This window comes from Streptomyces xingningensis, from assembly GCF_054957865.1.
In genome coordinates this window covers 1-54,939 of record NZ_JBDJPF010000048.1, presented here as the reverse complement: position 1 = coordinate 54,939, position 54,939 = coordinate 1, and the positions used below count along the sequence as shown (strand labels likewise).

Annotated in this window: 41 protein-coding genes and 1 other RNA gene; 27 read left to right on the top strand and 15 right to left on the bottom strand. The window is 72.3% G+C overall.

What is annotated here, in order from left to right; translation table 11 throughout:
* Positions 1–192 precede the first annotated feature (192 nt).
* Positions 193–651: an Rv3235 family protein gene (locus ABCR83_RS23260; RefSeq protein ID WP_462697078.1), complete on the bottom strand. Its 459-nt coding sequence runs from the start codon at positions 649–651 to the stop codon at positions 193–195.
* Positions 652–931: 280 nt separating this feature from the next.
* Here ABCR83_RS23260 and ABCR83_RS23255 point away from each other — a divergent pair, with 280 nt between their 5' ends.
* The 3 genes from ABCR83_RS23255 to ABCR83_RS23245 all read left to right on the top strand — a co-directional run bounded on the left by ABCR83_RS23255 (position 932) and on the right by ABCR83_RS23245 (position 7,537).
* Positions 932–1,435: a DUF6912 family protein gene (locus ABCR83_RS23255; RefSeq protein ID WP_462697077.1), complete on the top strand. Its 504-nt coding sequence runs from the start codon at positions 932–934 to the stop codon at positions 1,433–1,435.
* A gap of 40 nt (positions 1,436–1,475) precedes the next feature.
* Positions 1,476–2,150, top strand: coding sequence for an HAD family hydrolase (locus ABCR83_RS23250; protein ID WP_462697076.1), 675 nt, complete (start codon positions 1,476–1,478; stop codon positions 2,148–2,150).
* A 395-nt stretch (positions 2,151–2,545) separates the two neighbouring features.
* The gene (locus tag ABCR83_RS23245; RefSeq protein ID WP_462697075.1) at positions 2,546–7,537 is read left to right on the top strand and encodes an NAD-glutamate dehydrogenase; all 4,992 of its coding nucleotides are present in this window, start codon (positions 2,546–2,548) and stop codon (positions 7,535–7,537) included.
* 297 nt (positions 7,538–7,834) lie between these two features.
* On the opposite strand, the gene ABCR83_RS23240 is transcribed toward ABCR83_RS23245, so the two are convergent.
* Positions 7,835–8,377 carry a GtrA family protein gene (locus ABCR83_RS23240; RefSeq protein WP_462697074.1) on the bottom strand — a complete coding sequence of 181 codons (543 nt, stop codon included), beginning with the start codon at positions 8,375–8,377 and terminating at the stop codon, positions 7,835–7,837.
* 151 nt (positions 8,378–8,528) lie between these two features.
* On the opposite strand from ABCR83_RS23240, the gene manB reads away from it, so the two are divergent.
* The 6 genes from manB to ABCR83_RS23210 all read left to right on the top strand — a co-directional run bounded on the left by manB (position 8,529) and on the right by ABCR83_RS23210 (position 17,161).
* A complete protein-coding gene (gene manB, locus ABCR83_RS23235; RefSeq protein ID WP_462697073.1) occupies positions 8,529–9,608 on the top strand; it encodes a mannose-1-phosphate guanylyltransferase in 1,080 nt (359 codons plus the stop codon).
* A gap of 32 nt (positions 9,609–9,640) precedes the next feature.
* Positions 9,641–10,450, top strand: a complete 810-nt coding sequence (locus ABCR83_RS23230) for a polyprenol monophosphomannose synthase (protein ID WP_462697072.1) — start codon at positions 9,641–9,643, stop codon at positions 10,448–10,450.
* A 68-nt stretch (positions 10,451–10,518) separates the two neighbouring features.
* Positions 10,519–11,964, top strand: a complete 1,446-nt coding sequence (locus tag ABCR83_RS23225; protein WP_462697080.1) for a hypothetical protein — start codon at positions 10,519–10,521, stop codon at positions 11,962–11,964.
* On the top strand, positions 11,961–13,178 hold the full coding sequence (locus ABCR83_RS23220; RefSeq protein WP_462697071.1) for a glycosyltransferase family 87 protein: 1,218 nt from the start codon (positions 11,961–11,963) through the stop codon (positions 13,176–13,178). The genes ABCR83_RS23225 and ABCR83_RS23220 overlap by 4 nt, the downstream gene beginning before the upstream one ends.
* Before the next feature lie 3 nt (positions 13,179–13,181).
* Positions 13,182–16,025, top strand: coding sequence for a bifunctional glycosyltransferase/CDP-glycerol:glycerophosphate glycerophosphotransferase (locus ABCR83_RS23215; protein ID WP_462697070.1), 2,844 nt, complete (start codon positions 13,182–13,184; stop codon positions 16,023–16,025).
* Positions 16,022–17,161: a glycosyltransferase gene (locus ABCR83_RS23210; protein WP_462697069.1), complete on the top strand. Its 1,140-nt coding sequence runs from the start codon at positions 16,022–16,024 to the stop codon at positions 17,159–17,161. Before ABCR83_RS23215 ends, ABCR83_RS23210 begins: the two co-directional genes overlap by 4 nt.
* A gap of 86 nt (positions 17,162–17,247) precedes the next feature.
* Here ABCR83_RS23210 and ABCR83_RS23205 read toward each other — a convergent pair whose 3' ends face one another.
* A complete protein-coding gene (locus ABCR83_RS23205) occupies positions 17,248–18,918 on the bottom strand; it encodes a glycosyltransferase family 2 protein (RefSeq protein ID WP_462697079.1) in 1,671 nt (556 codons plus the stop codon).
* Between the two features lie 116 nt (positions 18,919–19,034).
* Here ABCR83_RS23205 and ABCR83_RS23200 point away from each other — a divergent pair, with 116 nt between their 5' ends.
* Positions 19,035–20,630, top strand: a complete 1,596-nt coding sequence (locus ABCR83_RS23200; RefSeq protein WP_462697068.1) for a glycosyltransferase family 39 protein — start codon at positions 19,035–19,037, stop codon at positions 20,628–20,630.
* On the opposite strand, the gene ABCR83_RS23195 is transcribed toward ABCR83_RS23200, so the two are convergent.
* The 4 genes from ABCR83_RS23195 to ABCR83_RS23180 form a co-directional block, all read right to left on the bottom strand.
* Positions 20,623–21,504, bottom strand: a complete 882-nt coding sequence (locus ABCR83_RS23195; RefSeq protein ID WP_462697067.1) for a carbohydrate ABC transporter permease — start codon at positions 21,502–21,504, stop codon at positions 20,623–20,625. The genes ABCR83_RS23200 and ABCR83_RS23195 overlap by 8 nt on opposite strands.
* Positions 21,501–22,850, bottom strand: coding sequence for a carbohydrate ABC transporter permease (locus tag ABCR83_RS23190; protein ID WP_462697066.1), 1,350 nt, complete (start codon positions 22,848–22,850; stop codon positions 21,501–21,503). The genes ABCR83_RS23195 and ABCR83_RS23190 overlap by 4 nt, the downstream gene beginning before the upstream one ends.
* Positions 22,851–22,862: 12 nt before the next feature.
* Complete coding sequence (locus ABCR83_RS23185) at positions 22,863–24,257, bottom strand: ABC transporter substrate-binding protein (protein WP_462697065.1); 1,395 nt, start codon at positions 24,255–24,257, stop codon at positions 22,863–22,865.
* Between the two features lie 210 nt (positions 24,258–24,467).
* Positions 24,468–29,174, bottom strand: a complete 4,707-nt coding sequence (locus ABCR83_RS23180; RefSeq protein WP_462697064.1) for an FtsK/SpoIIIE domain-containing protein — start codon at positions 29,172–29,174, stop codon at positions 24,468–24,470.
* A 502-nt stretch (positions 29,175–29,676) separates the two neighbouring features.
* Here ABCR83_RS23180 and ABCR83_RS23175 point away from each other — a divergent pair.
* From ABCR83_RS23175 to ABCR83_RS23160, 4 genes are all read left to right on the top strand, one after another.
* Entirely contained in the window at positions 29,677–31,422 is a 1,746-nt protein-coding gene (locus ABCR83_RS23175) for a serine/threonine-protein kinase (protein WP_462697063.1), read from the top strand.
* A 243-nt stretch (positions 31,423–31,665) separates the two neighbouring features.
* The gene (locus tag ABCR83_RS23170) at positions 31,666–32,973 is read left to right on the top strand and encodes a serine/threonine-protein kinase (protein ID WP_462697062.1); all 1,308 of its coding nucleotides are present in this window, start codon (positions 31,666–31,668) and stop codon (positions 32,971–32,973) included.
* Positions 32,974–33,050: 77 nt separating this feature from the next.
* Positions 33,051–34,157 carry a peptide chain release factor 2 gene (prfB, locus tag ABCR83_RS23165; RefSeq protein WP_462697061.1) on the top strand — a complete coding sequence of 369 codons (1,107 nt, stop codon included), beginning with the start codon at positions 33,051–33,053 and terminating at the stop codon, positions 34,155–34,157.
* Between the two features lie 216 nt (positions 34,158–34,373).
* Complete coding sequence (locus ABCR83_RS23160; protein WP_462697060.1) at positions 34,374–35,057, top strand: hypothetical protein; 684 nt, start codon at positions 34,374–34,376, stop codon at positions 35,055–35,057.
* A gap of 140 nt (positions 35,058–35,197) precedes the next feature.
* Here ABCR83_RS23160 and ABCR83_RS23155 read toward each other — a convergent pair whose 3' ends face one another.
* Positions 35,198–35,392, bottom strand: a complete 195-nt coding sequence (locus ABCR83_RS23155; protein ID WP_462697059.1) for a hypothetical protein — start codon at positions 35,390–35,392, stop codon at positions 35,198–35,200.
* Positions 35,393–35,670: 278 nt separating this feature from the next.
* Between ABCR83_RS23155 and ftsE the strand changes: the two genes are divergently transcribed.
* From ftsE to ssrA, 5 genes are all read left to right on the top strand, one after another.
* Complete coding sequence (gene ftsE, locus ABCR83_RS23150; RefSeq protein ID WP_462697058.1) at positions 35,671–36,360, top strand: cell division ATP-binding protein FtsE; 690 nt, start codon at positions 35,671–35,673, stop codon at positions 36,358–36,360.
* A gap of 20 nt (positions 36,361–36,380) precedes the next feature.
* Positions 36,381–37,292, top strand: coding sequence for a permease-like cell division protein FtsX (gene ftsX, locus ABCR83_RS23145; RefSeq protein ID WP_462697057.1), 912 nt, complete (start codon positions 36,381–36,383; stop codon positions 37,290–37,292).
* Positions 37,293–37,368: 76 nt separating this feature from the next.
* A complete protein-coding gene (locus ABCR83_RS23140; RefSeq protein WP_462697056.1) occupies positions 37,369–38,553 on the top strand; it encodes a S41 family peptidase in 1,185 nt (394 codons plus the stop codon).
* 180 nt (positions 38,554–38,733) lie between these two features.
* On the top strand, positions 38,734–39,240 hold the full coding sequence (gene smpB, locus ABCR83_RS23135; RefSeq protein ID WP_462697055.1) for an SsrA-binding protein SmpB: 507 nt from the start codon (positions 38,734–38,736) through the stop codon (positions 39,238–39,240).
* A 116-nt stretch (positions 39,241–39,356) separates the two neighbouring features.
* Positions 39,357–39,726, top strand: a transfer-messenger RNA (tmRNA) gene (gene ssrA / locus ABCR83_RS23130).
* A gap of 51 nt (positions 39,727–39,777) precedes the next feature.
* On the opposite strand, the gene ABCR83_RS23125 is transcribed toward ssrA, so the two are convergent.
* The 6 genes from ABCR83_RS23125 to ABCR83_RS23100 are packed head-to-tail and all read right to left on the bottom strand — an operon-like array spanning position 39,778 to position 44,407.
* Positions 39,778–40,956: a nitric oxide synthase oxygenase gene (locus ABCR83_RS23125; protein ID WP_462697054.1), complete on the bottom strand. Its 1,179-nt coding sequence runs from the start codon at positions 40,954–40,956 to the stop codon at positions 39,778–39,780.
* The gene (locus tag ABCR83_RS23120) at positions 40,953–42,209 is read right to left on the bottom strand and encodes an MFS transporter (protein ID WP_462697053.1); all 1,257 of its coding nucleotides are present in this window, start codon (positions 42,207–42,209) and stop codon (positions 40,953–40,955) included. The genes ABCR83_RS23125 and ABCR83_RS23120 overlap by 4 nt, the downstream gene beginning before the upstream one ends.
* Before the next feature lie 36 nt (positions 42,210–42,245).
* Complete coding sequence (locus tag ABCR83_RS23115; protein WP_462697052.1) at positions 42,246–42,917, bottom strand: NUDIX domain-containing protein; 672 nt, start codon at positions 42,915–42,917, stop codon at positions 42,246–42,248.
* Positions 42,918–42,920: 3 nt separating this feature from the next.
* Positions 42,921–43,424 carry an SLOG cluster 4 domain-containing protein gene (locus ABCR83_RS23110; RefSeq protein WP_462697051.1) on the bottom strand — a complete coding sequence of 168 codons (504 nt, stop codon included), beginning with the start codon at positions 43,422–43,424 and terminating at the stop codon, positions 42,921–42,923.
* Positions 43,425–43,447: 23 nt separating this feature from the next.
* Complete coding sequence (locus ABCR83_RS23105; RefSeq protein ID WP_462697050.1) at positions 43,448–43,777, bottom strand: hypothetical protein; 330 nt, start codon at positions 43,775–43,777, stop codon at positions 43,448–43,450.
* 9 nt (positions 43,778–43,786) lie between these two features.
* Complete coding sequence (locus ABCR83_RS23100; protein WP_462697049.1) at positions 43,787–44,407, bottom strand: GTP cyclohydrolase I; 621 nt, start codon at positions 44,405–44,407, stop codon at positions 43,787–43,789.
* A gap of 430 nt (positions 44,408–44,837) precedes the next feature.
* On the opposite strand from ABCR83_RS23100, the gene ABCR83_RS23095 reads away from it, so the two are divergent.
* The 3 genes from ABCR83_RS23095 (at position 44,838) to ABCR83_RS23085 (ending at position 47,153) form a co-directional block, all read left to right on the top strand.
* Complete coding sequence (locus ABCR83_RS23095) at positions 44,838–46,022, top strand: hypothetical protein (RefSeq protein WP_462697048.1); 1,185 nt, start codon at positions 44,838–44,840, stop codon at positions 46,020–46,022.
* A 196-nt stretch (positions 46,023–46,218) separates the two neighbouring features.
* Entirely contained in the window at positions 46,219–46,455 is a 237-nt protein-coding gene (locus ABCR83_RS23090; protein WP_462697047.1) for a hypothetical protein, read from the top strand.
* A gap of 98 nt (positions 46,456–46,553) precedes the next feature.
* Complete coding sequence (locus ABCR83_RS23085; RefSeq protein ID WP_462697046.1) at positions 46,554–47,153, top strand: CGNR zinc finger domain-containing protein; 600 nt, start codon at positions 46,554–46,556, stop codon at positions 47,151–47,153.
* A 4-nt stretch (positions 47,154–47,157) separates the two neighbouring features.
* Here the strand turns inward: ABCR83_RS23085 and ABCR83_RS23080 are convergent, their stop codons facing one another.
* The gene (locus ABCR83_RS23080; protein WP_462697045.1) at positions 47,158–48,168 is read right to left on the bottom strand and encodes a CHRD domain-containing protein; all 1,011 of its coding nucleotides are present in this window, start codon (positions 48,166–48,168) and stop codon (positions 47,158–47,160) included.
* A gap of 286 nt (positions 48,169–48,454) precedes the next feature.
* On the opposite strand from ABCR83_RS23080, the gene ABCR83_RS23075 reads away from it, so the two are divergent.
* From ABCR83_RS23075 to ABCR83_RS23055, 5 genes are all read left to right on the top strand, one after another.
* Positions 48,455–48,994: a sigma-70 family RNA polymerase sigma factor gene (locus ABCR83_RS23075; protein WP_462697044.1), complete on the top strand. Its 540-nt coding sequence runs from the start codon at positions 48,455–48,457 to the stop codon at positions 48,992–48,994.
* Positions 48,991–49,716 (top strand): anti-sigma factor family protein, encoded by a 726-nt coding sequence (locus ABCR83_RS23070; protein ID WP_462697043.1) that lies wholly within the window; start codon positions 48,991–48,993, stop codon positions 49,714–49,716. Before ABCR83_RS23075 ends, ABCR83_RS23070 begins: the two co-directional genes overlap by 4 nt.
* 96 nt (positions 49,717–49,812) lie before the next feature.
* A complete protein-coding gene (locus ABCR83_RS23065) occupies positions 49,813–52,191 on the top strand; it encodes a HelD family protein (protein WP_462697042.1) in 2,379 nt (792 codons plus the stop codon).
* A 375-nt stretch (positions 52,192–52,566) separates the two neighbouring features.
* A complete protein-coding gene (locus ABCR83_RS23060; protein ID WP_462697041.1) occupies positions 52,567–54,000 on the top strand; it encodes a malic enzyme-like NAD(P)-binding protein in 1,434 nt (477 codons plus the stop codon).
* A 272-nt stretch (positions 54,001–54,272) separates the two neighbouring features.
* The gene (locus ABCR83_RS23055) at positions 54,273–54,554 is read left to right on the top strand and encodes an HU family DNA-binding protein (protein ID WP_018542329.1); all 282 of its coding nucleotides are present in this window, start codon (positions 54,273–54,275) and stop codon (positions 54,552–54,554) included.
* Positions 54,555–54,939 lie beyond the last annotated feature (385 nt).

Genomic DNA, 54,939 nt, shown 5'->3' with positions numbered 1-54,939 from the left:
CTCCGACGCCTCGATGTCCAGCACACCCGCCAACGACTGCGGCTGGTTCGCCACCCCCCCCACCACCCCCCCCGCCCACCCCCCCCACCCCCCCCCCCCCCCACCACCCGGGGGGGGGGGGGCCCCCCCCCCCCAGGGCGGGGGCGCGGGCCGGGGGGGGGGCCCCCCTGGGGGCCCCCGCCACCGGTGTTCTCAGGCATGGACCCGGTCGGACCGGGCCCCCGCCAGCTCGATCGCGGCGCACCGCCAGCGCAGGTCGGTGCACTGCTCGAGGCGGAAGGCCAGCGCCTGGAGCCGGTCCCCGGAGGCGATCCGGGCGTATGCCTCGATCACCCCGGGGCGCGGCTGGAACTCCCCGCAGCGCTGGACGACCGGGGCCAGGGCGCCCGGTGACACGGGGCGCAGCGGGGCCCGTGGCGCCAGCATGGTGAGCCGGTCGTAGGCCGGGGGCAGGGTGTGCCCGAGCAGCAGGTGCACCGGGCGCTGCCCGCTGAGGGTCAGCAGCAGCTGCTCGGCGAACCAGTAGCGCGGAAGCCGGGCGCGCGCCCGGCGCTTGGCGGCCGGGTCGGCGGCCGGCCGCCGTGGATCGGTGCGCCGGGGTGGCGCACTGCGGTGGCCGGTGGTTTTGGCCGCCTTGGTGGTCCTGTTCAACGTCGATCGCCCCCTTCGGTGGGGATCTTCTAGCGGTGTGCTTTCCCGGACGACAAGGGGCCCGGGATGCCTTTGCCGGTCCCGGGAGGGTTCACCTATCAGGGCGATGGGTGCCCGGGGGCCGCCATGCCGGGCGGCCGGGCCGGGTGATGGACGAGCCCCGGGCATCGGGCTCCCGGCACTTCGAAGGGGGACTCGTCCCCGTATGCTGGCCGGACAACTCGTACGTCCTCAGGCTCGTACGTCCTCAGGCCCGTGCATCCTCAGGAAGGCGGCGGTCATGCGCGTCTACGTCCCCCTGACCCTCCCCGGCCTCGCCGAGGCGTACCGGGCGGGCGAGCTGGGCCCCGCCCCGCTGGATGCCTATGCCGTCACCCCCGCGCTGCGTGAGTGGTATGTCTCGGATGACATCGAGGAGCTGGAGTACGCGGCGCTGAGCCGGGCCGCCCAGGGTTCGCTGCGCAGGCTCGCCGCCGACCCGGGGGCGGCGCGCCGCCGGGTGGTGGTCGCGGTGGATGTGCCCGACGGTGCGGCCGCCGTCGACCCGGACATGGGCCTGGACCAGTCCGCGCTCGGCGTGGTGCGGCTGGCGCGGACGGTGCCGCTGGCGAAGGCGGCGGCCGTGCACATGGACTCCGACGACGCCGAGGCGGATATCGCCGCCGCGGCGGCGGCGCTGGGCGCGGCGGACCACGGTGACGACGACGCGCAGTTCACCGTCGACGGCGCGGAGGACCATGAGCTCATGTGGTTCGGCGTGCAGGAGATCCCGAACCTGATCTGACCCCCGGGGCGTTGTCGGTGGCTGCGGGTACGGTCTTGGCATGACGCAGCCCTCGGCTCACATCGTCTGGGATTGGAACGGCACCCTCCTGCACGACATCGACGCGGTGATGTCGGCGACGAACGCGTCGTTCGCGGAGGTCGGCCTGGAGCCGATCACCCTGGAGCGCTACCGGGACCTGTACTGCGTGCCCGTTCCGCGTTTCTACGAGCGGTTGATGGGGCGGCTGCCCACCGACGCCGAGTGGCAGGTGATGGACGAGGCGTTCCACCGCCACTACCGGGAGCCGGCGATGGACGCCGGGCTGACCGAGGGGGCCGAGCGGCTGCTCGCCGAGCGGCAGGCCGCCGGGTGCACCCAGTCGCTGTGCTCCCTGGCCCCGCACGAACAGCTGATACCCCTGGTGCGCAGACATGGCATCGAGCGGCACTTCATCCGGGTCGACGGGCGCACCGGCCCGAGCAACATCGGCAAGGCCGAGCAGATGGCCCGGCATCTCGCCGCGCTCGAGGGGGTGACACCGGAGCAGGTGGTGATCATCGGTGACGCCGTCGACGACGCCCGGGCCGCGGCGCACATCGGGGCGAGCGCGGTGCTGTACACCGGCGGATCGCACAGCAGGGCCAGCCTTCGGGCGGCGGGGGTGCCGGTGGTGGATTCCCTGGCCGAGGCGGTGGCCGAGGCGGACCGGCTGGTGGGCCGGCCGGTGCACTGAGCAAGGCGGCACGGGGGAGCGGTGGGAGGAGAGATGAGGGCGAGGGCGGTGGCCATGGTCCGGAGCCGACAAAGTCACATTCGGCGCGTGACCTTCTCCGCCGGAAGAGCGATAGCCTTACCACGTGATCAGCGCGATACCCAGCAGGGGCGACGGCGCCTCTGTCCTGCACCCGCGGCGCCACAGCGCCCGGGGAGCCGCTGGTCCCCGGAACCGGGCGTGTCCGGCGTCGCCGACCCCACCTGCGTCGTCGAGGCTGTCGACGGCGCACGCGGAGCCCCGCCCGGCCATCCCTCATCCCGGCATACCGCCGAAGACGACCGGACAACCCGGGTCGCGACGTGATGCCTTCACCACCTATGTCACGCAACGGCGCGCGACAGGAGCCAGAGGACATGCAGACCAAGCTGGACGAAGCCAAGGCCGAGCTGCTCGGGCGGGCGGCCCGCGTCGCTGAGATCAGCCCGGCCGGGGGCCAACAACCGACCGGGTCCAAGGGCGAAGGCGGGCTCGACCAGGAAACCCTGGCCGCCTACCTCCAGCGCTACTACCTGCACACCGCACCCGAGGACCTCACCGGCCGTGACCCGGTCGACGTCTTCGGCGCCGCGCTGTCGCACTACCGGCTCGCCGAGAATCGACCACAGGGCACCGCGAATGTGCGGGTGCACACCCCCACCGTCGAGGAGAACGGCTGGACGTGCAGCCACTCGGTGGTGGAGGTCGTCACCGACGACATGCCGTTCCTGGTCGACTCCGTCACCAATGAGCTCTCCCGCCAGAACCGCGGCATCCATGTCGTCATCCACCCGCAGATGATCGTCCGCCGCGATGTCACCGGCCGGCTGCTCGAGGTCCTCGGCTCCAACTGCGACGCCCATGGCGCGGGCAAGGACGCCGCCCTGCCGCACGACGCCCTCGTCGAGTCCTGGATCCACGTCGAGATCGACCGCGAGACCGACCGCGGCGACCTCAAGCAGATCACCGCCGATCTGCGGCGCGTCCTCTCCGATGTCCGCGAGGCCGTGGAGGACTGGGAGAAGATGCGCGAGGCCGCGCTGCGCATCGCCGATGGCCTGCCGTCCGAGCCGGCCCCCGCCGACCTGCCCGCCACGGAGGTCGAAGAGGCCCGTGAGCTGCTGCGCTGGCTGTCCGCGGATCACTTCACCTTCCTTGGCTATCGCGAATACGAGTTGACCAAGGTGCCCACCGACGACGGCGAGGAGGACGCGCTCACCGCCGTCCCCGGCACCGGCCTCGGCATCCTGCGCTCCGACCCCGCCCACACCACCGACGGCCATCACGACGGGCACCACGCCCCGCTGTCCCGCCCGGCCTCGCCGTCCTTCAGCAGACTGCCCGCGGACGCCCGCGCCAAGGCCCGCGAGCACCGGCAGCTCGTCCTCACCAAGGCCAACAGCCGCGCCACCGTGCACCGCCCCTCCTACCTCGACTACGTCGGGGTGAAGAAGTTCGACGCGGACGGCAATGTGACCGGCGAGCGCCGCTTCCTGGGCCTGTTCTCCTCCGCCGCGTACACCGAGTCCGTGCGCCGGGTGCCCGTCATCCGCCGCAAGGTCGCCCAGGTGCTGGCCGACGCCGGGTTCTCCCCCGACAGCCACGACGGCCGCGACCTGCTCCAGATCCTGGAGACCTACCCGCGCGACGAGCTGTTCCAGACCCCGGCCGACCAGCTGCGGACCATCGCCACCAGCGTGCTCTACCTCCAGGAGCGCCGCCGGCTGCGGCTGTATCTGCGCCGTGACGAATACGGGCGCTACTTCTCCGCCCTCGTCTATCTGCCGCGCGACCGCTACACCACCGCCGTCCGGCTGCGTCTGATCGACATCCTCAAGGAGGAACTGGGCGGCACCAGCGTCGACTTCACCGCCTGGAACACCGAATCGGTGCTCTCCCGGCTGCACTTCGTCGTCCGCGTCGAGCCCGGTGCCACCCTCCCCGACCTCACCGACACCGATGTCGAGCGCATCGAGGCCCGGCTGGTGGAGGCCGCCCGTTCCTGGGCCGACGGCTTCGCCGAGACGCTGACCGCCGAGGTCGGCGAGGAGCGCGCCGCCGAGCTGCTGCGCCGTTACGGCCAGGCGTTCCCCGAGGGCTACAAGGCCGACCACAGCCCGCGCGGCGCCGTCTCCGACCTCGGTCACCTGGAGAAGCTGACCACGGCCGGCGGCGACCGCGACTTTGAGTTCAGCCTCTATGAGCCGGTCGGCGCGGGCCCCGGCGAGCGCCGCTTCAAGATCTACCGCACGGGTGAGCCGGTCTCGCTGTCCACCGTGCTGCCCGTCCTCCAGCGGCTGGGCGTCGAGGTCGTCGACGAGCGCCCGTACGAGCTGCGCTGCTCGGACCGGACGACCGCGTGGGTCTACGACTTCGGGCTGCGGCTGCCCGAGCACCTCGACGGCGACAACGCGCGCGGCCGCTTCCAGGACGCCTTCGCCGCGGTGTGGACGGGCGACGCGGAGAACGACAACTTCAACGAGCTGGTGCTGCGGGCCGGTCTCGACTGGCGGCAGGCCATGGTGCTGCGGGCGTACGCCAAGTACATGCGCCAGGCGGGCAAGCCGTTCACCCAGCCGTATATCGAAGAGGCGCTCCGCCACAACGTCCACATCACCCGGCTGCTGGTCAACCTCTTCGAGGCCCGGATGTCCCCGGCGCTCCAGCGCGCGGGCAACGAGCTGATCGACGGGCTGCTGGAGGAGCTGGAGGGCGCCCTCGACCAGGTCGCCAGCCTGGACGAGGACCGCATCCTGCGGTCCTTCCTCACGGCCATCAAGGCCACCCTGCGCACCAATCACTTCCAGCGGGACGCCGACGGCAGGCCGCACGGCTATCTGTCGGTCAAGCTCGACCCGCAGGCCATCCCCGATCTGCCCGCGCCCCGGCCCGCGTTCGAGATCTGGGTCTACTCCCCGCGCGTCGAGGGCGTGCACCTGCGCTTCGGCAAGGTCGCCCGCGGCGGCCTGCGCTGGTCCGACCGGCGCGAGGACTTCCGCACCGAGGTGCTCGGCCTGGTCAAGGCGCAGATGGTGAAGAACACCGTGATCGTGCCGGTCGGTGCCAAGGGCGGCTTTGTCGCCAAGCGGCTGCCCGACCCGTCCGCGAACCGTGACGCCTGGCTCGCCGAGGGCATCGCCTCGTACCGCACGTTCATCTCCGGCCTGCTCGACATCACCGACAACATGGTCGGCGGCGAGGTCGTCCCGCCGAAGGACGTCGTCCGGCACGACGAGGACGACACCTACCTGGTCGTCGCCGCCGACAAGGGCACCGCGACCTTTTCCGACATCGCCAACGAGGTCGCCGAGTCCTATGGCTTCTGGCTCGGCGACGCCTTCGCCTCCGGTGGTTCGGCGGGCTATGACCACAAGGGCATGGGCATCACCGCCCGCGGCGCCTGGGAGTCCGTCGAGCGCCACTTCCGCGAGCTGGGCCACAACACCCAGACCGAGGACTTCACGGTCGTCGGCGTCGGCGACATGTCCGGCGATGTGTTCGGCAACGGCATGCTGCTCTCCGAGCACATCCGCCTGGTCGCCGCCTTCGACCACCGGCACATCTTCCTGGACCCGAACCCGGACGCCGCCACCTCCTACGCCGAGCGCAGGCGCCTGTTCGAGCTGCCCCGTTCGTCCTGGGCCGACTACAACACCTCGCTGCTCTCCCACGGCGGTGGCATCCACCCCCGGGGCGCCAAGTCGATCCCGGTCAACGCCCAGGTGCGGGCGGCCCTCGGCATCGAGCCGGGAGTCACCAAGATGACGCCCGCCGAGCTGATGAAGACCATCCTCCGGGCACCGGTCGACCTGCTGTGGAACGGCGGCATCGGCACCTATGTCAAGGCGTCCACCGAGTCGCATGCCGACGTCGGCGACAAGGCCAACGACCCCATCCGGGTGGACGGCCAGGACCTGCGGGTCAAGGTCGTCGGCGAGGGCGGCAACCTGGGCCTGACCCAGCTCGGCCGGATCGAGTTCGCGCTGGCCGGCGGAAGGATCAACACCGACGCCATCGACAACAGCGCCGGCGTGGACACCTCCGACCACGAGGTGAACATCAAGATCCTGCTCAACGGCCTGGTCGCGGACGGCGACATGACCGTCAAGCAGCGCAACAAGCTGCTCGCCGAGATGACCGACGAGGTCGGCGAGCTGGTGCTGCGCAACAACTACGCGCAGAACGTCGCCCTGACCAACGGTGTGGCCCAGGCGCCCAGCCTGCTCCACGCCCACCAGCGGATCATGCGCAGGCTCAGCCGCGAGGGACACCTGGACCGCGCGCTGGAGTTCCTGCCCACCGACCGGCAGATCCGTGAGCGGCTCTCCGCCGGGCGCGGGCTGAGCCAGCCCGAACTGGCCGTCCTGCTCGCCTACATCAAGATCACCGCTGCCGAGGAGCTGCTCACCACCGGGCTCCCCGACGACCCGTACCTCCAGCGGCTGCTGTACGCCTACTTCCCGCAGGCGCTGCGCCAGTCGTTCGGCGAGCAGATCGACGGCCATGCGCTGCGGCGCGAGATCGTCACCACGGTGCTCGTCAACGACACCGTCAACTCCGGTGGTTCGACCTTCCTGCACCGGCTGCGGGAGGAGACCGGGGCCTCGCTGGAGGAGATCGTCCGGGCGCACTCGGCGGCCCGGGAGATCTTCGGTCTGAGCGCGGTCTGGGACGCGGTCGAGGCGCTGGACAACGCGGTCACCTCCGAGGTGCAGACGCGGGTCCGGCTGCACTCGCGGCGGCTGGTCGAGCGTGGCACCCGCTGGCTGCTCAACAACCGCCCGCAGCCGCTCCAGCTCGCCGAGACCATCGAGTTCTTCCGGGACGGCGTGGCCGCGGTCTGGGCCGAGCTGCCCAAGCTGCTGCGCGGCGCCGACCTCGAGTGGTGGCAGTCCATCCATGACGAGCTGGCCGCGGCCGGGGTGCCGGGCGAGCTGGCGGTGCGGGTCGCGGGCTTCTCGGCCGTCTTCCCGGCCCTGGACGTCGTCGCCATCGCGGACCGCACGGGCAAGGAGCCGCTGTTCGTGGCCGAGGTCTACTACGACCTCGGGGACCGGCTGCACATCAGCCAGCTGATGGACAAGATCATCGATCTGCCGCGGGCCGACCGCTGGCAGTCCATGGCCCGTGCCTCCATCCGCGAGGACCTGTACGCCTGCCACGCGGCCCTGACCGCCGACATCCTGGCGGTGGGCAATGGCTCCTCGACACCGGAGCAGCGCTTCACGGCCTGGGAGGAGAAGAACGCCCCGATCCTGGCCCGGGCCCGGGCCACGCTGGACGAGATCCGCGGTTCGGACGCGTTCGACCTGGCCAACCTGTCGGTGGCGATGCGGACGATGCGCACCCTGCTGCGTACCCACACCTGATCCGCCGGGTGCGGAAAGGGGGGGGGGGGGGGGGGGGGGGGGGGGGGGGGGGGGCGGCCCCCCCCGGGGGGGGGCGGGCGGGGGGGGGGGCGGCCGGGCGGCGGGGGGGGGCCCCGGGCCGCGGGGGGGGGGGGGGGGGGGGGGGGGGGGGGGGGCCGGCCCCCGCCCCCCCCCCCCCCCCTTTTTTTGATGGCGCCTCATGACGCCTCATGACGTCGTCATGTGGCCGTTCCTGCCGGTTCCGCTGGAGTTGGCGGTCCGGCCGCTCGCATCTGCTGCGCTTGGGATTCCGGTTTCCTAGGGTGGAGGTGCGGTGGTTTCGGGTTGGGCCGCGGGCTCGGTTCGGTATGCGACGGAGCTGCTCGCTCCGGTCACCGGCACGCCGTGACGGGCGTGGCCGGGCAGTGCCCTGAACACCCAGGCGCGGTAGGACCAGAAGCGGAACAGGGTGGCGGTTCCGATGCCCGCGAACTTGAAGAGGTTGCTCTGGAACGGCTCGTCCCAGCCGAAGCCATAGGTGGCGATGTAGAGGATGCCGTTCTCGATGACCAGCCCGATGGCGCTGAAGGCCGCGAACAGGGTGACCTCTCTGCTGCGGTGGCCGCGATCGCGGTCCGGGTAGGTGAAGTAGCGCAGCCCCAGGTAGTTGAAGGCGATGGCGAAGCCGGTCGCGACCACGCTGCACCTGACCACCGGCAGACCGGTGATCCCCCGGCACAGGTTGAAGACCCCGAGGTTGACGAAGATTCCCAGTACGCCCACCGTGCCGAACTTCGCGAATTCCCGGCCCAGCGCCAGCAGCCTCGCCGGGCCGGGCAGGCGTTTCCCTCTCGTCTCCACCGGTCCCTCCGTCTTCACCGGTCGCAAGGGCATCTCCCGATACGGCCGCCACGCATTGCGGACATTGCACGCGGACAGCCGATTGTAGTGTAATTTGCCGCGAAAACTAACGCAGTGCGACGGTGAGACGACAACGCGCGAGGACAGTGGCATGACAGAGGCGGTACTGCTCGTCGGCGGCAAGGGGACCCGGCTCCAGCCGCTCACCCTCAACACCCCCAAGCCCATGGTCCCGGCCGCCGGAGTGCCCTTCCTCGCCCATCAGCTGGCCCGCGCGGCGGCCGCCGGAGTCGGCCATGTCGTGCTGGCCACCTCCTATCTGGCCGAGGTCTTCGAGCCGTACTTCGGCGACGGTTCCGCCCACGGCCTGCGGCTGACCTATGTCACCGAGGAGGAGCCGCTCGGCACCGGCGGAGCGATCCGGCGCGCGGCCGGGGCGCTCACCGCCCGTCCCGGCGATCCCGTGCTCGTCTTCAACGGCGACATCCTCACCGGCCTCGACATCCGGGCCCTGCTCCACCGCCATGAGCGGGCACAGGCCGACATCACCCTGCACCTGACCCGGGTCGCCGACCCCAGGGCCTTCGGCCTGGTCCCCACCGACCCCGCCGGGCGTGTGCTCGCCTTCACCGAGAAGCCCCGGCACCCGGACCAGATCATCACCGACCAGATCAACGCCGGCTGCTATGTCTTCCGGCGCGAGGTCATCGACACCATCCCCACCGGCCGCCCGGTCTCCGTGGAGCGCGAGACCTTCCCCGGGCTGCTGGCCGGGGGCGCCGCGCTGCACGGGGTGGTCGACGCCTCGTACTGGCTCGACCTGGGCCGCCCGGCCTCCTTCGTCCAGGCCTCCGCCGACCTGGTCCGCGGTGTCGTACGCTCCCCGGCCGTCCCCGGCGAGCCGGGTGAGCACCTGGTGCTGCCCGGCGCCCACATCGAGGCGGGTGCCCGGCTCGGCGGCGGCACGGTCGTCGGCGCCGGGGCGCATATCGCGGCGGGCGCCGACATCGAGGGGTCGGTGGTGCTGGACGACGCCCGCATCGAGGCGGGCGCCCGGGTACGGGCCTCCATGATCGGCAACGGTGCCCGGGTGGGCCCGCGCACCGTGCTCGACGGCGCGGTCATCGGCGACCACGCCCGGATCGGCGCGGACAACGAACTGCGCGAGGGCGCCCGCATCTGGTGCGGCACCGCCATCCCCGACGCCGCCATCCGCTTTTCCGCCGTCTGACCCCCACCGCCGCCCATCGACGAGGACAGCCCATGAGCCTTCCGCACACCCCCGCCGTGATCACCCCGCTGCCCGCCGAGTGGGGCCGCACCGCGACCACCGTGGTGATGCCCACCTACAACGAGGCGGAGAACCTCCCCAGGATGGCGGAAGCCCTGATGGCCCTGCCGCTGGAAGGACTGCGGCTGCTGGTCGTGGACGACAACAGCCCGGACGGCACCGGCAGGGTCGCCGAGCAACTGGCCGCCAAGTACGAGGAACCCGGCCGCCCGCGGGTGAGCGTCCTGCACCGGACCGCCAAGGAGGGCCTCGGCCGCGCCTACGCCGCGGGCATGGCCCGGGCCGTCGCCGACGGCGCCGCCTATGTACTGCAGATGGACGCCGACGGCAGCCACCCGGTCGGCAAGGTCCCCGAGCTGCTCGGCGTCGCCCTCGCCACCGGCGCGGATGTCGTCGTCGGCAGCCGGTATGTGCCCGGCGGCACCCTCTCCGCCGCCTGGGGCCTGCACCGCAGAGTGCTCTCCCGCTGGGCCAACGCCTACGCCGGAACCATCCTCGGCACCCGGCTGCGCGACATCACCGGCGGCTTCAACCTGTGGAGCGCGCCCGCGCTGCGCGCCCTCGACCTGGACACCGTGGACAGCGCGGGCTACAGCTTTCAGGTCGAGACCAAATACCGGGCGCTGCGGGCCGGGTTCACGGCCGTGGAGGTGCCCATCCACTTCGAGGACCGCGCGGTGGGCGAGTCCAAGATGAGCCTGGCGGTGCAGCTCGAATCGGTCGCCATGCCCTGGCGGCTGCGCGCCAGGTCCGCCCGTACCAGCGGCAAGCACAGCGGCTGACCACCCGCGCCGTGCTCACGCGGACCACGACCCGGGGAACCGGTGCGGACCTCCCGTACCGGGCGGCCATGGCCGCCGCCCTGCCGGCGGTGGCCCTGCTGCTGCTGATGGCGGTGCGGCTGCCCTGGGCGGGGGACCTGGGGATGCACGCCGCCGTACTGGAGCGGCTGCGCACGGACCTGCTCCACCCGGGCAATCCGCTGGTGGACGCGGACACCCCCAGCCCCTACTACTCGCCGTGGATGGTCCTGCTGGCGCTGCTCGCCAAGGCCACCGGCTGGAGCGCCTTCGCGGTGCTGCGGGCGGCCGCGCTCGTCGCCCTGGTCCTGCTGGTCACCGGCGTGCGGGCGATGGTCCGCACGCTGACCGACCGGCGCGCGGCGGTCCCGCTGGCGCTGCTGTGCCTGCTGCTGCTGTACGGCCTGCGGCTGTTCGCCTGGAGCGGGGTGCCGGGCCTCACCTCGCTCGCCCTGACGCTCGCCTACCCGAGCACCTTCGCCCTCGGTCTGAGCTTCCATCTGTGGGCCCTGTTGCGCCGTGCCCTGTGCGGTGGTTGGGGCCCGGTGCCCTTCCTGGGACTGGGATTGCTGCTTGCCCTGGTGCTGCTGAGCCATCAGTACACCGGCGCGGTGGCCGTGCTGGGCGTGCTCGCGCTGCTGCTGGGCGCCCGGCCGTGGCCCGCGCGCGCGGTGTGGCTGCGGGCCGGGGCGGCGGGTGCGCTCGCCCTGGCGGTGCTGCTCTGCTGGCCGTACTACCCGTACACCGCGCTGCTGGGCACCGGCGGCCTGGAGGAGATCCACCGGCCGCTGTACGACCATCTCGCGGCGAAGTTCTGCCTGCTGGCCCTGGGTGTCGCGGCCCTGGGCGCGCGCCTGCGGCGCGACCGCCGCGATCCGCTGGCGCTCTTCTTCGCCCTGGGCCTGGCCGCCTTCGCCGCGGGCGGCCTGAGCGGCCACTGGTCGTGGGGGCGGATCCTGCCCGCCGTGCTCATCCCCGCCCAGCTGGCCCTCGCCATCGAGACGGCGGCGGCCCCCCGGATCAACCGGCTCGTCGCCGTGACCGCGGCGGCCCTGCTGGTGGGCGCCTGGACCCAGGCCGGGGTGCTGACCTACGCCCTGCCGGCCCCCGTCGCCCGGGCCGTACGGCGCCATGTCCCCGCCGTCGCCCCCTGGCCGCCGTTCGACTGGGCCGCCCGCCGGGTGCCGGCCGGAGCGACGGTGCTGACGGACGACTACTACGCGCTGCGGATGCTCCCCGCCTACGGCCCCTACACCGTCGCCCCGGCCTACCCCGATGTGTTCCTGTCCGACGAGCGACAGCGCCGGGAGGCAACCCGGCGCTACTACGCACCGGCCACCACCCGGGCCGAACGGCTCGGCGTCCTCGGCAGATACGGCGTGCGCTGGGTGCTGCAGCGCCGCGGCGGTCCCGGCCTCGCGCCGGACGACCCCGCGGTGCGGCGGGCTGCCATGGGATCCGGGGGACTGCTGCTGCTGGAGGTGACCGGCCGATGACCGAGGCGCGGGACGACTTCGCCCGGTGGCTGCGCGGCCGGGCCTCCTGGCCGGTACTGGCCGCCGCGCTGCTGCTGTTCCTGCTGAGCGCCGGCCGGGTGCTGGGGGACGAACGTACGGGCATCGACAACGCGGTCGTGGTGCGCGCCGCCCGCACCCTGCTCGACGGCGGCTCGCCGTACGCGGACAAGCGGTTCCTCTATCCGCCGGGTGCCGTGTTCGCGGCCCTGCCCCAAGCGCCGCTCGGCGAACGGACGTTGTTCTACGCGGTGCCCGCCGTCACCGCCCTGCTGGTGCTGGCGGGGGCGCTGCTGGCGCTGGGGATCTTCCGGGTGCGGGCGGACAGCAGACTCTCGGCCGCCATGGCCGTCGGGCTCGCCTTCTCGCTCCCCTTCCAGAGCATCATCCATCTCGGCAACTGGACGGCGGCCTCGGTGGTGGCCTTTCCCGCCGGCCTGCTGCTGGCGCGGCGCGGGAGGTGGTGTGCCGCCGGCGCGACGGTCGGGGCGGCGATCGCGCTGAAGCCGATGCTGGTGCCCGTCCTGCTGCTGTTCGTCCTCGCCCGGCGGTGGCGGCCGCTGGCCGCGGCGGTGGCCGTCCCCGCCGCGGTGTCCCTGTGGGCCGCGCTCGCCCTGCCCCGCTCCAGGCTGTTCCTCACCAAGACGCTCCCCTTCCTGCTGCACGGGCAGGACGCCTACGCCCAGCCCTATGACGCCTCGTGGTCCGCCATGCTGCTCAGGCTGGGGCTGCCCAAGCCGGTCGCCTTCACGGCCGCGGTGATCCTGGCACTGGTGGTGCTCGGCTTCGCCCGGCTGCGCTGGCGGCGCGGGGGCGAGGAGGGGCTGCGGCTGGTGGAGTGCGCCTCGCTGCTGATGCTCGCGGCCTTTGTGGTGTCCCGCCCGTCCTTCCTGCACTACGCGCTGGTGGTGCTGCCGTCGCTGGCGGCCTCGGTGGTGGTGCGCGGGGCGGCCGTGCGCTCGGTGTGGTTCTGGATGGTGCTGGTCCCCCAACTGGCCGGAGTGCCCTGGCCGGAGCTGGGCAGCGCACGGCGGCACGCCTACAAGGACATCGTGATGTTCACCGGAGTGGCGGCGGTACTGGCGCTGGCCACCTGGCGAACGCGTCCGCGCAGCGCGACAGAGGTCACTGTCAGTGGTGGCATCTACTCTCTGAGTAGTGATCCCGATCCCCGGAATCCTTCCGAAACGAGGTGACTTGTGACCGCTGCTCAGACCCGACCCGAGGTCAGCGTCATCGTGATCGTCTACAACGACGCCGAGCGACTGCCGCGCGCCGTGCGGTCCGTCCTCGCACAGTCGCTGCACAACCTCGAAGTCCTCGTCGTCGACGACTGCTCGACCGACGACACCTTCGCCATCGCCCGCACCCTGGCCGAAGCCGACCCCCGGGTGCGCTGCCTGCGACTGCCCGCCAACAGCGGCGGCTGCGGCGCCCCGCGCAACGCCGGGATGCGGGCGGCCGCGGCGCCCCATGTGATGTTCCTCGACAGCGACGACGAACTGCCCTACCACGCCTGCAAGTCACTGCTGCTCACCGCCGAGCGCACCGGCGCCGACCTGGTCGCCGGGGCGGTCACCCGGCTCTTCGAACGCACCGGCACCACCGGCCTGTGGTACCCGGAGCTCTTCGCGGACTCCCGCGTCCTGGAGGGCATCCGCGCCGCACCCGAATACTTCCTCGACCACCTCTCCACCAACAAGCTCTACCGCGCCGACTTCCTCGCCCGGCACCGCCTGCGCTTCGCCGAAGGAGTGCACTATGAGGACCAGCTCTTCAGCGCCCAGGCCTACACCCTCGCCCAGCGCTTCGCCGTGGTCCCCTGGCCCATCTACACCTGGCGGCTGGCCGCCGACCCGGACGCCCCCTCCATCTCCTCCAGCAGACACCGGATCCGCAATGTGACGGACCGCATCGCGGTGGCCCGGCTGACCGACGCCTTCCTGGCGGAGAGCGGCAACTCCGACCTCGGACCCGCCAAGGACCGGGCGTTCCTCGGCCACGACCTCCGCCTCCACCTCGGCGACCTGCCCTTCCGCGACCGGCGGTGGACGGAGGAGTTCGCCGCCGCCGTCACGCCCTATCTGGCGACCCTCGCCCCCGAGGCCTTCGACGCCATCCCCCGCGAGCAGCGGATCTGCCAGTATCTGCTGGGCGCCGGCCGGTATGCCGAGGCCGCCGAGTGCGCCCGCACCCTGGACCGGCCCCGGCTCGCCCCGCGCCATGTCGTGCGCGACGCCGGGCGCACCTACTGGGGCGCCCACCCGCCCGGCAGCGCCCGCGACGCCGCCGAACTCGACATCACCGACTGGCACTTGGGCGACCAGTCCTTCGCCACCGGCCCGCTGCGGCATGAGGTGGCCAAGATCGTCCCGCATGGCTCATATCTGCGGATCACCCTGCACACCCACGATCCGGCGCGGCTGCTGTCCGGATCCACCGCCGTCACCGCCGAGCTGCGCATCACCACCGCCTCGGCCCCGCTCACCGTCCCCTTCCGCTATCAACCCGCCCCCCGGCAGGCCGGGTTGCGCATCGCCGAGTTCGGCCTGGACCTCGGCCGCGTCCCGCTCGGCCGCAAGGGATTCCGGGGCCGCCGCCACCCCGTCGTCCTCCTCGAGCGACAGGGCCTCACCCGCACCGACCCCATCCTGGCCCCCGCCGACCGGCCGACGCTGCGCGCCCGGCTCAACGGCCATGAGGTGCACATCGGTTGTGAGGGGCGCGGCGCCGGGCGGCTCGAGCTCGGCTGGGAGCGCGCGGGCGCCCTCGGCCGCGCCGAGGCCGTGGCCCCGTATCTGGCGCCGGTCCGCCACCGCATCCAGCGGCTGACCCGCCGCGTCACCGGAGTGCGCGGCAAGGCCCTGGTCTGCCATGAGCTGCACCGGCTCCCCGTCGACGACCAACTGGTCGTCTTCGAGGCCCTGGAGGGCCGCGGCTACGCCGACAGCCCCCGCTACATCCATGAGGAACTCCTCCGCCGTGACCTCCCGTTGCGCGCCGTGTGGTCCTACACCGGCAGCCGCACCGGCTACCCCGAGGGCGTGCCGCTCATCAGACGGGGCAGCTGGGAGTACGCCCGGACGGTGGCCCGCGCCCGCTACTGGGTGGATTCGCACGGCTTCCCGCTGCCCTTCACCAAACGCCCCGACACCCGCTACCTCCAGACCTGGCACGGCCAGGCCTTCAAACACATGGGCTTCGACGTGCCGGAGCTGCGGCTGGCCGGCCCCGGGCGGCTTCGGCAGCACCGGGCCATGGTGGCCCGCTGGGACGCCCTCATCGCGCCCAGCCCGGAGTTCGAGCGGACCTTCGTCCGGGCCAATGGCTTCACCGGCGAGCTGCTGCGCACCGGCCTGCCCCGCAATGATGTGCTCGTCCGCTGGAACGACCCCGAGCAGCGCGAGCGCGCGGCCACCACCCGGGCGCGGCTGCAGATCCCGGACGGGCGCAAGCTGTTGCTCTATGCACCCACCTTCCGTGACGGGGCCCGCGACAGCGGCGAGTCGATCAGGGTCGACCTGGCGGAGCTGGTGCGCGGCACCGGGGAGGAGTGGACGATCGTGGTCCGCCCGCACTACTACGAGCGCTTCACCGTGCCCCGCGAGCTGGGTCACGCGGTGCGCGACGGGCGGGAGTTCACCGACCTCAACGACCTGCTGCTCGCCTCGGACGCACTGCTCACCGACTACTCCTCGGTGATGTTCGACTACGCCAACCTGGGCCGGCCCATCCTGCTCTACGCCGACGACTATGAGCGGTACCGCACCACGGTGCGGGGCACCTACTACGACCTGGCCGCCATCGCCCCGGGCCCGGTGCTGGGCGACCCGGGCGAACTGGTCGCTGCCCTGCGCGACCTGGCGGCGGTGCGCGAGCAGTGGGCCGGGGCGTATGAGCGGTTCCAGGCACGCTTCAACCCCCTGGAGACGGGGCGGGCGAGCAAGGCCGTGGTCGACATGTTTTTTGCGGGCCGTGCCGATGAGGGCCGTGCCGATGAGGGCCGTGCCGTCCAGGAGTCCGAAGGGGGACGAGCCCGATGATCCGGCGCAATCTCTTCCTGGTCGGCGTCGATGTCGACTCGATGGGCGGTTCCCAGCGGGTGCTGCACACCCTTGCCCAGGGCTTCGCAGAGCGCGGGCACCGCGTGGAGCTGATCGGCATCCGGCCGAGCCCCGAACCGCACACCTATCAGGCCCGCCCGGCATACCGGCACGCCACGCTCTACCGCTCGCTCCCGCCACCCCCTTGGGAGGCCTGCTCGCTGGGCGAGCGGCTGAGCCCGGCCCGGCTGCGGGCCGCGCGTGCCGAGCGGCGGGAGCGGGACCGCGCCCGGGCGCGGCTGGCCCGCCGGTTCGCTGCGGTACCGCACGGCCTGGTCATCATCGGCTCGCCCTGGGCGGCGGACTGGCTGGAGCCGATCGGCCACCGCCTCAAGGGGATCGGGCAGTATCACGAGTCCTTTGCACAGGCCTGTGGCACCGACAACCTCCGGCTGATCCTCAGGCATTACCCCGCACTGGAGAAGTCGCTCTTCCTCAGCGAGGCGGATGCGGCGGAGTTCCGCCGCCGACGGCTGCCCAATGCGGCGGTGCTGCCCAATCCGCTGCCCTTCACCCCGGCGGGGCGGGCTCCGCTGGACACCCGGCGGATCGGCGCGGTCGGCCGGCTGGAGCCGGTCAAGCGGCTCGATCTGCTGATCGACGCCTTCGCCCTGGCCTGTGCCGAATACCCGGAGTGGGAGCTGCACTTCTTCGGCGACGGCCCGCTGGAGGGGCGGCTGAGGGCGCGGGCCGTGCGGCTCGGCATCGGCGGCCGGGTCCGCTTCCGGGGCAGTGTGCGCGATATGGCGGGCGCCTACCGGGAGTTGTCCGTGGTGGCCGTGAGCAGTGAGCGCGAGGGCCGCCCCATGGCGCTGGCCGAGGCGTCCGCCGCCGGAGTGCCCTGTGTGAGCTTCGACTTGTCGGGCGGGGTGCGCGAGCTGGTCGACCACGGCCGCACGGGCACGCTGGTGCCGCCGGGCGACACGGCGGCCCTGGCGGCGGCCCTGCGCGAGCTGGTCGAGGACGGGCGACTGCGCGAGCGCTATGGACGCGCGGCGCGCGAGCACGTCGCCCCGCTGGCGCTGCCGGTGGTGCTGGATCGCTGGGAGGCGCTGTTCGAGGAGACCGACCGATGAGGCCGCCCCAACAGGGCGGCCGCCAACGGCCATTGCTCTCCACCGGAAAGCCCGGCCGCACGGGTGTGCGCAACGGGTGGGTGTCGCTACGCGCCGACGGCACGTGCCCCCCGGCGGCGCACTCGGCGGACGGCGATGCCCAGCACACACCGCACCCCCCAGCCCACCCGCAGAGCGAGCGAACCACCGGCCGCCGAACAGGGCTGCACCAGCAGCACCCCATGGCGCAGGCTCGGCAGGGCGAACGGGCGCAGCCCACCCGCACCCCGCACAGCCGTCCGCACACACCCGCCCCGGAAACACCTCAACCCCACGCGCACGTCCCACATATGTGGCATGCCGTCCCGGCCGTCCGGCCCGGCGAGCGCGCCGAGCCGGACCGGCAACCGGGCGGTCCACCCGGAGCCCCACCCGGCCAGCGGTGCGCTGAACTCCAGCACCCGGCTGCCGCCCCGCAGCCGCAGCTCCACCTCCACGGCGTACGGCCGGGCCGGGGCAAGCCGCCCATAGAGCTCGTGCACCAGCAGCCACAGCTCGGCTCGTGCACCAGGCGGCCCCAGCCGCATCCGCACCGACGCGTCGACCGTGACCGGCAGCCGCCGGACCGGCTTGGCGCCGGGCCCGGTGAGCCCGTCGAGGGCGACCGACGGCAGGTCGTCCGCCCACACGGCACCGCCGCCCGCCCGGGCATACGGCGGCAGCAGCCGCGCCGGGCGGGCGGCGAGCTGGGCGAGCCGGTCAAGGTCGCGCGGCCGCTCGGCGGCCAGCACGACCCGGGCGATCCAGCGGGCCGGGGCGCGGGCGGCGGCCAGCTCGGCCTCGCCGTATGCGGCCAGGCAGTCCCGGGCGGTGCGCCACCAGGCCCGCCGGTAGGCGGGCCCGCGCGTGGGCAGTTCGCGTACATACATCCGCAGGTCGTGGTCGAGGAACTTGACCCGTGCCGCGTGGGCCAGCGTCTCGCAGCCCGCGGCGCGGTAGATCTCCACGCCGTGTTCATGGGCGCGCACCCGGGCCTGCCAGTTGGTGACGTTCTCCCGGTCGAGCGAGATGGACGGCCGGGCCGCGTCCCGGCGGACATGCCAGATGTAGACGGTGTCGGGGACGGTCGCGATGCGCGGGCGGGCCGCCAGCAGCCGGGCTCCGAAGACGAAGTCCTCGTAGGCGAAGGGTCCTTCGGGGAAGGCGATCCGGTGCTCGGCGAGAAAGCCGCGGGCGTAGAGCTTGTTGACGCAGAGCGTGTCATGCAGCAGCGCCGGGCGCTCCTCGGGGGAGTCATGGACGGCGGGCCGGTGATAGAGGCCGGGCTGCCAGTGCCGGTCGCGCAGGCCGGGGAGTTCGCGGCGTACGCACAGTCCGGCCGCGACCGGGGCGTCATGGCGCAGGGCGGCGCCCAGCAGCGCGGTCGCGGCACCGGCGGGGAGCACATCGTCGCTGTCGAGGAACATCACATAGGGCGCGGTGGCCGCCCGTACCCCGTCGTTGCGCGGGGTGCCGCAGCCACCGCTGTTGACGGTGCGGTGGATGACGCGCAACCGGCCATGTTCGGCGGCCAGTTGGTCGAGGAGTGCGCCGGTGCCGTCGGTGGAGCCGTCGTTCACGGCGATGACCTCGGCGACCGCCGGGCCCTGGCCGAGGGCGGAGCGCACGGCGTCCGCGATGTGTCCGGCGTCGTCGAAGCCGATGACGATCACGCTGACCTGCCCGGGCGGCAGGGCGCCGGGGGCGGGGTGCCGGACAGGGGTTCCGCTCTCGTTCACTGTCACGGAACATATTTTTATCCGCAAAGTAGGCCTAACCGGTGCATTCTCCTTGGAGGTGCGGCCGAACGGTATGGGAGGGGGCGGCGATGGGGCGGACTTCCCCAGGGGGCGCGGTGACGGAACCGGCCGAGGGCGCGCTCCCGGCGGTGGAGACCGCCGGGCGTCCGCCGGGCCCGCGCGGCATGCGGGGCCTGCGCGGTCTGCCGGGCGCGCGCGGCATGCGGGGCCCCGTGGCCGCCGCCGTGCTGCTGCCGGCCGGCGCCATGCTCGCCCTCGGGCTGTGGGGGCTGGACCGGGGCACCATGTGGCGGGACGAGGGCGCCACCTTCCAGGTGGCCCGCCGTTCCCTCACCGGGATCGGCCGGCTGCTCGGCAGCGTCGACGCCGTGCACGGGCTGTACTACCTGCTGATGCACGCCGTGCTGGCAGTGCGCGCCGATGAGGTCATGCTGCGGCTGCCGTCCGTCCTGGCCGCCGCCGCCACCGCCGCACTGGTCGGTGCCCTGGGCTGTCGTCTGGCGCGCCCCCGGGTGGGCCTGTGGGCCGGGCTGCTCTATGCCGCCACCCCGTTCGTCAGCCACTACGCACAGGAAGGCCGCTCCTATGCGTTGGTTGCCACGGGCGCCGCGCTGGCCACCAGGCTGCTGATACCGGCCGTCGAACGGGGCTCCGCCCGGCGGTGGGCCGGATACGGCGTCGTGGTCGCGGTCACCGCACTGCTGCATGAGTTCGCGATCCTGCTGCTCGCGGCGCATGCGGTGACGCTGCTCGGCTCCCGGGTGCCCTGGCGGACCTGGCGCGGCTGGGGGTGTGCGGCTCTCGCGTCCTGCGCCGCCCTCGCCCCGCTGGCCGTCCTGTCGCAGCGCCAGAGCGACCAGGTCTCCTGGATCAGGACGCCCGGATATGCGGAGGCGAAGGCCCTGGTCGAGGCGTTCGCGGGCCCCGGCCCACTGGTGCTGTCGGTGAGTCTGCCGCTGATCGCCGTGGCGCTGGTGGCGCCCCTGCCACCGCCCCGCGGCGGGAGGCTGCGACTGACCGCGGTGGCGCTGCCGCTCGCACTGGTACCGCCGGTCCTGCTCTATCTGGCGTCCCAGCGCCAGCCCCTGTTCCTCGACCGCTATCTGCTGTTCTGCCTCGCCGGGGTGCCGCTGCTGGTGGCCGCCGGGGCGGAGCGGCTGCTCGTGTCACTGCCCTGGCGGCGGATCGTGGTGGTGGCCGGGGTGCTGGCCATTGCGGCGTCCTTCGCCTGGCAACTCCCGTACCAGGAGCGGGAGCGGCTGCCCACCAGCCGGGGGGATGAACCGGCCCGTGTCGCCGCCGTGGTGGGGAGGCTGGCGGCGCCGGGGGACGCGGTGCTGTTCCTGCCGCATTACGAGCGCCGGATAGCCCTCTTCTATCCGCATGACTTCAGGGGGCTGCGTGATCTGACCCTCAAGCGGTCGGCGGCCGCCTCCGGCACGCTCTATGGGGAGGATGTCGGGACGGGGGAGCTGGGCGCGCGGCTGGCCCGGCTGTCGCCGCGGGCCCGGCTGTGGGTGGTGTGGGACACGACCACCGTCGGCAGTCGCTGGTTCCGTTCCCAGCGGGCCGACCACGCCAAGAAGCAGCTGCTGGACGGGCGTTGCCGGGAGGAGAGCACGGTGTTTGTGCGCGGGGGAGCGGTGTCACGGTATGCGTGTCCCGCCGCCCCCGGCCCGCACCCTACTTGATCGCCCCCGCCATCACCCCGCTCACAAACTGCCGTTGGAATGCGAAGAACACCGCCAGCGGAATAACCATCGAGAGGAAGGCACCCGACGAGAGGATGTCCACATTGTCGCCGAACTGACGGACCTGCTGCTGGAGGGCCACCGTGATCGGTGGATTGCCGCTGTCCGCGAAGATCAGCCCGACCAGCATGTCGTTCCACACCCACAGGAACTGGAAGATTCCCAGCGAGGCGATGGCCGGGCCGCCCAGCGGCAGCACCACCCGGGTGAACAGCCGCAGTTCACCCGCCCCGTCCAGCCGGGCCGCCTCCAGCAGCTCACGGGGGATCTCCGCGAAGAAGTTGCGCAACAGGAAGATGGCGAAGGGCAGCCCGAAGGCGGTGTGGAACAGCACCACACCCACCGTCGACTCAAAGATGCCCAGGGCGTTGAAGAGCTTCGCCACCGGGATCAGCGCCACCTGCACGGGCACCACCAGCAGGGCCACCACGGCCATGAACCACCAGTCACGGCCGGGGAATTCGAGCCAGGCGAAGGCATAGCCCGCGAACGCGCCGATCAGGATCACCAGCGCGGTGGCCGGGACGGTGATCAAGGTGGTGGTCAACAGGGAGTGCATCACCCTGTCGTTGTGGAACAAGGTGTCATAGCTGGACGTTGTCAGCTGTCCGGGGTGGCTGAAGACCTTCCACCAGCCGGACGCCGCGATATCCGACCTGTCCCGCAGCGAGGACAACAGCAGTCCCACCGTGGGCATCAGCCAGAACAGCCCGACCGCGACCAGGAAGAGCCGCATGATTCCCCCGCCGAGGCGGGAGGCAATGCGCGTCGGCAGTGACCGCCGGGCGCGAACGACCGTGTCCGCAGTGGTCATCGCCGCCGCTCCTTACGCATGCGCCGGATGTTGACGATCACCACCGGCAGTACCAGCAACAGCAGAAGCACGGCGATGGCGCTGCCCACGCCCTGGTTGACGGCCGTGCCGAAGGACGACTGATAGAGCTGGAGCGCCAGCACATTGGCGTCCGGCAGACTGGAGCCGGGCGCGATGATGTAGACCAGGTCGAAGATCTTCAGCACATTGATCATCAGGGTGATCACCACCACCCCGAGCACCGGTGCCAGCAGCGGCACCGTCACCTTGCGGAAGACCTGCCACTCGTTCGCCCCGTCCACCCGGGCCGCCTCCAGGAGTTCACGTGGTACCCCCGCCAGCCCGGCCGCGATGAGCACCATCGCGAAGCCCGCCCACATCCAGATGTACGCACCGATGATGGAGGGAGTGACCAGCGACGGGCCAAGCCACTCGACCCCGTTGTAGCGCGAGGAGAAGTTCGATGCGGGAAGCCGGAGTTGGGCCCCGTCCGCCGACTGCGGCAGCGTGAACGTCCCGTCCGGCGACGTCGTCGCCGAGGCCACCGCCTTGCCGCCGCGCACCGCCTCGACCTCGACGCCCTTCAGCGCCTTCTTGCCCTTGTCGATATGGCCCGGCGTGCCTCCGCCGCCCTTGACGAAGTCCAGCCATACCGTGCCGGTGACCTTCCCCGGCACCGCCTGCGCGGGAACGGCGTCCTTGGCGCCGCTCACGTCCTGCGGCTTCACCGCCACCAGCGGCAGCACCGCGGGCGTGCCCGCCTTCACCACCGTCTTCGTGGTGAACGAACCGCCCCCGCTCGCGGCCAGATCCCCGGTCGGCCGCGGATGCGCCCCGGGGTAGGGCGCGGGTTCGGCGAAGGTGTCATGGATGCTCACCCACACCGCGTTGGCGACCCCGCGATCCGGGTTCTGCTCGTACACCAGGCGGAAGATGATGCCCGCCGCCAGCATGGAGATCGCCATCGGCATGAAGACGACCAGCTTGAACGCCGTGCCCCAGCGCACCCGTTCGGTCAGCACCGCGAAGATCAGACCCAGGGCGGTGGCGATGCTCGGGGCGACGATCACCCAGATCACATTGTTCTTCAGCGCCGTCCGGATCCGGTCGTCGCTGAACACCTCGTGGTAGTTGTCGAAGCCCACCCAGCCATGGCCGGAGGCGTCGAAGAGGCTCCGGTAGACGGAGTAGCCGATCGGGTAGACGACAAGCGCGCCCAACAGGGCCAGGGCCGGCAGCAGGAAGCACGCGGCCACCCATGGCCGGGTGCCGAGTGCGCTCCCACGCCGCTTCCTCGGTGGCGGCGCTGCGGGGCCCGCCGGGGCCCCCGCCGTCGCGGTGGTCACCGTACCGGCCCGTCAGTTCTTGAACGCCTTGGCCGCGTCGGTCTCCAGCTTTTGCTGGGTGCCCGCCACGTCCGCCGGGTTGCGCAGGAAGTCCTGGAGGTCCTTCCACTCGCCCTGCCCCGGCTTGCCGCCGAAGGCCGCCGGTGCCTGGTCGGACATGTCAAAGCGGAAGTCGTCGCCCGCCGCCACCAGCGCCTTGGCGATGGACCGTTGGATGTCGTCCGGATAGGCGGCCGGATCCAGGTTCTTGTTGGCCGAGATGAAACCGCCCTGCTGCGCCCAGATCCTGGCGGCGTCCGGCGAGGACAGGAAGGTCAGCAGGGCCTGCGCGGCCTGGCCGCCCTTGAGGGCCACGCCCACATCGCCGCCCGTCACCACCGGCGCCTTGTCGCCGGTCTTGGGGAACGGGAAGACTTTGGCGTCCGTGCCGATCTTCGCCTTGGCGCCGGTGATGCTGGGGGCCACAAAGTCGCCCTCGTAGACCATGGCGGCCTTCGCTTTGTCGCCGCCGCTGAAGGTCTGGGTGACGGACGTGGGGAACTGGGTCTGGAGCGCACCGTTGTTGCCGCCCGCCAGCAGCTCCTTCTTGCCGAAGAGCTGGCCGAGGGTGGTCAGCGCCTCCTTGACGGAGGGGTCCGTCCACTTGATCTTGTGGACGGTGAGCTGGTCGTACTTCTCCGGTCCTGCCTGGGAGAGGTAGATGTTCTCGAACCAGTCGGTGAGCGTCCAGCCGTCCGCGCCGGCGACCGAGACCGGGGAGACGCCGTAGTCGGCGATCGTCTGCGCGGTCTTGAGGAAGTCCGGCCAGGTCTTGGGCTCCTGGGCGCCCGCCGCCTCGAAGATCTTGGTGTTGTACCAGATCAGGGACTTGTTGCTGGTCTTGAAGTAGACGCCGTACTGCTTGCCCTGGTACGAGCCGAGGTCCTGCCAGCCCTTGGCGAAGTTCTTGTTCAGCTCCGCGGTGACCTCGCCGCTCAGCGGCTTGAGCCAGCCCTTCTGGGCGAACTCGTGTAGTACTCCCGGCTGTTGGAGCATCGCCACATCGGGTGGGTCGCCGCCCGCCACCTTGGAGCCGATGAAGGAGGACATGTCGTCACCGCTGGGCACAAAGGACACCTCGGCGCCGGTGCGCTTGCTGAACTCGTCGAGGACCTTGGTGAAGTTCTTCTGCTCGGCGCCCGTCCAGACCGCGGCGACCTTGAGCTTCTGCCCATTGAGCTTGGGGAGTTGGACGGTGTTGGGGATGACGTCCGAGGCGCCCGGGGCGGGCTTGGTGCTCTGGCCGTCCTTGCCGTCGTCCTTCTTGTCGTCGCTGCCGCAGCCCGCCGCGGTGAGCGCCAGGGCTCCCGCCGCGATCAGCGCCAGTGCGCCGCGCGCCGCCCGTTTCCTCCGTGGAGCTGTAAGCATTGCCGTCCTTCCCGAGCCCGGACCCCGTGAACGACGGTGCCACCAGCCGCTGTTCGACCGGCTGTGCAGCCGCACCGCCGTGCGACAGTCCTACGCCTGGTCGGGGGTGGTCGCAATACTGTGCTCCAGGTCAACTCAATGATCGTGACCGGGATGTGATGTTGAATCAGGGAAGTGTGCGGTTATGTGGCGGCAAGGGAGCGGAGGTTGTCAGAGCAGCGGTGGAGCCGCCTGTGCTCCTGCCGACTGTGCGGCGCGCTGGAGGGCACTGGCGAGCAGCGCCAAGTCAGTTGGCCCATTGCCGAGTTCGCGCAGCGGGCGGCGGGTGGGCGGATCGCCCATGCGCCGCCAGTCCAGCGGCACCACGGTCGGGCGGAGGGTAGCCGTGCGCGGGATACGGCCGGTGACCCGGCCCGACTGGAACGGCGTCACCGCCTCGGAGTGCGCGGCGGCCGGCCGCCGCAGCCGGCCGCGGCCCGGGGCCGGGCCGCCGGTGCCGCCCTCCGCCGGGCCGCCGCCGTCGGCCGACGGCGGTGCGATCTCCAAGGAGGCCCGCAAGCCCGCCCGTTCGGCGGCCGCGGTGTCGGCCGTACGGTCCGGGCGGCCGGACGCGGCCACCAGGTGCACGCCGAGCCGCTCGCCCTCGCGGGCGACGGACTCCAGCGCCCGGACGACCGAACCGGCCGCCGGGCGGCCGGTGCTGCCCAGGGCCGGGGCGACCAGGGCGTCGAAGTCGTCGACCAGGACGACCAGTCGGGGCAGCGCGTTCTCCGCGGTACGGGTGGTGCTGTCGCTGTGCGCGGTGCGCAGCTGGAGGGTGCCGGTCGACGCGGGGTCGAGCTCACCGGTGCTGGGATCCACCGACCGCCGGGGACTCACCACCTTGGGCGTGGCCGGGGTGTGCCGGGCGTGCCACGCGGAGAAGTCGAGCCGGCCCAGCAGCTCGGCGCGGCGCTTGAGCTCCGAGCTGAGCGCCTGCGCGAACTCCCGCATCCGCACCGGGTCCGCGGCGGCCAGATAGGTTGAGACATGGGGCAGGTCGGTGCACACCCGCAGGCCCTCGCCGCGCTCCGCCGCCGCCCCGTCGACCAGCACCAGCGAGAGCCGGTCGGGCCGGTCCGCCGCGGCGAGCGAGGCGGCCAGCGAGCGCAGCAGCTCGGTCTTCCCGCTGCCGGGGCCGCCCTCCACCAGCAGATGCGGGCCGTCCGTCACCAGATCCACGGTGAGCGGTCCGTGCGGACCGGCGCCCAGCACGGCGACGGCCCGCCCGCCGGGCCGGTTGCCCCGGTCCAGGGCGGCCGCCCAGCGCGCAGTCAGTGACGCCGGAGTGGCCCGGGCGAGACCCAGCTCATCCAGCAGCCGGGCGGTACGGGGCAGCGCGGCGACCCGCGCGGTCTGCCCCTGGGCGTCCGCCGAGTCCGCCATCCGCAGCGGTGCCAGCGCCCGGGCGAACCGCTCAGCCCAGGCCTCGGACACCGCGTCGACGGCCGCGACGACCGTGCCCCCGCCCACGGCCGGCGTGCGGGGGATGACCTGGACCACCGTGGCCACGTCTCCGCTGAGCAGGGCGACGGCACCGCAGTGCGCGAACGCCGGGGAGGCACTCTGGGCGGTGGCGAGGGTGGCGGAGACCGGCGAGGAAGGGGTCGTCGCCGGGGCGTCCGCGAGACAGACGAGGTGGATGCCCGCCGCCGCGCCGTTGGCCGCCAGCCTGGCGACCGTCTCGCGCAGGACGGCCGTGCCCGGGTCGCCGTCCACGATCACCACGGTGTACGGGCCGCGGTGCCGCCCGGCCGCCGCCGCGACCGCCTCGGGCGGTGCGGAGGCCCAGCCGGGACCCAGCGGGCCGTTGTCCAGGCGGCGGGCCAGCTCGGCGGTGCGGGCCGCGGCCTGCTCGCGGTCGTAGGCGACCAGCAGCCGGCAGTCCTCGCCATGCGCCGGGCGCAGCTGCGGCAGCCAGCCGAGCCAGGCCCACTCCGCCTGCCGCTCCTCCGCGCTCCGCGAACGGTCGGCACTGATCAGCACGTACTCCAGCACCGTGGGGGAGTGCAGCGCCGCCAACTGCGCCAGGACGGACCGGGCCAGCCCGGACAGCCGGGCCCGGGGCCCGGCGAGGCCGAGCGACCCGGCCTGCCGCAGCCCGACCGTCACCGGCACGGAGGGCAGCGGACCGCTGCCCTCGGGCAGGCCGGTGCCATAGCGGTCGGCCGTGCCCAGCCGCACGGTCAGCAGATCCGGATGCTCCGGGCCGCGCTCCCACAGGCGCGGGCCCGGGCCGAGTGCCGTCAGCAGCACGGCCGCCGGATCCGGCCAGCGCTCGCGCAGCGCGGCCGCGGTGGCGAGGACGCGCCGGCTGTCGGTGGCCTCCAGGGGGGGCCTGCTCTGCACGGGCTCCGGCCGCTGGGCACCGCCGCGCGCGCCGGTGAGCCGACGCGCCCAGGCGGCTATGCCGCGGTTGCGCTTGCCGGTGCCCGACTCGGCGGCGACGGCCAGCGGGACGCCGCGGCCGCCGTGTGTGCCGGTGGCGGCGGTGCGGGGGGCGGGGGTGCCGAACCGGGCGGTGCCGATGGCTCCGGCCCGGGTGGTGTCCGTGGCACCCGCCGCTCCGGGGGAGTCCGTGGTTCCCGTCTGCCCGGGGGGAGTTGGTGCTCCCGGCGGCATGGCGCCCGTTGATCCTGCCGGGGCTCCCCCGATGGCCGGGCCGGTGCCTCCCGGGTGGCCCGTGCCGGGAGGGAAGCCCGTCGCTTCCGCGTGGAGTGCCGGTGCCCCCGGCTCGGCCGCACGGCGCGGGTCTGCCAGGGGGCTTGCCGAGAAGTCCGCAACACCCGTGTGACCGGCGAGACTTGTGGGCCCCGGTGTTCCCGGAGTGCTTGTGGCTGCCGTGTTTGTCGCGGAGCGACGGCTTCCGGGGAAGGCTGCCGGTACCGCGGTTCCGGCCGCCCCTCGCGGGCCCGTCGGCCGTGCGGCCTCCGGACCGCCCGGGGTTGTTGCAGGGCGGGTGCTCCCGGCGAAGCCCGGTGCGTCCGTGGCTCCCGGGTGGGTGTCCGGGACTCCGGGTGGGCCTGCCGTCCTTGCGGGGCCCGGGGGTGCGGCGTGCCGGGCACTCCCGGCGTGGCCCGCCGTTGCCGTGACCTCCGGGCCGGTCGGGGTGGTGGCCGGGCGGGTGCTCCCGGGGTGGCCTGTGGTGCCGGTGGTTCCCGGCCGGTTTGGGCTACCGGGGAAGTCGGGGGTTGCCGTGCGGTGGGCGCTCTCCGGGCGGCCGGTGGCTTCCGGCCGGTGGGTGCTGCCGGGGAGCCCTGATGCCGGGGTGCTCGAGGTGTCGGGGGAGCTTGCCGTCCCGGTGTCCGGTGTGCTGCCGGGGAAGCCCGGGGCCGCCCCTGGGTGATCTGCTCGGCGAGCAACGCCCACCGCCCCGGCGGGCCCCGTGTCGCCCGGGTTCGCGGTGGAGCGGGAGCTCCGGGGGAAGCCCGCCGGTGCCGGGATGCCCGGGCCCATGCCCGGCGCGCCCACCCCACCCGGGTCGCCCGGGAGCCCGGGGGACGCCGTGGAGCGGCTGCCCCCGGGGGGGTCGGCCGGCGTTGGGGCGTTCGGGGCGCCGGGTGGACTCGCCGCACCCGCGGCTCCCGTGCTGCCGGGGAAGCCCGGGGTTGCCGTGGGATGGGCGCTCTCGGGAGAGCCCGCCGCTCCCGGTTGGTGCGCGTGGCCGGGAAGCCCCGATGCCGGGGCGTTGGGTGTGTCGGGGGAGCCTGCCGTCCTCGGGGCCCCCGGGCTGCCGGGGAGACCTGGAGTCGCCGTGGTGCGGGTGTCCCCGGGGAGGCCCGCCGCTCCGGTGGTTCCCGGCAGGCCCGCGCCCCCGTGGTTTTCCGGTGCCGGAGTGCCCGGGGCGCCCGGACGCGTGCCCGCCGTGCCCGTGGTTCCCGCCGCTCCCGGCCCGCCCGTACCGCCGGGGAGGCCTGCCGGTGCCGGGACAGCCGGGTGACTCGAGCTCGTGCCCGGTGCGCCTGCGGCTCCCGCCGCCTCCGGTCGGCCGGTACCTCCGGTGCCGGAGAGGTCTGCCGCTCCCGTGGCTCGCGGCAGGCCCGCGCCCGCGGGGAGGCCTGCCGGTGCCGGGGCACCCGGGCCCCTGCCCGCGGCTCCCGCTCCCGGCGTGCCGTCACCGCCCGTGCCCTCGCGGGCGGTGCCCGCCGCACCCGCGCTCCGCGCGGGGCTTGGGCCCCCGGGCCCGGCGGGGGCCATGGGCACGCCGGTGGTCACGCGTAGGTGGCCCTCGCCGTCGGGGGTGGTGGGGAGCGGCCGGGCGGCGGCGGCCGCTTCCGCGCCGTGCAGTGCGAGGGTGGATTCGCCGACCCGGAGCAGGGGGCCGGAGCGGAACGGGACCGGGCGGTCGTCGACCGGGGTGCCGCCCAGGGTGGTGCCGTTGGTGGAGCCGAGGTCGTGCAGGGTGACCCGGCCGTCGTCGGAGACGTTGACCGCGCAGTGCAGGCGGGAGACATCGGGGTCGTCCAGCGGGATGTCCGCGGTCGAGGACCGGCCGATGCGTACCTCGCCGCCGTGCAGCAGGTGCACCCCGCCCGCGTCCGGCCCGGAGACGACGTGCAGCCGGGCGGTCGCCTCCGGCACGCCCGCCAGCGGCACCCCCGTGTGCCGCTCCGGGTCGGCCGGGGCGCCCAACGAGAGCACGGCACCGTCGATCAGCGGTGGCTCGCCCAGTGCACAGCGCTGGGCGTCCAGCCGCTCCGACCCGGCGTAGACCACGACGGGTCCGCTCCCGAGGTCGGAGCCCGCCGCCGCGACGGCGGCGGCAAGACCGCTCGCCACCCCGGCGAGCGCGGTCCCCGCGGGTGCCGTCACCAGCACATCGCAGGAGTGCGCGATGTGGCCGCCGAGCGGCCCGAGGACGGTCAGCCGGATCTGCATCGGCGTCCACAGTCCCTTCCTGCCCCGCTGCGCGGCGGGGGCAGCCCTTCCCCCACCTGCGCACGAGTGCTTCGGCACGTACACGTATAGGTCACCACGGAGTGCGGGGCCCCCGCTCCACCCCCGCCCTACCGTGCTGCGAGCATCCTCGCACCTGCCACCGACAGCGCGCCCGGGGAGAGCCAATTCGTGATCTTGACCGACCATCCGAGGATGCGAAGAGGACGCGAAAACGCCGGATCGCACCCGGGAAATGGCTGATTTGTTCCAGGGGTTGGCCGGAGTTTGACCCTGGGTTTCCGGTCTCCGCCGATCCCTTTCGGGCCCGTCCCCGGAGCCCCCGCGGCAACCAAGCGTCCCGAAGGCGCGTCTTTCTCCCAAGCCCCACCGAATTCGTCAATCCGGCGGTTCGGCGGACGGCACTACAGTGGGGCGGAAGGCCGAGTACGAGAGAGGCCACCACCAGCTTGGTTCACGAGATCACGACCAGGGAGCGCATGACGTGCGGCCGGTAGGCAGCAAATACCTGCTCGAGGAGCCGCTCGGGCGCGGAGCCACGGGCACCGTCTGGCGAGCCAGCCAGCGGGAGGCGGCCGGGGCCGAGGCCGCCGTGCCCGGACAGCCCGGCGAGACCGTCGCGATCAAGGTCCTCAGGGAGGAGCTGGCGAACGACGCGGACGTGGTGATGCGCTTCCTGCGCGAGCGCTCCGTGCTCCTGCGGCTCACCCACCCCAATATCGTCCGCACCCGCGACCTCGTCGTCGAGGGCGATCTGCTCGCGCTCGTCATGGATCTCGTCGACGGCCCGGACCTGCACCGCTATCTGCGCGAGAACGGCCCGTTCACGCCGGTGGCGGCGGCCCTGCTGACCGCCCAGATCGCCGACGCCCTGGCCGCCAGCCACGCCGACGGTGTCGTCCACCGTGACCTCAAGCCCGCCAATGTGCTGCTGAGGGACACGGGCGGACAGCTGCATCCGATGCTCACCGACTTCGGCATCGCCCGCCTCGCGGACTCGCCCGGCCTCACCCGGACCCATGAGTTCGTCGGCACCCCGGCCTATGTCGCGCCCGAGTCCGCCGAGGGCCGTCCGCAGACCTCGGCCGTCGACATCTATGGCGCGGGCATCCTGCTGTACGAACTGGTCACCGGCCGCCCGCCGTTCGCCGGCGCGACCGCGCTGGAGGTGCTGCACCAGCACCTCAGCGCCGAGCCGCGCCGCCCCACCACCGTTCCCGAACCCCTGTGGACGGTCATCGAGCGCTGCTTGCGCAAGCGGCCCGAGGAACGGCCCGGTGCCGAGCACCTTGCCCGCGCCCTGCGCGTCGTCGCCGCGGGCGTCGGAGTGCACGCGACCCCCGCGCAGGCCGAGGCCGCCCTCGGCGTCGCCGCCCTGCTCGCCCCCGACCCGCAGCCCGCCACGGTCCCCGGCACCGGCCTGGCCGGCGGGACGGGAGACGCCGACCCCACCCAGGTCCTGCCGCCGACGACTGCGGCGAACGGCGGGTACGACCCCAACGCGTACGACCCCAACGCGGCGACCAGCCTGCTGCCCAACACCCCGGCCGGTCCCGACGCCGGTCCCACCCAGGTGCTGCCCGCGGGCTCCGGCCCGTACGGCGGCGCCGACCCCACCCGCGCCATGCCGCCCGTCCCGCCGGAGCAGCAGGCCGACGGCCCGCACCCGTGGCAGACCCAGCTGCGCGCCGCCCGCGACCGCAATGACCAGACCCAGGTCCAGTACCCCGACCCGAGCCAGGACCCGCTGCGCCGCCGCCCCACCCGCCGGGCCGCACCCCCGCAGCACCAGCAGCAGTACCCGCCGCAGCAGCCCTACGGCCAACAGCAGCAGCCCTACGGTCAGCAGCCCCAGCAGTACCCGGCGCCCCAGCAACAGCAGTTGCCCTACGCGCCGCAGCGCTCTCGTAGGCAGCAGCCGCCTCAACCCCAGGCGCCCTACCAACAGCAGCCGCCCCAGCCGCAGCACTATGCGCCGCCGCCCGAGCCCGAGGCCCCGCGCCGCGAGCCCCGGCAGCGGCGGCAGCGCAGCGCGAACCCCATGCGCATCCCGGGGCTCGGCTGTCTCAAGGGCTGCCTGTTCATGATCCTGATCCTGGCCGTCGCCTCCTGGGCGGTCTGGGAGTTCACCCCGCTCAGGGACTGGGTCGCCGACGGCAAGAACTTCTGGGACGCCACCCGCGACTGGTACCACAGCGTGAAGGACTGGGCCTCCGGCCTCGGGAAGTGACACCTCCGGCCTCGGGAAGTGACAACCGGCCGGTGACCAGCCTCGGAAAGCAAACCGCCAAGGGCCGGTAAGGGATTGGGCACAACCCGGTTGCCTTCGCGCACCCGAAGGGTGTTTTCTGCCGCAGAAGCGAAGATTGGCACTGGTCAGTGCCCCTAACATCCCCTCAGCCGCGTAGTTTTGTCGGCGACGCGCCTTCGAAAGGGCGCACCTGTCGGATGTCGGAGGGGTCGGGGAAAAGTCTTGGCACGGAAGATCGGCAGCCGGTACACCGCCCATCAGGTCCTCGGCCGCGGCAGCGCGGGCACGGTATGGCTCGGCGAGGGGCCCGAGGGCCCGGTCGCCATCAAGCTCCTGCGCGAGGACCTCGCCTCCGACCAGGAGCTCGTCGGCCGGTTCGTCCAGGAGCGCGCCGCCCTGCTGGGGCTCGACCACCCGCAGGTGGTCGGCGTCCGCGACCTGGTCGTGGACGGCGCGGACCTCGCCCTGGTCATGGACCTCATCCGGGGGACGGACCTGCGCACCCGGCTGGACCGCGAGCGCCGCCTGGCGCCGGAGGCCGCCGTCGCCATCGTGGCGGACGTCGCCGACGGGCTGGCCGCCGCGCACGCCGCCGGGATCGTGCACCGCGACGTCAAGCCGGAGAACGTCCTCCTCGACATGCAGGGCCCGCTCGGCCCGGGCGGCGCCCACCCCGCGCTGCTCACCGACTTCGGCATCGCCCGCCTGGTGGACACCCCGCGCGACGCCCGCGAGCGGCCCGCCGCGCCGGGCGGCCGGGCGCCCGGACCGCGCAGCGTCATCGGCACGCCCGACTACCTCGCCCCCGAGATCATCGAGGGCCTGCCGCCGCGTGCCTCCGTCGATGTCTACGCCCTGGCGACCGTGCTCTACGAACTGCTCGCGGGCTTCACCCCGTTCGGCGGCGGGCACCCCGGCGCGGTCCTGCGCCGGCATGTCACCGAGACCGTGGCGCCGCTGCCGGGCATCCCGGACGAGCTGTGGCAGCTGGTCGTCCAGTGCCTGGCCAAGGCGCCCGCCTCGCGGCTGCGCGCCTCCGAGCTGGGGGTGCGGCTGCGTGAACTGCTGCCGGGGCTGGCCGGGATCCCGCCGCTCGACATCGACGATCCGGGGACGGAAGGGGAGGCGGGGGCCGACGGACGGGAGGGCGGCTACGACCCCGCGGCCGAGGCCGCCGCGGCGCCCGAGCCACGGCGGCGGGGCGCGGTGCCGCTCGTCCCGACCCCGGCCTTCGACTCCAGCCGCGACACGCACACCAGCATGCGGGTGCCCGGTCCGGAGGAGCTCGCGGGCGGCGCCAACGGCACGGCCCGAGCGCCCCGCGCAGCGGGCGAGCGCCGGGCGGGCTCCGCCCGCCGTCGCACCCAGGCGGAGACGGTCCGGCGGCGCCGGATCAAGCTGGGTGCGGCGGCGGTGGCGCTGGCCACGGCCGCCGGGGTGGGCGGCTGGTTCGCCACCGCGGGGCATGACTCGGGCGATGCCAAGCCGGGCGTCCATCAGACGGAGCCGGAGCCGGGGAACGGGCCGTAGCGCCGGGGTGTGTCCGTCGGGTCCCCGGAGGAAACGGGCGGGTCCTGGCCGCTCCGCGCAGCGGTTACGCTGGTTGCGTGGCAGTCGTTGACGTATCCGAAGAGCTGAAGTCCCTCTCCTCGACCATGGGGTCGATCGAGGCCGTTCTGGACCTCGACAAGATGAGGGCCGACATCGCCGTGCTCGAGGAGCAGGCGGCCGCCCCCTCGCTCTGGGACGACCCGGAGGCGGCCCAGAAGATCACCAGTCAGCTGTCCCACCTCCAGGCCGAGCTGCGCAAGACCGAGTCGCTGCGCGGCCGCATCGACGACCTCGGGGTGCTCTTCGAGCTCGCCGAGGCCGAGGGCGACGCCGACGCCCAGGCCGAGGCCGAGACCGAGCTGACCGCGGTCCGCAAGGCGCTCGACGAGATGGAGGTCCGCACCCTGCTCTCCGGCGAGTACGACGCGCGGGAGGCGGTCGTCAACATCCGCGCCGAGGCCGGCGGGGTGGACGCCTCCGACTTCGCCGAGCGGCTGCAGCGCATGTATCTGCGCTGGGCCGAGCGCCATGGCTACAAGACCGAGGTCTATGAGACCTCGTACGCCGAAGAGGCCGGCATCAAGTCGACCACCTTCGCCGTGCAGGCGCCGTACGCCTATGGCACGCTCTCGGTCGAGCAGGGCACCCACCGCCTGGTCCGCATCTCGCCGTTCGACAACCAGGGCCGCCGCCAGACTTCCTTCGCGGGCGTCGAGGTGCTGCCGGTCGTCGAGCAGACCGACCACATCGAGATCGACGAGTCCGAGCTGCGCGTCGACGTCTACCGTTCGTCCGGCCCCGGCGGTCAGGGCGTCAACACCACCGACTCCGCGGTGCGGCTGACCCACATTCCGACCGGCATCGTCGTCTCCTGCCAGAACGAGCGCTCGCAGATCCAGAACAAGGCGACCGCCATGAACGTCCTCCAGGCCAAGCTGCTCGAGCGGCGCCGCCAGGAGGAGCAGGCGAAGATGGACGCGCTCAAGGGCGACGGCGGCAACTCCTGGGGCAACCAGATGCGTTCCTACGTCCTGCACCCCTACCAGATGGTCAAGGACCTGCGCACCGAGCACGAGGTCGGCAACCCGCAGTCGGTCCTCGACGGTGACATCGACGGCTTCCTGGAAGCCGGTATCCGCTGGCGCAAGCAGCAGGAAAAGTAGGTCAACAGGCCGCATTGTCGGCCATAGTGCACGGATCCGCCTTGACGCTCTCCCGAAAAGTCGGAAGGCTGACGGGCGGCATGCGTATCACTGGGGTGCGTGTGGTGGGGGCGCGCCCCGGCCTGTGCGGCCGGAGTTGACGTACGCGACCCCCGAAGTGCCACGACCCTGTGCATAGCTGCTCCACTGACGACAGCTACTGGGGGTAGCAGGCAGATGACAAAGAAGACGCGGCTGCGCGCTGCGCGGATCACCGCGGGCGCGGTGATAGTCGCGGGTGCCTCGCTGACGGCCGCCGGTGCGGCCTCGGCCGCCGGGGTCGACGTTCCGCTCGGCGGTCTTTCGAAGACCGTTTCCAAGCCCGTGGACACCGATCCGACGGACAAGCCCACGGGCGGCCCGAAGCCGACGGGCGATCCCAAGCCCACTGGCGACCCGACCTCGATCCCGCAGCCCACGACGGCGCCGACGGACCCGCCGACGGCACCGACCCACGAGCCCACCAAGGACCCCACCAAGGGTCCGGAGCCTACCGGGGAGCCCACCCAGGGCCCGCAGCCGACCGGGGAGCCGACGTCCGTCCCGACGGGCGAGCCGACCCAGCCGACCAGCAAGCCCACCTCGAGTGACGGCAGCACCGGTGGCGACCACAACGGCACCACCGCCGGTGGCGCCGACGGCGGCAAGACCTGCCCGGTGGACACCAACAGCGGCAACTGCAACACGGGCACCGACAGCATCGGCGCCAAGCCCGTGCAGCAGGCCAAGCCCAAGGAAGAGCTCGCCCAGACCGGTGCCGGCCAGACCACCTTCCTGGTGGTCGGCGCCGCGACGATGATCGCCGGCGGCGTCGGTTTCCGGCTGCTGCCGCGCCTGATCAACCGCAATATCGCGGCCTGAGCCATGGCGTAGGCACGGCAGCACAGAGAGCGACAAGGCCCGGAGCGCATCCCGCTCCGGGCCTTGAACGTATGTACTTGTTGAACGTAGGTGCGTGAACGTAGCCAAAAGCGGGCCGGTGCCCGGCCTGCGCCCGGCCGCTACACGGCGAAGCTGCGGGCGAGCACGGCCACCGCGACCAGCGCCACCAGCAGCGCTATCAGCGTGGCCGGGGTCAGCCCGGCGAAAAAGCCATCCTGGTGCTGCAGCCGCTCCCGGCTCGCCCGGCAGACGGGGCACCTGCCCTCGCTGACGGGGGCCGCGCAGTTGGCGCACACCAGTCGGTCGCATGTCATGCGATGTCCTCCTCCGGTACGTCCAACGCGTGCGAGCGCCGCGAGGTTCCCCCTACCACTGTGCCAGCTTTCCCGCCGTTCGGCGCGGCCGGTCCCCCGATGCCCGGACGGCGTTCCGATTGTGCTCGGTTTGTCCCCGAAGGTGGCGGTGATAAACGCGCCGACACAGGATGCCGACTGCGCGTGCACGGGTCGTTCGCGTATGGTCACGCACACCGACGGGAGCCGCGAATGCGGCGTTCCGTGCCGCTCTCCAAGGTCGACGCGATGGTGCACTCGTGATCCGATTCGACAACGTCTCCAAGTCCTACCCGAAACAGAACCGCCCGGCGCTCCGTGACGTCTCGCTCGAGATCGAGAAGGGCGAGTTCGTCTTTCTCGTCGGCTCCTCGGGTTCCGGCAAATCCACCTTTCTCCGGCTTCTCCTGCGCGAGGAGCAGGCCAGCCACGGTCAGGTGCATGTGCTCGGCAAGGACCTGGCCAGACTCTCCAACTGGAAAGTGCCGCACATGCGACGCCAGTTGGGCACCGTCTTCCAGGATTTCCGCCTGCTGCCCAGCAAGACGGTGGCGGAGAACGTCGCCTTCGCCCTGGAGGTCATCGGCAAGCCGCGCGGCGAGATCCGCAAGGCCGTACCGCAGGTGCTCGACCTGGTGGGACTGGGCGGCAAGGAGAGCCGGATGCCCGGCGAGCTCTCCGGCGGTGAGCAGCAGCGGGTGGCCATCGCCCGGGCGTTCGTCAACCGTCCGCTGCTGCTCATCGCCGACGAGCCGACCGGCAACCTGGACCCGCAGACTTCCGTCGGCATCATGAAGCTGCTGGACCGGATCAACCGGACCGGGACCACCGTCATCATGGCCACCCACGACCAACAGATCGTGGACCAGATGCGCAAGCGTGTCATCGAACTCGAACAGGGCCGTCTCGTGCGCGACCAGTCGCGCGGCGTCTACGGCTACCAGCACTGAAAGGCACTGAGAGAACGCCCATGCGCGCGCAGTTCGTTCTGTCCGAGATCGGCGTCGGCCTCCGCCGCAATCTCACCATGACATTCGCGGTGATCGTCTCCGTCGCCCTGTCGCTCGCCCTCTTCGGCGGGTCGCTGCTGATGCGCGAGCAGGTCAGCACGATGAAGAGCTACTGGTACGACAAGGCCAACGTCTCGATCTACCTCTGCAACAAGTCCGGCTCCCAGGGCGCCGGCAACTGTGCCAAGGGCGCGGTCACCGAGGACCAGAAGAAGCAGATCAAGGTCGACCTCGAGAAGATGAACGTGGTCAAGAGCGTTCAATTCGAGACGGCGGACGAGGCGTTCAAGCACTACAAGGAACAGTTCAGCAAGACTCCGATCGCCGGTTTTGTCACCCCCGACCAGATGCAGGAGTCCTTCCGCATCAAGCTCAAGGACCCCACCCAGTACAGGGTCATCACGAGCGCCTTCACCAACCGCCCCGGGGTGCAGGAGGTGGCGGACCAGAAGGACACCCTGGAGAACCTCTTCAACCTGCTCAACGGCATGAACTTCGCGGCGCTCGGGGTGATGGCCCTGATGCTCGTCGTTGCGCTGATGCTGATCGTCAACACGGTCCGGGTCTCCGCGTTCAGCCGCCGCCGGGAGACGGGGATCATGCGGCTGGTCGGTGCCTCCAGCTTCTACATCCAGATCCCGTTCATCATGGAGGCGGCCGTCGCCGGCCTGCTCGGTGCGGGCCTCGCCTGTGTGATGCTCGCCTGCGGCCAGCACTTCCTGGTGGAGAACTGGCTTGCCCACCACATCGATGTGATCCAGTTCATCGGCTGGGGTTCGGTGTTGTCCAAGTTGCCGCTGGTGCTCGCCGTCGGTCTGCTGATGCCCGCGCTGGCCGCCTTTGTGGCCCTGCGCAAGTACCTCAAGGTCTAAGCGGACTTGGGGCGGCCGGAGCGCCGCAAGGGTCAACTCCCCATGCGGCGCCCGTCGGTGGCCTAGACTCTCGCGCATGCCCGGCCCGACGATGTTCGTCCCGCAGCGCCGCGTCCGTCGCGGTGCCGCTCTGACATTGGTCTTCGCCGGTGTGCTGGCGACGGGCGCGGCCACCGGCTCCTGGGGCGCGGACGGCCGGTACGCCCGCGACCCGGCCGACGTCCGTACGGCGGGGAAGCCGCTCGACAGGCGCGCGGCGGAAGCCGCGGAACAGGCCGCGCGGGACGGCAAGGACGGCACCGCGGCCGCCGCCGACGCGGTCAGCCGGGGCGGCGACCGGTGGAGCGCGGTCTACAGCGCCCGTGAATACCAGGGGTTCGAGCGCGCCCTCGACGGCGCGTACATCGGCGTCGGCCTCTCCGTGCGCCGGGTCGGCGACGGCCGGATCGAGGTGGACGACGTCCATCCGGCCAGCCCCGCCGAGCGCGCCGGGATCACGGCGGGCGACCGGCTGGTCGCCGTCGACCGGGTGCCGGTGACCGGGCACCCGGTCACCGAGGTCGTCTCCCGGCTGCGCGGCGACTTCGCCGGCGAACAGGCCGCACCCGGCACTCCGGTACGGCTCCAGCTCCGGCACGGTGACCGCCGCTCTGCACTGACACTGCACCGTGAGCGACTGCTCACCGAGAGTGTCATCGCGGACCGCTACCGCGACGGCGGGACGACCGCCACCCGGATCAGGGTCGGCTCCTTCATCAGGGGCACCGGGGTGCGGGTGCAGGACGTGATACGCGGGACGGCACCCGGCGAGGGCGTCCTGCTCGACCTGCGCGGCAACTCCGGCGGCCTGGTCACCGAGGCCGTCACCACCGCCTCCGCCTTCCTCGACGGCGGCCTGGTCGCCACCTATGACGTGCACGGCAGACGGAGATCCCTGCAGGCCCGCCCGGGCGGCGACATCAGACGGCCGCTGGTCGTCCTGGTCGACGGCGGCACCATGAGCGCCGGGGAACTGCTGGCCGGCGCCCTCCAGGACCGGGGCCGCGCCGTCCTGGTGGGCTCCCGCACCTTCGGCAAGGGTTCCGTGCAGATGCCCAGCCGGCTGACCGGCGGCTCGGTGGCCGAGCTGACCGTCGGCCACTACCGCACCCCCGCCGGGCATGCCGTCGACGGCCGCGGCATCACCCCCGACCTGATCGTCGAGGGCGATGCGGAGCCCCGGGCCCGCACAGTATTGGGTGGCCTGCGGACGGGGGCGTAGTGCGTGGCTGATGGGCCAGCCCGGGGCCCACGACGCCTGGCACGGCACCTCGCCGCGTTGTCGCATCACCCAAGTACGTCCAGTACGAGGGCAATGCTCCGCCTTGCGATGCACCGCACCAGACGCCGTGGACCCCGGGCTGGCCCATCAGCCACGCCCTGGTGCGAGAATGGCGGCACCATGGGAAAGCAATCCAAAGACAAAGAGACGGGTCGAAAACTCGTCGCGCAGAACAAGAAGGCGCGGCACGACTACCACATCCTCACCACCTATGAGTGCGGGATGGTGCTCACCGGCACCGAGGTCAAGTCGCTGCGCCAGGGCCGTTCCTCGCTGGCCGACGGCTTCGTCCAGATAGACGGCGGCGAGGCCTGGCTGCACAACGTCCACATCCCCGAGTACACCCAGGGCACCTGGACCAACCACAGCGCCCGCCGCAAGCGCAAGCTGCTGCTGCACCGTGTGGAGATCGACAAGCTGGCCGCCAAGGCGGACGAGTCGGGGCACACCGTCGTGCCGCTCGCGCTCTACTTCAAGGACGGCCGGGCCAAGGTCGAGATCGCCCTCGCCAGGGGCAAGAAGGAATACGACAAGCGGCAGACCCTGCGCGAGAAGCAGGACCGCCGGGAGTCGGACCGCGCGATCGCGGCGGCCCGCAGGCGTCAGCGGGCGAACGCCGCCCGGTAGTCCCCCTGAGGGAATGCGCTGGCACGGGCCGTCGTCGGTCACGTACGATGGACCACGCACACCCCACCAGGGTGCGCACCACCTTGAGCGGTGCTTGATAAAAAAACACCCAACATGGGGATGATCGGTTTCGACAGCGGATGTCGAAGCAGGGGAAGCGAGCCGAGGAAGCGGCAATGATCTCGTAAACCATATGCCGAAACCAATAATCGCCAACACCAAGCGCGATTCCTTCGCCCTCGCTGCCTAAGTAGCGACTTGCGAAGTGTCAGCCCGGGGCTGTTCCCGACCCGGATCCTGGCATCAGCTAGGGGACTAAACCACCAGGTCCGGCCACGGGACCTGGTGGGAAACCAAACAGTGGCTGGGCCCGTCGGAGACTTGTTCGCGTGATCTCCGGGGCCGAGAAAATCGCAGCGAACTGCGCTCGGAGAAGTCCTGATTCCGCACCGTTGGACGCGGGTTCGATTCCCGCCATCTCCACTCCCCATGAAAAGCCTCTGACCTGCGAAAATGCTAGCGGGTCGGAGGCTTTTTTCATGCCGTGGGGGCACTGCCGCCGTGCGGACCGGGGCACTTGACGGTGTTCGCGGAGGGCCCGGCGGGGCAGGTCCCGGTCTCCCGGGGGTGCAGGAACGCCGGGAGGCGCTGTTCGCCGTCGTAGTAGCGGTGGAAGACGGGGGTGGCGGCGCCCGAGAGGGGCGGCACGATCCACGACCAGTCGGCCCCGACCTGACGCCCGGCGCGCTCCTCGCGGGCGAGGTGGTCGAGGAAGCGGCGCGCCTCGGTGTGGTGGTCGCTCATGGCGACCCCCGCCCGCTCGAAGGAATGGAGCACGGCGACGTTCAGCTCCACCAGGGCCCGGTCCTTCCACAGCGAGCGGTCCCGGGAGGTGTCCAGGTGCATCAGCCGCGCGATGTGCGGCAGCAGGTCGTAGCGGCCGGTGTCGGCCAGGTTGCGGGCGCCGATCTCGGTGCCCATGTACCAGCCGTTGAAGGGGGCCAGGGGGTAGACCACGCCGCCGATCTCCAGTCGCATGTCGGAGACGGCCGGCACCGCGTACCAGCGCAGGCCCAGCCGGGCGAACCAGCTGAACTCCGGGTGTTCGAGGGGCACTTGGAGCACGGCCGGGTCCGGCAGGTCGAACCAGCGTGGCTTCTCGCCGCGGCCCTCCACGACGAGCGGCAGTACGTCGAACGGGGTGCCCGGGCCGCCGGGCCAGCCCAGGCTCCGCGCGAGGGCGGTGATCTCCAGGCTCGCCGGGTCGCCCAGGACGGAGCCGTCGGGGCGCGGGTAGCCCGCGTAGCGGACGAGCTGGGCGTTGTGGATGCGCGGCCCCGGCCGTCCCGGGGTGTCGGGGGCGAAGACGGTGACGCACGGGCGTATCCGTCCGCCGTTGGTCGCCTGCCGCAGGTGCCGGACGGCCTCCTCGACGATCTGCTCGGCGCCGTCGGCGCCGGCGGCACCGTCGATGTGCCGCCGGTCCCGAACCGTCAGGGAGCGCCAGTACAGCCGGCCGATGCAGCGGTTGCTGTTGCGCCAGGCGACTCTGGCCCCGAACTCCAGCTCCTGTGGTGTGTGCCGGTAGGTCCCGGTGCGGGAGATCTCCGCGGCCACCTCCGCCAGCCGCCGTTGCGGCGGGCCCGCGGCGGGGTTCTCCCGGTGGTGGAGCCGGATGAATTCCTCCGCCAGGGCGCGGACGGTCTCCGGCGTCATGGCGTACGGCTCTGCGGCGAGCGGGGAGTTCCGGTCCGCGCCGCGCCCGCCGTGCCCGGCTCTGCGGGCGGCCGGGACCGCAGCGAGGAGACCAGCCACAGCGCGGTCGTGGCCGCCCCGAACGCCGACCCCAGGAGCGCGACCCCGGTCCAGCCCCACCGGGCCCAGGCCAGCGAGGCGAGCGCCGAACCCACCGCCCCCGCCAGGAAGTACGTCGTCATATAGGCCGAGGTGAGCCGGGACCTGGCTTCGGGCGCGAGGCGGTAGATCTCGCTCTGGTTGGTGATGTGCATCCCCTGGGCGGCCAGGTCGAACACGACGATGCCGAGCACGAGGACCGGCAGCAGCGTGCCGCCGAACCCGAGGGGAATCCACACCAGGAGCAGCAGCAGTGCGGTGACGCCGGTGACGGGGGCCGCCAGCCCGCGGTCGGCCAGCCGGCCGGCCCGGGCCGCGGCCAGCGCCCCCGCCAGCCCGGCCAGGCCGAACAGGCCGATGGCACCGGTCGAGTAGCCGTAGGGAGGCGCGGACAGCAGGAAGGACAGGGCGGTCCACAGCACGCTGAACGCCGCGAAGGACAGTGCCCCGTAGGCCGCCCGCAGTCGCAGCACCGGCTCCCGGGCGAGCATCGTGAACACCGAGGCGACCAAACGTCGATAACCCGGCGCGCCCGTCTCCTGGTATGCGGGCAGCACTGCCCGGGCCGCCACGGCCAGCAGGATCATCATGCCCGCCGCCCACCAGTAGACCGCGTGCCATCCGGCCCACTGTGCGACGGCACCTGCCACGGTCCGCGCGAAGAGGATGCCGCACAGCAGCCCGGCCATGACCGTGCCCACCACCTGCCCGCGCCGGCCGGGAGCGGCCAGGGAGGCGGCATAGGGCACCATCACCTGGGTGACGACGGAGCACAGCCCCACCAGCCCCGCTCCCACCAGCAGGACGGCCTCCGAACCGGCGCTCGCCATCAGCACGAGGCCGGCCGAACAGGCCGCGCACAGGCCGACGATGAGCCGGCGCCGTTCGAGCAGGTCGCCGAGCGGAAGGACGAGGAGCAGAGCCAGGGCGTACACGCTCTGCGCCACGGTGACCAGCAGGCCGGCCTGTCCTGCGGGCAGGTCGAAGTCGCGGCCGATGGCGCCGAGCAGCGGCTGCACATAGTAGTTGTTGGCCACGGACAGGCCGGTCCCCACGGTGAGCAGCGTGATCGCGCCGCGCCCCGGGCCGGCGTCAGGTGCGGTGGGTCCGGTCATGAGCGCCGTCCCGGCCGGGACGGGCTGTGCGGTTCGTCATGGCCGGTCAACTGTTCCTCCACGCCCAGCCCTTGCCAGCGGGGGTGGACGAGGACCTCGTCGTGGGGGAGTGCGCAGCCCAGGAGAAAGCCGCCCAGGGCCGCCACGCGCGTGGGCTCTCCCCCGGACCTGCTGGGCCCGCAGCAGGCGCCGGATCTCCGGGCCGTCCGCGGGAGTTGCCTCCCGCACGCGCGGCCCCGCCGACGGGCCGTGGGGCGCGTCGTGCAGCACGTCCCGGAGGACGGCGGCGTGGTCGAAGGCGAACCGCCCCTCCGCTGCGGCGTCGGGAAAGGCGTCCGGGCGCGGGGGCAGGGGCTGCCACCACGCGTCGGCTGCGTCGTCGCCGCCGCGGACGCCCGGCAGGACGGGCAGCAGCACCGCGTACACCAGGCTCACATGGCGGCCCCGGGGGTCGCGGTCCGGTGCGGTGTGCCAGGACACCGGGACGAGCTCCGTGCCGGTGATGTGCACCCCCGTCTCCTCCCGCAGCTCCCGGCAGGCCGCGGCCGGCGCGTCCTCCTCGGTACCGACCTTGCCGCCGGGCAGTGCCCAGCGGTCCCGGAACGGCTCGGTCCCCCTGCGGATCAGCAGGACGTGCCAGCCGTTCCCGGCACTGTCCCCGGCGTGGGCCAGTATGGCCAGGTCGACGGTCAGGACGACGGCGCCCACCGGCTATCCGCGGGTCTCGGCGGCGGCTTTGGCGAATGCTCCCAGCCGGTCGGCGAGTTCGGCCGTGGACGACAGGTACTCGACCCCGGGGAGCCGGGTGGTGTGGTCCCCGACCGCCCACACGGTCTTCTCCGCGTCGAGGGCAATGATCATCTCCTGGAGCGAGCCGTGCGAGCCGGGGACGGCGATCATGGCACCGGCCACGTTGGCCAGCACGATGTTGCGGCCGTTCGCGGTCAGCCCGGTGTCCAGCACGAGGTCCGCCCCCGCGTACGGGGAGGTCGTGCGGTTCGCCGCGCCCGGCAGCAGGCTCAGCACCCGGCCGCCGCGCTCCTTGGCGCCGCGCGCGGCGGCCTCCATCGCGCCCCCGAGGCCGCCGGTCACCAGGAGACAGCCGGGCTGTCGGGCCACGATCCCGCCCACCTCGTGGGCCAACTCATAGATGTGCGACGGGCAGTTGCGTCCCTTGCCGACGACGGCGACGAAGGTGTCCGGCCATTTTTCCACGGTGCTGTCAGTCCTTTGTGCTGTCAGTCCTTCTTGCGGATGCCGAGGGCGAAGAGCGCGTCGACGAAGCCGATAAGACGTTTCTCCCGGCTGATCTTCTGCGAGGTGCCGGGGTGCTCACCCTCGGCCTCGTAGCGGCGTATGCGCTCCTTCGACAGGGCGACCAGCCTCCGGCCGATCTCCCGGAACTCTTCCGGGGTGATCCGTCCCCCGTCAAGGGCCGATGTGCACCGTTCGTAGGCCGCCAGGGGGCCGACCGTGTGGACGGAACAGGTCTGCAGCGCCTGCCGCATCTGGTTGGCCAGCTGCTGCACGTCGTCCGCCGGGGGTTTGGGCTGCGGTCCTCGGTCCATGCACGCCACCTACCTCCCCAGGAAGGCGGGTTTCTCCGCGACCGCGCTCTGCCAGAGCGGCTGCCAGTGGCACGCCTCGCGCAGCACACCGCGCCGCTCGAACACCGTGACGACCTCCTGGCTGGGGGCGTTGGTCCGCAGCGCGATGCAGCAGTGGGCGCTGCGCAGCACCAGGCCGATGCCCTTCGGCTGCAGCCGCGCCTCCAGGAAGTTCACCGCGTCCACGACCAGGCGCTCGTTGAGCTGTGGCTGGCGGGCGAGGTAGTTGAGGCCCTTCTTGAGCTTGGAGTAGCCGGCCACCTTGCGGTCGGGGACGTAGCCGAGGTGGGCGACCCCGAAGGCGGGGGCCAGATGATGTTCGCACAGGGACACGTAATGCACGTCGTTGACAAGGATCAGGTCCTGCATCCCGGGGTTGTCGAAGACCTTGAAGTCCTCTTCGATGTCGATGTCACCCGGGTTGATCGTCTGGGCGTACAGCTCCGCCACCCGGCGCGGGGTCTGTGCCATCACCTCGCTCTTGTCGCCCTGGCCGAGACCGCGCAACAGCTCGCCGATGGCGTTCTCGATCACATCCACATCCACCGGCTTGGGGGGAAGCGGTGAATGCGCCTGCGGGACTTCCGCCATGGTGCCGCCCTTCAGGCAGAACCGGTCACCCCGCTGCCCATGGGCACGGGGATGCGCCGGAGTTCGTCAGGTGGGTGATGCATGAACGGTCGTTCGTCAGGCTAGGAACGGCGCCGATCTCTCGTCAACAGGTGTGCAAGCGGGAGCTAAAAGTCTTATAAATCGGTGGATGGTGTGCCGAGGGCTGAGCGTCCTGGAGGTCGGGAAGGGGGCCCGGGTTCATGATCGTTTGTGCCCCTTGTGGGAGCATCGGCCCTGCTAACGTGGGTTGTCGCGGTATCGGCTTGTGTCAGCCCGTCTACTCGTATCCCATGTGAGGCAGAGGCCCCACCGCTTTCGGCGGTGGGGCCTCTGCCGTACGTGTGACCGAGCTACGCGCAACCGAGGAGCCGGACCGGCCCTCTCACTAGGTGACAAAGGGGGTGGCACGATGAACTGGACGCGGACGGCCGTGGTCGCGACAGCTGCCGGCGCGCTGCTGCTGACCGGCGGTGCCACCGCATTCGCCGACGACGGCGTGCAGGTGCTGATCAATGGCGATTCGGACAACCGGCCCGGGGAGCTGGTCGACATCGATGTGCGCGGGGCCAAGGACGAGCCGGTCGTCTCCTCGCCGGTCTTTCCGCGTCCGGTGCGGCTGACCGTGCACGACGGCGAGGGCGTCCGGGGGCGGGTGGCGGTCGGGATGCGGGTCAAGCCCGGGTGGTACCCGCTCACCGTCAAGGTCGGCGGTCGGGTGGTGGCCAAGGAGCGGATCGGAGTGAAGGCGCCGGTGCGGCCGGTCTTCCGGGTGACCGCGCCCGATGAAGTGATCCGGCCGGGCGAACAGTTCGGGATGAGCTTCGACGATCTGTATCCGGGCGAGACCGGCAACTCCTTCACCGTGACCTCGCCCGTCCTCCCCGCCCCGGTGCGGCTGAAGCACGACCCCGAGGGAAGCGACTGGAACAACCCCCGGTTCTTCGCCGCCCTGGTGACCCTGCCGCGCACGGCGAAGGACGGCACCTACAAGGTCACGCTCACCGGCCCGGGTGGCCGGGTCATCGACGAGAAGCCGCTGCGGGTGGGGGCCGCCGAGCCGAGCGACAGCGACTATCTGGGCCGGGCTCGCGGCCCCGCCTTCTACACCCCCTCCGGCAGCCCCGAGCAGGCCCGCGCCCGAGGGCACCGGGTGGGCGCCGGCGGGACGGTCAATGTGCTGTGGCGCGACGCCTCTCCCGACCCGGGCGAGGAGGAGCAACTGACCGCCACCTCCCCGGCCTTCGAGCACCCGGTGCAGCTCAGGCGAGATGACAGCAAGGCCGCGGACGGCGACGATCCGCGCTTCTTCGGCCCGGCGCGCATCCGCAAGGACCTGGGGGCCGGGGAGTACCCGGTCACCGTCATAAGCCACCACGGCCGGGTGAAGAAGACCGAGAAGCTGGTCGTCACGGCCGCCGTGGCCAAGGCCACGGTGACGCCCGCGGCCGCCGGGTCCGCTGCCGGGAGCGGCGGTCCGGGCGGCTCGGACAACACGGTCCTGATCACGGCCGTCGGCGGCGGTGCGCTGGCCGGGGCGGTGCTCGGCGGTGTGCTGGTCCGGCGACGGCACCGGCGCGGCGCGAGCGCCCGCTAGCGGGCCGGTCCGGGGATCCGCGGACGGGCGCACCCGCCGGTCGTCCGGTGTGGTGCCGGCTCACCTGGGGCTGACGGCTGCGCCGGACATCGACCGTGTCCCGCGGGGCGGCGGTGGCGGGTGCCGCTTGCCGGGGTCCGCCGAAGGGGTTGACAATGCTGGGGAGTCGACTTTTCGATCGATCGGGAGGCGCACCATGGCGGGATTTCTGGACCGGGCCAAGGAGCAGGCGCAGCAAGCGCTGCAGCAGGGCAAGCAGAAGGTCGATGAGGTGCAGCAGCAGCGGGCGGGCAATGACCTGCTGAGGAAGGTGGGGGCCGCCTATTACGCGGAGAAGCGGGGGAGCGGGACGCCGGAGGCCACCGAGAGTGCGCTGTCCGCGCTGGAGGCCCACATCAGCGCGCATGGTGACGGGTTCCTGAGGGGCGCCTGAGGGCTGATTCCCAGCTGCCCCAGGGGTTCCGGGTGGCCGTCTCGCCGGGCACCCTGGGAGTGGCGTACCTCCTCCCACCGGGAAAAGGTGACACGCACATGGCGGCGGCCTCCCACGATCTGCGGTTCGACTCCGGGCGGTTGTGCCTGGATCTGGTGGCCACGGTGGCCGGGCGGCCCGGCGCGGAGCCGGTCGAGCGGCTGGGCACCCCCGAGCGGCTGCGGGCCTGGCTGGTGGGCTCCGGGAGCGTGCCCCCGGGCGCCTCGCTGGATGCGGTGGACGCGGCCTGGCTCGGGTGCTTCCACGCGGTGCGCGAGCTGCTGCACCGGGTCGTCCATGCCGAGGCCGGGACCGGTGGGCGGGCCGCCGACCGGGATCTCGAGCGGGTGAATGCCCTCGCGTCCACCGCGCCGCCCGTACTGCACGCGGTCAGGGGCGCCGACGGCGGTCTGGTACGGGCCGTCGCCGGCGCCCCCGAGTGTGCCGCCCTGGTGGGCCTGGTGGCCCGGGACGCCGTGGAGCTGCTGACCGACCCGGCCGTGCGCGGCCTGCTGCGGCAGTGCGAGGGCGAGACCTGCACGCTGCTCTACCTCGACACCTCGCGGGGGCGCCGTCGTCGCTGGTGTTCCAGCGAGGTGTGCGGCAACCGCGAGCGGGTGGCGCGGCACCGGAAGCGAGTGCTCAACGGCCAGGCCTGAGCGGCTACTTGGCGATGAACAGATAGTCGGCCCGGTACGGCACCGCGATCCGGGGTTGCCGGTGCGGGTCGCAGGCGCCGGTCGGGGCCACGCCGCCGTGGGTGTTCAGGCGCAGCACCTCGCCGGTCGAGGCGAGCAGGCCGCGCGGTTCGCCGGAGGAGTCGGCGGCGAGGTCGAGCTCGGGGATGTTCGTATCGCCGTTGGGCAGCCGGCCGAGGAGCTTGCCGGTGACGGCGGAGCGGTCGGGTGCCACCCACTGCGGGGCGCCGCCGGGGCGGGTGGAGGAGTGGACGATGTCCTGGCCGAGGGTGGCGCGGACATCGTTCTGGGTGAAGGCGAAGGTACCGTCGTCCTGCCTGGCGCAGGTGTAGATCTGGCTGCCCCGGACCACTGGCGCGGCAAGGCTGTTGAGCGCCTGGTTCATGTCGAGCGGGCGGTCGAGTTTGTGCAGCTGGCCGCGTACCGCGCCGCCGGGGAATTTCTCGGTGTGCAGGTTGACATAGAAATCGCCGGGGGTGGCGCCGACCGCCTCCAGCAGGCGCATGTCGGTGACCTTCACCGTGCCGGTTGCGAAGCTGCGGCCGTCCGGCAGTTTCCGGGTGAAGAAGGGAATCCGCACCTCGCCGTTCCTGCCCCGCACCCCCTGATGGAGGTGGCCCATGGTGGGTGTCCCGATGCCGTGGAAGGAGAAGGCGAAGGACACCCGGTCGCCCTGGACGCGCATCACGGCGAGGGCGTGTCCGTTCGGGTCGCCCACGGCCGGACCGCCGGGCACGGGGACCTCCTGGTCGCCGCCGAGGCTGCCCGCGAAGAAGGTCGCGTTGCGGGTGGCGGCGGTGTCGTCGATGGTGTCAAGTGCGCTGTCCGCGTTGGCTGTCGGCCGATGGAGCGGGTGCTCCGGGCCCTGTTGGTCCTCGGATGTGTCGCCGTCCGGGAGGGACATGCCGAAGGCGGTGCCCGCGGCGATCGCGGCCACAGCGGTGGCGGTGGTGAAGATGACGCTGCTGCGCTTCATGGTGACGTCCCCCTGTCGTACCGGTGCTCCCTGCACCGGTCTCTCCCGGGAGTCGTACGGCTGCCGGGGCGTGAGTGCTCAGCCGGTTTTTGAGGGCACAATCACAGGGATTCCATTGAACATCCCGGCCAGTGGATCCGTATGGGGCGGGGAAGTTCAAGATTCTTTCGCGAATTCGGCCGCCGGCGATGAACGGTTCGTTTCCCGTGCTCGTACTCCTGGTCGAGGTGACCCGGGTCAGGGCCCCGGGAATCACCGAATCGTCCTATCGACCCAGGGGAATGCCTTGCGCAAGGATGCCGGAGTGGCAGACCGGACGCGCCCTGACGAAGAGCTGATGCGAGCTCTCTACGAGGAACACGCCGCAGCCCTTCTCGCCTTTGTCTCCCGGCTGGTGGCGGGGGACCGGCAACGAGCCGAGGACGTCGTCCAGGAGACCCTGCTGCGTGCCTGGCGCAATGCCGACCGGCTGCGCGGAGCCACCGGTTCCGTACGGCCCTGGCTGGTGACCGTCGCCCGGCACATCGTCATCGACAGCCACCGGAGCCGGCAGGCGCGGCCCCGGGAGGTCGACCCCGGGCCGCTCGAACAGCTGCCCGCGGCGGACGAGATCGACCGGGCACTGCGCCTGATGACGATCTCCGACGCGCTGCGCGATCTGTCCCAAGCCCATCGAGAGGCCCTGATTGAGACCTATTTCAAAGGACGCACGGTGAGCGAAGCGGCCGAGGAGCTGGGTGTACCGGCCGGGACGGTACGGTCCCGGGTCTTCTACGCCCTGCGTTCCATGAAGCTCTCGCTCGAGGAACGGGGAGTGACGGCATGACCGAGCCGACTCGACACACGGACGTGGGCGCCTATGCGCTCGGCGTCCTCGAGGCGGCCGAGGCGGCCCGCTTCGAGGAGCACCTCGCCGAGTGTCCGGAGTGCGCCGTGGAACTCGAGGAGCTGATGGACCTGCCCCCGCTGCTGGCCGGGTTCAAGGAGTCGGGCGCCGCCCTTCCGGAGCCCGGGCCGCGGCTGCTGGACCGGCTGATCGTGGATGTCACGGGCGTCCGCCGGGTGCAGCGCACCCGCCGGCTGCTGTTCGCGGCGGCGGCCTCGGTGCTGGTGGTCACCGGGCCGCTGGCCGCCGTGGTCGTCACCTCGCAGGACGACTCCGGCCACAACGGCACCAGTGCGGCCCGGCAGATGTATGAGCACGGCGACAAGTACAGCGCGGTCGACCCGGTGACCAGGGCCGCCGCGAGCGTCTCGCTGGAGAGCAAGCCCTGGGGCACCCATGTCGCCCTCAAGCTGGGCAATGTCACCGGCCCGGAGACCTGCGCCCTGGTGGCGGTGGGCCACAACGGGCAGGAGCAGACGGTCACCACCTGGGCGGTGCCGCCCTCCGGCTACGGGATGGACAAGGGCGTCGACAGCAAGTCCTACCCGGAGGGCAAGGAGCCGCTCTACACCCACGGCGGCACGGCCTTCAACCGCAAGGACATCGCCCGCTTCGAGGTCCGCACGCTCGCCGGAAAGCACCTCGCGACCGTCAACGTATGACCTTCGTGCCAAACCTCTCATGTCCTGACAGGTGCGCTCAGTACCCCTGTTCGCGTACGGTTGAAGGCTGCCCTACGCACACAGAAGGGGGCCTGGGTGGCCGCGCAGAACGCCACACGCGCGCACGTGGCGACGGAGACCGGGACCGAGCATCCGGACGGTGTCCGCGACCGTGAGATCGGTGCCGAACAGCACCATCTGGACCGGGTGTACCGGCGCCTCGAGGAGAAGATCCACGAGGCGGAGTTCCTCATGGACGACGCCGCCAAGCGCGGCCAGGTCGGCACACCGGGGGCGCTCGCCGAGCGCGACGCCCAGGTGTTCCGCGCCGGAGTCCATCTCAACCGGCTGAACAGCGAGTTCGAAGACTTCCTCTTCGGCCGGATCGACCTGCTGCCCGGCAAGGACGGCAAGAAGGGACCGGACGGGGCGTACACCTCCGTCGAGCCCGCCGAGGACGCGGTCCGCGACGAGCGGGCGGAGATCGCCGAGACGCTGCACATCGGCCGCATCGGCGTGCTGGACGCCGACTACGCCCCGCTGGTCATCGACTGGCGGGCGCCCGCCGCCGCGCCCTTCTACCGGGCGACACCGGTGGCGCCCGGCCGGGTGGTGCGCCGCCGGGTCATCCGGTCCAAGGGCCGCAAGGTGCTCGGCGTGGAGGACGACCTGCTGCGCCCGGAGCTGACCACCACCCTGGACGGGGCGGCGCTGCCCGTGGTGGGCGACGGCGCGCTGATGGCGGCTCTGGGGCAGGCCCGCAGTCACACCATGCGGGACATCGTTTCTTCGATCCAGGCCGAGCAGGACCTGGTGATCCGCGCCCCCGCGGCGTCGGTGACCGAGGTCGAGGGCGGTCCGGGCACCGGCAAGACCGCGGTCGCCCTGCACCGCGCCGCCTACCTGCTCTACCAGGACCGGCGGCGGTACGCGGGCGGCATCCTGGTGGTCTCGCCGACCCCGCTGCTGGTCGCCTACACCGAGGGCGTGCTGCCCTCGCTGGGCGAGGAGGGGCAGGTCGCGATCCGCGCGGTGGGTGCACTGGTGGACGGGGCCGAGGCGGACACCTACGACGAACCGGCCGTCGCCCGGATCAAGGGCTCCGCGCGGATGCGGAAGGTGCTGCGCAAGGCGGTGCACGGAGCGCTGGACGTGCCGTCGGCCGGTTCCGCGGGCCTGCCGGAGCGGCTGCGGGTGGTGGCCTTCGGCGCCCGGCTGGAGCTGGGCGCCGATGAGCTGCGGCGCATCCGGCAGAGCGCGCTGGGCGGGAGTGCGCCGGTCAACCTGCTGCGCCCGCGCGCCCGTCGGCTGATCCTGGACGCCCTGTGGGCCAGGGCGGGCGGCTCCCGGCGCTATACCGACCCCGAACTCGCCGCGGAGGCGCGGGCCGCGTTCGACGAGGACATCACGACCGAGGACGCCTTCATCGACTTCCTCGCCGCCTGGTGGCCCGAGTTGACGCCGCGTCAGGTATTGGCCGCGCTGGCCGATGAACGCCGCCTGTCGCGCTGGTCGCGCCGGGTGCTCAACCCGCGTGAAGTGCGGCTGCTGGCACGCTCGTTGGGGCGGCTGGACGCCCGGGGCAAGGGGCCGCTGTCGGTGCACGACGTGGCGCTGCTGGACGAGTTGGAGACGCTGCTCGGCGCCCCCGCCCAGCCCCGCAGGCCGCGCGAGGCCGATCCGCTGGACCATCTCACCGGGCTGGAGGAGCTGATGCCGGTCCGTTCCGAGTCCCGGCGCGAGCGGGCCGAGCGGCTGGCACAGGAGCGCCGGGACTACGCCCATGTCATCGTCGACGAGGCGCAGGACCTGACGCCCATGCAGTGGCGGATGGTGGGCCGCCGCGGCCGCCACGCCACCTGGACGATCGTCGGCGACCCGGCGCAGTCCTCCTGGTCCGACCCGGACGAGGCGGCCGAGGCCCGTGACGAGGCGCTGGGCACCCGCCCGCGCCGCCGCTTCCGGCTCACGGTCAACTACCGGAACCCGGCGGAGATCGCGGAGCTGGCGGCGAAGGTGCTGGCGCTGGCGATGCCGGGCATGGAGTCCCCGGCGGCCGTCCGCTCCACCGGCGTCGAGCCCCGGTTCTCCGTGGCGGCCAGCGGCCTGGCCGCCTCCGTCCGGGACGAGGTGGCGCACCTGCTGGCCGAGGTGGACGGCACCATCGGCGTGGTGGTCCCGATGAGCCGCCGGGCCCAGGCCCGCGGCTGGGTGAGCGGGCTGGGTGTGGGGGTCTCCCCGGCCGGGCGAAGCCGGGACCGGGGGAGGGTGGTGGTGCTCGGCAGCCTGGAGGCCAAGGGTCTGGAGTACGACGCGACGATCGTGGTCTCGCCCGCCGAGATCGCCGACGAGTCCCCGGCGGGCCTGCGGGTGCTCTATGTGGCGCTCACCCGGGCCACCCAGCGGCTGACGGTGCTGGCGGGGGAGCGGGACGAGCCGGATGAGCACGGGGTGCCGGACCTGCTCCGGGACTGATCCACTCCGCTTGGCGGCTGCCGGAATCACTTTCCGGGGGCGTTTGTTAGCCTGAGTACGGCACCGGCCCGATCCAAGCCCCCGGGCCCAACCTTCGTCGCTTCGAGCGACCACTTGCCGCGAGGCGAGCATGGCGGGTCGGTGTCACAGGCGTTCCGACGGGCGCCCGGTTCCACGGCGCGTATGTGGAGCGGGGCGCCCGTCGCGTTTGCGCCGGAGGGAGCGTGCGCCCCCATGCCGCTCTCGTATGGCGAAAGACACCTTCCGGAATGCCCGGCTGGTTACCGTCTACCCGCCGGTAGGTGGGACGATCGAACGTCCCGCGGACACCGCGCGGCACAACGTGATCAGGAAAGAGAACAGGGGAAAGCGGCCATGGCAACGGCGCCTAGCGTCTCGTACTCGATGACGGTCCGGCTGGAAGTCCCGGCGAGCGGGACCGCGGTCAGCCAGCTCACCACGGCCGTGGAGTCCTCCGGCGGATCGGTGACCGGCCTCGACGTCACCGCCTCCGGCCACGAGATGCTGCGCATCGACGTCACCATCGGCGCGACCTCCACCGCGCACGCCGACGAGATCGTACGCGAGCTGCGCGGCATCGAGGGCGTCACGGTCGGCAAGGTCTCCGACCGCACCTTCCTGATGCACCTCGGCGGCAAGATCGAGATGGCCTCCAAGCACCCCATCCGCAACCGTGACGAGCTCTCCATGGTCTACACCCCCGGAGTGGCCCGGGTGTGCATGGCGATCGCGGAGAACCCCGAGGACGCCCGCCGCCTGACCATCAAGCGCAACTCGGTGGCCGTGGTCACCGACGGCTCCGCCGTGCTCGGCCTGGGCAACATCGGCCCCAAGGCCGCGCTGCCCGTCATGGAGGGCAAGGCGGCCCTCTTCAAGCGCTTCGCCGGCATCGACGCCTGGCCGATCTGCCTGGACACCCAGGACAGCGACGCCATCGTGGAGATCGTCAAGGCCATCGCCCCCGGCTTCGCGGGCATCAACCTGGAGGACATCTCCGCGCCCCGCTGCTTCGAGATCGAGGCCCGGCTGCGCGAGGCCCTGGACATCCCGGTCTTCCACGACGACCAGCACGGCACCGCCATCGTGGTGCTCGCCGCGCTCACCAACGCGCTGCGGGTGGTGGAGAAGTCCATCGGCGACGTACGGGTCGTCATGTCCGGCGCGGGCGCGGCCGGTACGGCCATCCTCAAGCTGCTGATCGCCGCCGGGGTGAAGCACGCCGTGGTCGCCGACATCCACGGCGTGGTGCACGCGGACCGCGAGGACCTGGTCTCCGCCGACCCCGGCTCCGCGCTGCGCTGGATCGCCGACAACACCAACCCCGAGAGCATCACCGGCACCCTCAAGGAGGCCGTGCGCGGCGCCGATGTCTTCATCGGCGTCTCGGCCCCCAATGTCCTGGGCGCCGAGGACGTGGCCGCGATGGCCGACGGTGCCATCGTCTTCGCGCTCGCCAACCCCGACCCCGAGGTGGACCCGGCGATCGCCCGGCAGACCGCCGCCGTGGTCGCCACCGGCCGTTCGGACTTCCCCAATCAGATCAACAATGTGCTGGTTTTCCCGGGTGTCTTCCGCGGCCTGCTGGACGCCCAGTCGCGCACGGTCAACACCGAGATGATGCTGGCGGCCGCCACAGCGCTCGCCGATGTGGTCACCGAGGACGAGCTGAACGCGAATTACATCATCCCCAGCGTCTTCAACGACAAGGTCGCCGGAGCGGTCGCCGGAGCCGTCCGGGAGGCCGCCAAGGCCGCCGGAGGAGCTGTGACGGCCACCACGACCGTCTGATCACGGCGCGTCGCGTGGCGCGTGGCTCCGGCACCCCCCATAAGGTGTCGGGCAGAAATCGGGCCGCAAAACGCGGCCACATCCGAGGCTGTGGCGCTTTCCGTGTGACTCTCCAGGGTGCCGGATTGGCTTTCCCGCCACTGGTGGGGGCAGGATGCGTAACCGGGCGCGAGGGTCCGGCAACGGACCCGGGTCCGGGGACTGTCCGAGGGCCCTGGCAGCATCGGCTTCGATCTCACGCCTCATTGGCAAGAAGAACACGGGAGTACAACATGAACCGCAGTGAGCTGGTGGCCGCTCTGGCCGACCGTGCCGAGGTGACCCGCAAGGACGCCGACGCCGTTCTGGCCGCCTTCGCCGAGACCGTCGGCGAGATCGTCGCCAAGGGCGACGAGAAGGTGACCATCCCCGGCTTCCTGACCTTCGAGCGCACCCACCGTGCCGCTCGCACCGCCCGCAACCCGCAGACGGGCGAGCCGATCCAGATCGCTGCCGGTTACAGCGTGAAGGTCTCCGCGGGCTCCAAGCTCAAGGAAGCCGCCAAGGGCAAGTAGGCCTGGGCGCTGTGCTCAGCGCCGGAAAGGGCGGCCACCCCGGGTGGGGTGGCCGCCCTTTGGCGCGTCTGGCGGGGCGTCAGGGCGGGTGCCGTGCCCCGGCCCCGCCCTTTCACCGTTTCCTCCGGGGGCAAGCCCCCGGCCCCCGCAACGCGGCTGCGCCGCGTTCGTCCTCAATCGCCGGACGGGCTGAAGTAGCCCGACCCCGCGTCAGGAGCCGTTGGGGAGTTCCACGTTCGCCCCCAGACTCCGCAGCTTCTGCATGCTGTGTCTTCCCGGGGGATGACCCCCGGACCCCCAGCCGGGGCGTCGCCGTGGTTCGCCGCGTCGGTCAGGAGCCGTTGGGGAGTTCCACGTTCGCCCCCAGACTCCGCAGCTTCTGCAT

Excerpts from the sequence above, each read along its gene's own strand:
- ABCR83_RS23255 (WP_462697077.1), top strand. The coding sequence starts at position 932 with ATGCGCGTCTACGTCCCCCTGACCCTCCCCGGCCTCGCCGAGGCGTAC.
- ABCR83_RS23250 (WP_462697076.1), top strand. The coding sequence starts at position 1,476 with ATGACGCAGCCCTCGGCTCACATCGTCTGGGATTGGAACGGCACCCTC.
- ABCR83_RS23245 (WP_462697075.1), top strand. The coding sequence starts at position 2,546 with ATGCAGACCAAGCTGGACGAAGCCAAGGCCGAGCTGCTCGGGCGGGCG.
- manB (WP_462697073.1), top strand. The coding sequence starts at position 8,529 with ATGACAGAGGCGGTACTGCTCGTCGGCGGCAAGGGGACCCGGCTCCAG.
- ABCR83_RS23230 (WP_462697072.1), top strand. The coding sequence starts at position 9,641 with ATGAGCCTTCCGCACACCCCCGCCGTGATCACCCCGCTGCCCGCCGAG.
- ABCR83_RS23225 (WP_462697080.1), top strand. The coding sequence starts at position 10,519 with ATGGCCGCCGCCCTGCCGGCGGTGGCCCTGCTGCTGCTGATGGCGGTG.
- ABCR83_RS23220 (WP_462697071.1), top strand. The coding sequence starts at position 11,961 with ATGACCGAGGCGCGGGACGACTTCGCCCGGTGGCTGCGCGGCCGGGCC.
- ABCR83_RS23210 (WP_462697069.1), top strand. The coding sequence starts at position 16,022 with ATGATCCGGCGCAATCTCTTCCTGGTCGGCGTCGATGTCGACTCGATG.
- ABCR83_RS23195 (WP_462697067.1), bottom strand. The coding sequence starts at position 21,504 with ATGACCACTGCGGACACGGTCGTTCGCGCCCGGCGGTCACTGCCGACG.
- ABCR83_RS23185 (WP_462697065.1), bottom strand. The coding sequence starts at position 24,257 with ATGCTTACAGCTCCACGGAGGAAACGGGCGGCGCGCGGCGCACTGGCG.
- ABCR83_RS23180 (WP_462697064.1), bottom strand. The coding sequence starts at position 29,174 with ATGCAGATCCGGCTGACCGTCCTCGGGCCGCTCGGCGGCCACATCGCG.
- ABCR83_RS23160 (WP_462697060.1), top strand. The coding sequence starts at position 34,374 with ATGACAAAGAAGACGCGGCTGCGCGCTGCGCGGATCACCGCGGGCGCG.
- ABCR83_RS23155 (WP_462697059.1), bottom strand. The coding sequence starts at position 35,392 with ATGACATGCGACCGACTGGTGTGCGCCAACTGCGCGGCCCCCGTCAGC.
- ftsX (WP_462697057.1), top strand. The coding sequence starts at position 36,381 with ATGCGCGCGCAGTTCGTTCTGTCCGAGATCGGCGTCGGCCTCCGCCGC.
- ABCR83_RS23140 (WP_462697056.1), top strand. The coding sequence starts at position 37,369 with ATGCCCGGCCCGACGATGTTCGTCCCGCAGCGCCGCGTCCGTCGCGGT.
- smpB (WP_462697055.1), top strand. The coding sequence starts at position 38,734 with ATGGGAAAGCAATCCAAAGACAAAGAGACGGGTCGAAAACTCGTCGCG.
- ABCR83_RS23125 (WP_462697054.1), bottom strand. The coding sequence starts at position 40,956 with ATGACGCCGGAGACCGTCCGCGCCCTGGCGGAGGAATTCATCCGGCTC.
- ABCR83_RS23120 (WP_462697053.1), bottom strand. The coding sequence starts at position 42,209 with ATGACCGGACCCACCGCACCTGACGCCGGCCCGGGGCGCGGCGCGATC.
- ABCR83_RS23105 (WP_462697050.1), bottom strand. The coding sequence starts at position 43,777 with ATGGACCGAGGACCGCAGCCCAAACCCCCGGCGGACGACGTGCAGCAG.
- ABCR83_RS23100 (WP_462697049.1), bottom strand. The coding sequence starts at position 44,407 with ATGGCGGAAGTCCCGCAGGCGCATTCACCGCTTCCCCCCAAGCCGGTG.
- ABCR83_RS23095 (WP_462697048.1), top strand. The coding sequence starts at position 44,838 with ATGAACTGGACGCGGACGGCCGTGGTCGCGACAGCTGCCGGCGCGCTG.
- ABCR83_RS23090 (WP_462697047.1), top strand. The coding sequence starts at position 46,219 with ATGGCGGGATTTCTGGACCGGGCCAAGGAGCAGGCGCAGCAAGCGCTG.
- ABCR83_RS23085 (WP_462697046.1), top strand. The coding sequence starts at position 46,554 with ATGGCGGCGGCCTCCCACGATCTGCGGTTCGACTCCGGGCGGTTGTGC.
- ABCR83_RS23080 (WP_462697045.1), bottom strand. The coding sequence starts at position 48,168 with ATGAAGCGCAGCAGCGTCATCTTCACCACCGCCACCGCTGTGGCCGCG.
- ABCR83_RS23070 (WP_462697043.1), top strand. The coding sequence starts at position 48,991 with ATGACCGAGCCGACTCGACACACGGACGTGGGCGCCTATGCGCTCGGC.
- ABCR83_RS23060 (WP_462697041.1), top strand. The coding sequence starts at position 52,567 with ATGGCAACGGCGCCTAGCGTCTCGTACTCGATGACGGTCCGGCTGGAA.
- ABCR83_RS23055 (WP_018542329.1), top strand. The coding sequence starts at position 54,273 with ATGAACCGCAGTGAGCTGGTGGCCGCTCTGGCCGACCGTGCCGAGGTG.